54 protein-coding genes (2 of these 54 cut by a window edge) are annotated in these 57,671 nt (G+C 42.2%); 24 read left to right on the forward strand and 30 right to left on the reverse strand.

Features of this window, described 5'->3' with window-relative positions:
• Both ubiA and PASHI_RS16795 read right to left on the reverse strand, forming a co-directional pair.
• On the reverse strand, positions 1–515 hold the 5' portion of the coding sequence (gene ubiA, locus PASHI_RS16790) for a 4-hydroxybenzoate octaprenyltransferase (protein ID WP_062566428.1). 364 nt of this gene lie to the left of the window's left edge; 515 of the gene's 879 nt are visible here — the first part of the coding sequence; it begins with the start codon at positions 513–515; its stop codon lies off the left edge, out of view.
• Positions 512–1,057, reverse strand: a complete 546-nt coding sequence (locus PASHI_RS16795; protein ID WP_062566429.1) for a chorismate--pyruvate lyase family protein — start codon at positions 1,055–1,057, stop codon at positions 512–514. Before PASHI_RS16795 ends, ubiA begins: the two co-directional genes overlap by 4 nt.
• A gap of 201 nt (positions 1,058–1,258) precedes the next feature.
• Here PASHI_RS16795 and PASHI_RS16800 point away from each other — a divergent pair, with 201 nt between their 5' ends.
• A complete protein-coding gene (locus PASHI_RS16800; protein ID WP_371351978.1) occupies positions 1,259–1,627 on the forward strand; it encodes a flagellar basal body-associated protein FliL in 369 nt (122 codons plus the stop codon).
• Positions 1,628–1,668: 41 nt separating this feature from the next.
• Here PASHI_RS16800 and glpG read toward each other — a convergent pair whose 3' ends face one another.
• The 6 genes from glpG to PASHI_RS16830 form a co-directional block, all read right to left on the reverse strand.
• Positions 1,669–2,484 (reverse strand): rhomboid family intramembrane serine protease GlpG, encoded by an 816-nt coding sequence (gene glpG / locus PASHI_RS16805; RefSeq protein ID WP_062566430.1) that lies wholly within the window; start codon positions 2,482–2,484, stop codon positions 1,669–1,671.
• Positions 2,481–2,798, reverse strand: a complete 318-nt coding sequence (gene glpE / locus PASHI_RS16810) for a thiosulfate sulfurtransferase GlpE (RefSeq protein ID WP_062566431.1) — start codon at positions 2,796–2,798, stop codon at positions 2,481–2,483. The genes glpG and glpE overlap by 4 nt, the downstream gene beginning before the upstream one ends.
• Before the next feature lie 54 nt (positions 2,799–2,852).
• Positions 2,853–3,878: an L-threonine 3-dehydrogenase gene (tdh, locus tag PASHI_RS16815; protein ID WP_054551064.1), complete on the reverse strand. Its 1,026-nt coding sequence runs from the start codon at positions 3,876–3,878 to the stop codon at positions 2,853–2,855.
• Between the two features lie 55 nt (positions 3,879–3,933).
• Positions 3,934–5,130: a glycine C-acetyltransferase gene (locus PASHI_RS16820; RefSeq protein WP_054560964.1), complete on the reverse strand. Its 1,197-nt coding sequence runs from the start codon at positions 5,128–5,130 to the stop codon at positions 3,934–3,936.
• Between the two features lie 149 nt (positions 5,131–5,279).
• The gene (gene gmhB, locus PASHI_RS16825; RefSeq protein ID WP_062566432.1) at positions 5,280–5,831 is read right to left on the reverse strand and encodes a D-glycero-beta-D-manno-heptose 1,7-bisphosphate 7-phosphatase; all 552 of its coding nucleotides are present in this window, start codon (positions 5,829–5,831) and stop codon (positions 5,280–5,282) included.
• Complete coding sequence (locus PASHI_RS16830; RefSeq protein ID WP_062566433.1) at positions 5,831–6,889, reverse strand: glycosyltransferase family 9 protein; 1,059 nt, start codon at positions 6,887–6,889, stop codon at positions 5,831–5,833. Before PASHI_RS16830 ends, gmhB begins: the two co-directional genes overlap by 1 nt.
• Positions 6,890–7,013: 124 nt before the next feature.
• On the opposite strand from PASHI_RS16830, the gene PASHI_RS16835 reads away from it, so the two are divergent.
• The gene (locus tag PASHI_RS16835) at positions 7,014–7,733 is read left to right on the forward strand and encodes a 3-deoxy-D-manno-octulosonic acid kinase (RefSeq protein WP_062566434.1); all 720 of its coding nucleotides are present in this window, start codon (positions 7,014–7,016) and stop codon (positions 7,731–7,733) included.
• Here the strand turns inward: PASHI_RS16835 and PASHI_RS16840 are convergent, their stop codons facing one another.
• Together PASHI_RS16840 and PASHI_RS16845 are read right to left on the reverse strand one after the other, a co-directional pair.
• Positions 7,734–8,825, reverse strand: coding sequence for a glycosyltransferase (locus tag PASHI_RS16840; RefSeq protein ID WP_062566435.1), 1,092 nt, complete (start codon positions 8,823–8,825; stop codon positions 7,734–7,736).
• On the reverse strand, positions 8,822–9,835 hold the full coding sequence (locus tag PASHI_RS16845) for a glycosyltransferase family protein (RefSeq protein WP_244269410.1): 1,014 nt from the start codon (positions 9,833–9,835) through the stop codon (positions 8,822–8,824). The genes PASHI_RS16840 and PASHI_RS16845 overlap by 4 nt, the downstream gene beginning before the upstream one ends.
• A gap of 212 nt (positions 9,836–10,047) precedes the next feature.
• Between PASHI_RS16845 and PASHI_RS16850 the strand changes: the two genes are divergently transcribed.
• Complete coding sequence (locus PASHI_RS16850) at positions 10,048–11,622, forward strand: capsule assembly Wzi family protein (protein ID WP_062566437.1); 1,575 nt, start codon at positions 10,048–10,050, stop codon at positions 11,620–11,622.
• A 33-nt stretch (positions 11,623–11,655) separates the two neighbouring features.
• On the opposite strand, the gene hldE is transcribed toward PASHI_RS16850, so the two are convergent.
• The gene (gene hldE, locus PASHI_RS16855; RefSeq protein ID WP_062566438.1) at positions 11,656–13,095 is read right to left on the reverse strand and encodes a bifunctional D-glycero-beta-D-manno-heptose-7-phosphate kinase/D-glycero-beta-D-manno-heptose 1-phosphate adenylyltransferase HldE; all 1,440 of its coding nucleotides are present in this window, start codon (positions 13,093–13,095) and stop codon (positions 11,656–11,658) included.
• Entirely contained in the window at positions 13,095–13,685 is a 591-nt protein-coding gene (locus PASHI_RS16860) for a D-sedoheptulose-7-phosphate isomerase (protein ID WP_058585836.1), read from the reverse strand. The genes hldE and PASHI_RS16860 overlap by 1 nt, the downstream gene beginning before the upstream one ends.
• Positions 13,686–13,873: 188 nt before the next feature.
• Here PASHI_RS16860 and waaA point away from each other — a divergent pair, with 188 nt between their 5' ends.
• Both waaA and PASHI_RS16870 read left to right on the forward strand, forming a co-directional pair.
• Positions 13,874–15,133, forward strand: a complete 1,260-nt coding sequence (gene waaA, locus PASHI_RS16865) for a lipid IV(A) 3-deoxy-D-manno-octulosonic acid transferase (protein WP_062566439.1) — start codon at positions 13,874–13,876, stop codon at positions 15,131–15,133.
• Positions 15,134–15,183: 50 nt separating this feature from the next.
• Positions 15,184–15,726 (forward strand): DUF1415 domain-containing protein, encoded by a 543-nt coding sequence (locus PASHI_RS16870; protein WP_062566595.1) that lies wholly within the window; start codon positions 15,184–15,186, stop codon positions 15,724–15,726.
• Positions 15,727–15,801: 75 nt separating this feature from the next.
• Here PASHI_RS16870 and PASHI_RS16875 read toward each other — a convergent pair whose 3' ends face one another.
• The 4 genes from PASHI_RS16875 to purL all read right to left on the reverse strand — a co-directional run bounded on the left by PASHI_RS16875 (position 15,802) and on the right by purL (position 22,809).
• Positions 15,802–16,137 carry a YdbL family probable chaperone protein gene (locus PASHI_RS16875; protein WP_054551056.1) on the reverse strand — a complete coding sequence of 112 codons (336 nt, stop codon included), beginning with the start codon at positions 16,135–16,137 and terminating at the stop codon, positions 15,802–15,804.
• A gap of 9 nt (positions 16,138–16,146) precedes the next feature.
• Positions 16,147–16,329 (reverse strand): YnbE family lipoprotein, encoded by a 183-nt coding sequence (locus PASHI_RS16880; protein WP_054551055.1) that lies wholly within the window; start codon positions 16,327–16,329, stop codon positions 16,147–16,149.
• On the reverse strand, positions 16,322–18,790 hold the full coding sequence (locus PASHI_RS16885; RefSeq protein WP_062566440.1) for an intermembrane phospholipid transport protein YdbH family protein: 2,469 nt from the start codon (positions 18,788–18,790) through the stop codon (positions 16,322–16,324). Before PASHI_RS16885 ends, PASHI_RS16880 begins: the two co-directional genes overlap by 8 nt.
• Positions 18,791–18,924: 134 nt before the next feature.
• Entirely contained in the window at positions 18,925–22,809 is a 3,885-nt protein-coding gene (gene purL, locus PASHI_RS16890; RefSeq protein WP_062566441.1) for a phosphoribosylformylglycinamidine synthase, read from the reverse strand.
• A 311-nt stretch (positions 22,810–23,120) separates the two neighbouring features.
• Here purL and mltF point away from each other — a divergent pair, with 311 nt between their 5' ends.
• Together mltF and PASHI_RS22110 are read left to right on the forward strand one after the other, a co-directional pair.
• The gene (mltF, locus tag PASHI_RS16895) at positions 23,121–24,590 is read left to right on the forward strand and encodes a membrane-bound lytic murein transglycosylase MltF (RefSeq protein WP_062566442.1); all 1,470 of its coding nucleotides are present in this window, start codon (positions 23,121–23,123) and stop codon (positions 24,588–24,590) included.
• 94 nt (positions 24,591–24,684) lie between these two features.
• Positions 24,685–24,855 carry a hypothetical protein gene (locus PASHI_RS22110; protein ID WP_165385080.1) on the forward strand — a complete coding sequence of 57 codons (171 nt, stop codon included), beginning with the start codon at positions 24,685–24,687 and terminating at the stop codon, positions 24,853–24,855.
• On the opposite strand, the gene tadA is transcribed toward PASHI_RS22110, so the two are convergent.
• The gene (gene tadA, locus PASHI_RS16900) at positions 24,856–25,353 is read right to left on the reverse strand and encodes a tRNA adenosine(34) deaminase TadA (protein ID WP_054560975.1); all 498 of its coding nucleotides are present in this window, start codon (positions 25,351–25,353) and stop codon (positions 24,856–24,858) included.
• 180 nt (positions 25,354–25,533) lie between these two features.
• Here tadA and PASHI_RS16905 point away from each other — a divergent pair, with 180 nt between their 5' ends.
• Positions 25,534–26,838, forward strand: coding sequence for an inosine/guanosine kinase (locus PASHI_RS16905; RefSeq protein WP_054560976.1), 1,305 nt, complete (start codon positions 25,534–25,536; stop codon positions 26,836–26,838).
• Positions 26,839–26,844: 6 nt separating this feature from the next.
• On the opposite strand, the gene glsB is transcribed toward PASHI_RS16905, so the two are convergent.
• The 5 genes from glsB to ftsY form a co-directional block, all read right to left on the reverse strand.
• Positions 26,845–27,765: a glutaminase B gene (gene glsB, locus PASHI_RS16910; RefSeq protein WP_054560977.1), complete on the reverse strand. Its 921-nt coding sequence runs from the start codon at positions 27,763–27,765 to the stop codon at positions 26,845–26,847.
• Between the two features lie 81 nt (positions 27,766–27,846).
• Positions 27,847–28,710 (reverse strand): RNA polymerase sigma factor RpoH, encoded by an 864-nt coding sequence (gene rpoH, locus PASHI_RS16915; RefSeq protein ID WP_054551048.1) that lies wholly within the window; start codon positions 28,708–28,710, stop codon positions 27,847–27,849.
• A 225-nt stretch (positions 28,711–28,935) separates the two neighbouring features.
• Positions 28,936–29,922, reverse strand: a complete 987-nt coding sequence (ftsX, locus tag PASHI_RS16920) for a permease-like cell division protein FtsX (protein ID WP_054551047.1) — start codon at positions 29,920–29,922, stop codon at positions 28,936–28,938.
• Complete coding sequence (ftsE, locus tag PASHI_RS16925; RefSeq protein WP_054560978.1) at positions 29,919–30,596, reverse strand: cell division ATP-binding protein FtsE; 678 nt, start codon at positions 30,594–30,596, stop codon at positions 29,919–29,921. Before ftsE ends, ftsX begins: the two co-directional genes overlap by 4 nt.
• A 53-nt stretch (positions 30,597–30,649) precedes the next feature.
• Positions 30,650–32,746, reverse strand: a complete 2,097-nt coding sequence (gene ftsY, locus PASHI_RS16930; RefSeq protein ID WP_082710969.1) for a signal recognition particle-docking protein FtsY — start codon at positions 32,744–32,746, stop codon at positions 30,650–30,652.
• 209 nt (positions 32,747–32,955) lie between these two features.
• On the opposite strand from ftsY, the gene rsmD reads away from it, so the two are divergent.
• The 13 genes from rsmD to PASHI_RS16995 all read left to right on the forward strand — a co-directional run bounded on the left by rsmD (position 32,956) and on the right by PASHI_RS16995 (position 48,266).
• Entirely contained in the window at positions 32,956–33,573 is a 618-nt protein-coding gene (gene rsmD, locus PASHI_RS16935) for a 16S rRNA (guanine(966)-N(2))-methyltransferase RsmD (RefSeq protein WP_062566443.1), read from the forward strand.
• Positions 33,574–33,718: 145 nt separating this feature from the next.
• Positions 33,719–33,934 (forward strand): 30S ribosomal protein S21, encoded by a 216-nt coding sequence (rpsU, locus tag PASHI_RS16940; protein WP_002957797.1) that lies wholly within the window; start codon positions 33,719–33,721, stop codon positions 33,932–33,934.
• A 21-nt stretch (positions 33,935–33,955) separates the two neighbouring features.
• The gene (locus PASHI_RS16945) at positions 33,956–34,402 is read left to right on the forward strand and encodes a GatB/YqeY domain-containing protein (protein ID WP_054551044.1); all 447 of its coding nucleotides are present in this window, start codon (positions 33,956–33,958) and stop codon (positions 34,400–34,402) included.
• A gap of 136 nt (positions 34,403–34,538) precedes the next feature.
• A complete protein-coding gene (gene dnaG, locus PASHI_RS16950; RefSeq protein ID WP_062566444.1) occupies positions 34,539–36,290 on the forward strand; it encodes a DNA primase in 1,752 nt (583 codons plus the stop codon).
• Between the two features lie 123 nt (positions 36,291–36,413).
• Positions 36,414–38,273 carry an RNA polymerase sigma factor RpoD gene (gene rpoD, locus PASHI_RS16955; protein WP_062566445.1) on the forward strand — a complete coding sequence of 620 codons (1,860 nt, stop codon included), beginning with the start codon at positions 36,414–36,416 and terminating at the stop codon, positions 38,271–38,273.
• Between the two features lie 64 nt (positions 38,274–38,337).
• Positions 38,338–39,219: a 50S ribosomal protein L11 methyltransferase gene (prmA, locus tag PASHI_RS16960; protein WP_055020740.1), complete on the forward strand. Its 882-nt coding sequence runs from the start codon at positions 38,338–38,340 to the stop codon at positions 39,217–39,219.
• A 271-nt stretch (positions 39,220–39,490) separates the two neighbouring features.
• A complete protein-coding gene (gene dusB / locus PASHI_RS16965; protein WP_054560983.1) occupies positions 39,491–40,462 on the forward strand; it encodes a tRNA dihydrouridine synthase DusB in 972 nt (323 codons plus the stop codon).
• Positions 40,463–40,483: 21 nt separating this feature from the next.
• On the forward strand, positions 40,484–40,774 hold the full coding sequence (fis, locus tag PASHI_RS16970) for a DNA-binding transcriptional regulator Fis (RefSeq protein ID WP_002957804.1): 291 nt from the start codon (positions 40,484–40,486) through the stop codon (positions 40,772–40,774).
• Positions 40,775–41,004: 230 nt separating this feature from the next.
• On the forward strand, positions 41,005–42,591 hold the full coding sequence (gene purH, locus PASHI_RS16975; protein WP_054551039.1) for a bifunctional phosphoribosylaminoimidazolecarboxamide formyltransferase/IMP cyclohydrolase: 1,587 nt from the start codon (positions 41,005–41,007) through the stop codon (positions 42,589–42,591).
• A 102-nt stretch (positions 42,592–42,693) separates the two neighbouring features.
• Positions 42,694–43,515 (forward strand): class I SAM-dependent methyltransferase, encoded by an 822-nt coding sequence (locus PASHI_RS16980; RefSeq protein WP_058585847.1) that lies wholly within the window; start codon positions 42,694–42,696, stop codon positions 43,513–43,515.
• A gap of 15 nt (positions 43,516–43,530) precedes the next feature.
• A complete protein-coding gene (gene purD, locus PASHI_RS16985; protein ID WP_062566446.1) occupies positions 43,531–44,817 on the forward strand; it encodes a phosphoribosylamine--glycine ligase in 1,287 nt (428 codons plus the stop codon).
• Positions 44,818–44,911: 94 nt separating this feature from the next.
• Positions 44,912–47,410, forward strand: coding sequence for an EAL domain-containing protein (locus PASHI_RS16990; protein WP_062566447.1), 2,499 nt, complete (start codon positions 44,912–44,914; stop codon positions 47,408–47,410).
• Between the two features lie 46 nt (positions 47,411–47,456).
• Complete coding sequence (locus PASHI_RS16995; RefSeq protein ID WP_062566448.1) at positions 47,457–48,266, forward strand: DUF2797 domain-containing protein; 810 nt, start codon at positions 47,457–47,459, stop codon at positions 48,264–48,266.
• On the opposite strand, the gene PASHI_RS17000 is transcribed toward PASHI_RS16995, so the two are convergent.
• Positions 48,263–50,767 carry an EAL domain-containing protein gene (locus PASHI_RS17000; protein ID WP_062566449.1) on the reverse strand — a complete coding sequence of 835 codons (2,505 nt, stop codon included), beginning with the start codon at positions 50,765–50,767 and terminating at the stop codon, positions 48,263–48,265. The two genes, PASHI_RS16995 and PASHI_RS17000, sit on opposite strands and share 4 nt — an antisense overlap.
• A 78-nt stretch (positions 50,768–50,845) precedes the next feature.
• On the opposite strand from PASHI_RS17000, the gene PASHI_RS17005 reads away from it, so the two are divergent.
• Positions 50,846–51,139, forward strand: coding sequence for a hypothetical protein (locus tag PASHI_RS17005; protein WP_062566450.1), 294 nt, complete (start codon positions 50,846–50,848; stop codon positions 51,137–51,139).
• Here the strand turns inward: PASHI_RS17005 and PASHI_RS17010 are convergent.
• From PASHI_RS17010 to PASHI_RS17035, 6 genes are all read right to left on the reverse strand, one after another.
• Complete coding sequence (locus PASHI_RS17010) at positions 51,136–52,056, reverse strand: histone deacetylase family protein (protein ID WP_062566451.1); 921 nt, start codon at positions 52,054–52,056, stop codon at positions 51,136–51,138. The two genes, PASHI_RS17005 and PASHI_RS17010, sit on opposite strands and share 4 nt — an antisense overlap.
• A gap of 68 nt (positions 52,057–52,124) precedes the next feature.
• Complete coding sequence (locus PASHI_RS17015) at positions 52,125–53,672, reverse strand: serine hydrolase (protein WP_062566452.1); 1,548 nt, start codon at positions 53,670–53,672, stop codon at positions 52,125–52,127.
• On the reverse strand, positions 53,669–54,184 hold the full coding sequence (locus PASHI_RS17020; RefSeq protein ID WP_062566453.1) for a gamma-glutamylcyclotransferase family protein: 516 nt from the start codon (positions 54,182–54,184) through the stop codon (positions 53,669–53,671). The genes PASHI_RS17015 and PASHI_RS17020 overlap by 4 nt, the downstream gene beginning before the upstream one ends.
• A gap of 7 nt (positions 54,185–54,191) precedes the next feature.
• Positions 54,192–54,812: a LysE family translocator gene (locus tag PASHI_RS17025; RefSeq protein WP_054560994.1), complete on the reverse strand. Its 621-nt coding sequence runs from the start codon at positions 54,810–54,812 to the stop codon at positions 54,192–54,194.
• 6 nt (positions 54,813–54,818) lie between these two features.
• Positions 54,819–55,601, reverse strand: coding sequence for a hypothetical protein (locus PASHI_RS17030; protein ID WP_062566454.1), 783 nt, complete (start codon positions 55,599–55,601; stop codon positions 54,819–54,821).
• A gap of 3 nt (positions 55,602–55,604) precedes the next feature.
• A complete protein-coding gene (locus PASHI_RS17035; protein WP_055196731.1) occupies positions 55,605–56,075 on the reverse strand; it encodes a CreA family protein in 471 nt (156 codons plus the stop codon).
• Between the two features lie 103 nt (positions 56,076–56,178).
• Between PASHI_RS17035 and PASHI_RS17040 the strand changes: the two genes are divergently transcribed.
• Both PASHI_RS17040 and PASHI_RS17045 read left to right on the forward strand, forming a co-directional pair.
• Positions 56,179–56,667, forward strand: coding sequence for an outer membrane beta-barrel protein (locus PASHI_RS17040; protein ID WP_062566455.1), 489 nt, complete (start codon positions 56,179–56,181; stop codon positions 56,665–56,667).
• 109 nt (positions 56,668–56,776) lie between these two features.
• Entirely contained in the window at positions 56,777–57,106 is a 330-nt protein-coding gene (locus tag PASHI_RS17045) for a 5-carboxymethyl-2-hydroxymuconate Delta-isomerase (RefSeq protein ID WP_054560998.1), read from the forward strand.
• Here the strand turns inward: PASHI_RS17045 and PASHI_RS17050 are convergent, their stop codons facing one another.
• Positions 57,107–57,671: the end of a winged helix-turn-helix domain-containing protein gene (locus tag PASHI_RS17050; RefSeq protein WP_062566456.1), read on the reverse strand. The gene runs 1,565 nt beyond the window's last position; only the last 565 of its 2,130 coding nucleotides appear in the window; its start codon lies beyond the right edge, outside the window — the gene reads right to left on this strand; the stop codon is at positions 57,107–57,109.

Below are 57,671 nucleotides of genomic sequence, written 5' to 3' on the forward strand. Positions count from 1 at the left end.
AGCCATGCTTCTAATGGTACTGAGCCTATTGATGCCATATAGGCCATTGGAATAGCCCAACTGAATGCAGCACCAAGCACAACTTGCGGTAATTGCGTGTAGCGTTTCATAAAGGGATAACAGAAAGCCAGTGCTAAGGCACCAAACGACAGTAATATCGTTGACCACCCTAGTGTTAATACTAAACCAAAGGCCACCACAATAAGCAGTACAAATAAGCTCAGAGCTTCACCACTTGATACCAAACCTGCTGCCAGCGGTCGCTGGGCTGTGCGCTTAACAGAGCCATCTATTTTACGATCGGCAAAGTCATTAATTACACACCCAGCACTGCGCATCACAAAGACGCCCAAACTAAAAACCACAAAATTTAATAAGCTCGGTGTGCCAAGCTCAGCAAGCCACAGCGCCCAATAAGTTGGCCACAATAGTAACAAGGTGCCAATTGGCTTATCGGTACGCATTAACTGTTTATAGTAAGGTATATGTGCGACCTTAAGTGCAGCTAGCTTCATAGGTAAATATATGCTCCAGGTAAGAATACTTCAGCCACGAGAAAATGAGCATTAGATAAGCTAAAAACACTGCGTCTTCCCCACAATGGTTTTGAAGAGAAGCCAATTTCAGATGTTAAAGCTTGGATAGCGTGCTGCTGTGAAAACTCAGCAACTTCTATTTCTGTGCGCGATAAGCTTGGGTCTTGAAAAATAACGTCACCAAGCGGCCTTGTTCCCATACTTAGTAACTGCTGCTTTTTTAATGTATCATCTGCCGGCAACCAGCTTTGTGCATAAACCATTGGTTTACCATCGCATAGAAGTAACACTTCGCGGTTTAAAGCCTGACTTAGAGAGGTATTGAGTAACGCTTGTTGCTCGCAGGTTAGGTCAAAGGGTGCTTCGTTTAAAACTTCAACTGAAAAGGCCTGACAGTGACTTTTAAGCTTGGCTGTTAATGACCCAGCTTCAAGCAACCAACTTTGCTGTTGTTGCGTCAAATCTGGAAATGCTGAAGCAGGCTGCCAATTTGCAGCTAATGAAACTGGGAATGTGATCACAACGACTCATTATTTTTAAAAACCGTGCAAATGATATCACTGCTGCACGTTTCGAAAAAGTCATGATTTAATCTCAAGCAGGGTTAAAAAACGCAGAACAGCCTGTATCTTAAGTGAATTTGGGTATAGACTAAAAATCATTGAAAGGGTGGAATATTCTTAACTATGAAAAAATCATTGTTATCAATTTACTTGATAAGCATGCTACTTGTTACTGCAACAAGTTGGTCTGTACGCGCTGAATCAAATGTTGGCTACTTTGGTTTTGAGCCTGACATCATCACAAACTACATAGGTCAAGGTAATAAAAAGCTTGGCTATGTTCGTATAACGGTGGATCTCATGCTCAATGATCTATCTGATATCGCAATCGTAGAACATCACACTCCACTATTGCGTGATGCGATTGTTGAAATACTCTCAAAAGAGCCTGAAGAAAACATTAAATCGCTTACCGGTCGCGAAGAAATCAGAAAGCGCTGCACCGAAAAGCTAAAAGCACTACTAAAACAAGAAACAGGACAAGAAATTGTCCGAGAAGTGTTATTTACTAAGTATTTATATCATTAATTGTAAGATGGCGGCATTAGCCGCCATTTTTATTTACGCGATTATTTGCGTGAAAGCAGCTTGTCTGACACAGCATAAGCCATACCAGCCAATAACCCTGCTAAATGCGCCCAGTTCGCCATACTCACAGGCAACATATCTACAAAGCCCAAAATAAGCCAAACCAGCATAAAACCAACGATGCTATTACTTACTAGTGGCGGCTCTGTTGGCCTCATTACACTGTAAATCCAACAAAAACCCAGTAAGCCATACACAACGCCGCTTAAACCACCAAAGTTAGGCCCAACTACTAAAAACTGTGCCCAGTTACTAATGAATGCCGTCACTAAAAATAAACCCACTAAGGTTATTTTGCCACTGCGTTTTTCTATATCGTTACCCAGCGTCATCCACCAGATCAAATTAAAAATAAGATGAATAGCGCTAAAATGCACAATGGCAGGTGTAAACCAAGTTAGTGGCTGTGCAGGGTTGAACTGCAACATACTGTAAATAGTTTCAAAACCACCTAATAAGAAGGCAATAAATATAGCTATCGAGACTAAAGTAACTGTACGGTTTAGCCAGCTTAATGCCTTAAAGCGAGCTTTTAAATTAAGGGATTGCCCTTGATATGACAGAGGCGATTGTGTACTGCCTACCTGCCATGAAGCTTGTTGGTATTTTTCGTCATGAGGGTTAGCAGCAAACTCCTGCCAAAGAGGTTGAGCTTGATGAAAGTGCTCTGGAGCAACACAAATAATCACAGTTTGTCCATCTTGCGAGCGCAGCTCTCCATGTAAGCCCTTACTTTTTATGTAATCTATAAAGCCTTGTGCGGCGCGAGGATTATTTATGCTACCCAACTCAATCATCGTTCAATGTGCTCCGGAAGTTGTGTCTGCCAAGCTGTAAAGCCACCATCCATGCTGTATACGTCTTCAAACCCCTGCTCTACTAAATAGCTCGCAGCACCTTGAGAACTCACACCATGGTAGCAAACAATGATGATTGGCTGATCAAACTCTTTATGCATCATAAATTCGCTGATATTAGCATTTGATAAATGCTCAGCGCCTGGGATATGCCCAGTTTGAAATGAGTTAGGATCGCGAATATCAGCAATCACAACCTCTTCTTTATCTAACAGCGCAAACGTATCGCTCACTGAAATATGTTTATACGACATAGTACTCTCTAAACTAAAAAGGCGGCCAAAGCCGCCTTATCAAATTACTCGGTATTAATCCCAGTTGAGGATTACTTTACCTGATTGGCCTGAAATCATTGTATCAAAGCCTGCTTGGAAGTCATCCACGGAGAACTGGTGAGTGATAATTGGTTTCAGATCAAGACCTGACTGAATTAGACTCGCCATCTTGTACCAAGTTTCAAACATTTCACGGCCGTAAATACCTTTAATAATTAGACCTTTGAAAATAACCTGGTTCCAATCAACCGCCATATCTGAAGGTGGAATACCTAACATGGCAATTTTACCGCCGTGATTCATGTTGTTTAGCATGCTGTTAAATGCAACTGGCACACCTGACATTTCAAGACCAATATCAAAGCCTTCGGTCATGCCAAGCTCTTTCATTACATCTTCAAGCTTTTCAGTTGCTACGTTTACAGCACGAGTCGCGCCCATTTTACGTGCTAAATCTAAGCGGTATTCGTTTACATCGGTGATAACCACATGACGTGCACCAACATGTTTGGCAACAGCAGCAGCCATGATACCAATAGGACCAGCACCTGTGATTAATACGTCTTCACCTACTAAGTCAAACGACAACGCTGTGTGCACTGCATTACCGAATGGGTCAAAGATTGATGCTAGTTCATCAGGAATGTTATCTGGAATTTTAAATGCGTTGAAAGCTGGGATCACAAGGTATTCAGCAAATGCACCTTCGCGGTTTACACCAACACCAGTTGTATTACGGCATAAATGCACTCGACCAGCGCGACAGTTACGACAGTGACCACAGGTAATATGACCTTCGCCAGAAACACGGTCACCCACTTGGAAACCACGTACTTCCTGACCCATATCAACCACTTCACCTACATATTCATGACCAACAACCATTGGCGTAGGAATTGTATTTTGTGCCCACTCATCCCATTTATAAATATGGACATCTGTTCCACAAATTGCTGTTTTGCGGATTTTAATAAGCAGATCGTTATGGCCAACTTCAGGTTTTGGCGCATCAGTCATCCAGATCCCTGGTTCTGCTTTTAATTTAGATAATGCTTTCATGATTTACACTCAATTAAACAAAACCGAAGCAAAAGCTTCGGTTTAGGAAATAAAATTAGATAACACCCATTTCTTTACCAATACGGGTAAAGGCAGCAATAGCGGTATCTAATTGCTCTTTTGTATGCGCCGCAGAAATTTGCGTACGAATACGTGCTTGGCCTTTTGGTACTACAGGGAATGAGAAACCTGTTACGTAAATACCTTCAGCAAGTAATTTGTCAGCCATGGCTGAGGCAACTTTAGCATCGCCTAACATGACAGGGATAATAGCGTGGTCTTTACCTGCACAGGTAAATCCTGCTGCTTCCATTTGTTCACGGAAATACTTTGCGTTATCCCAAAGCTTAGCGCGTAATTCGCCGCCATTGCTTAGCATCTCAAGTACTTTAATTGATGCAGTAACAATTGATGGTGCAAGTGAGTTTGAGAAAAGGTATGGACGAGAGCGTTGGCGTAACCACTCAACAATTTCTTTTTTACCTGAAGTGTAACCACCTGATGCGCCACCAAGTGCTTTACCAAGGGTACCTGTGATGATATCAACACGGTCTAGTACACCGCAGTACTCTGGCGTACCTTTACCATTTTCACCAACAAAACCAACCGCGTGAGAGTCATCAACCATCACTAATGCATCATATTTATCAGCTAGGTCACAAACCGCTTCTAGATTACAAATTACGCCGTCCATTGAGAAAACACCGTCAGTGGCGATTAGCTTAGTTTTAGCACCCGCTTCATCAGCAGCAATAAGTTGTTTTTCAAGGTCGCTCATGTCGTTATTTGCATAGCGGAAACGCTTTGCTTTACAAAGACGCACACCGTCAATGATCGAAGCGTGGTTTAGCGCGTCAGAGATGATTGCATCATCTGGGCCTAAGATTGTTTCGAATAAACCTGCGTTGGCATCAAAACATGATGAGTAAAGAATAGTGTCTTCGGTTTCTAAGAACTCAGAGATCTTTTGCTCTAAAGTTTTATGAATATCTTGAGTACCACAAATAAAGCGTACAGACGCAACACCAAAACCATGATCGTCAAGGCCTTGTTGAGCTGCTTTAATTAACTCTGGGCTATTTGCTAAGCCAAGGTAGTTATTAGCACAAAAGTTAATGACCTTATCACCAGAGGCAACTTCAATTTGAGCCTGTTGCTGTGACGTGATAACACGCTCGCTTTTGTATAAGCCTTCAGCTTTCACTTCATCAATTTGCTGCTGCAACTGATTAAAAAACGCAGATGCTCTCATCTGTAATCTCCACATATTCTTGTATCTAACCAGAAATGATTAGCATGACATTAAATTTTGCGCCTATTGTAAAAGCTTAGACGAACAATTGCACTGTTTGCAGTTCGTCGCAGGCCTTAAGGCTTGCGAAATAAAACTGGTCTTACCTGCTAAGACTGTAAAATTAAAGCAGGTAACTCAGCTAAAGACTCACAGACTACATCGGCGTGTTGTTCAGTTGACTCGGCATAACTTTGCCCTGAACGAACTAAAACGCGGGTAGCGATATTGGCTCTCTCAGCGGCAATAAGGTCGCCAAGCTTATCACCAACCATAATACTTTGAGATGGATCGATTTGATGCTCATCAATGGCTTGTAAAAGCATACCTGGGGCAGGCTTGCGACAAATACACTCTTGCAAATAGGCAGGCTCAGCTTTGCTTGGATGATGCGGACAGAAATAGACATCAAGAATAGTAACGCCATGGCGTAAAAATTCGCCCTTCATCCACTCAGTGAGGTTATAAAAATCTTGCTCTGCATAATAACCCCGGCCAATACCTGACTGATTAGTTACTACCACAATTTGATAGCCCGCATCAGCGAAGGCTTTGCACGCCTCAAATACACCGGGTACAAATTCAAACTCTTCTGGTTTGTATACATAGCCATGATCAATATTGACCACACCATCACGGTCTAAAAATAAAACTTTGCTCATTACAATTGCTCTTTATCTACCACGTGGTCAAACATCGAAATCACCTTTTCAACACTGATTTGCGCCATTAAATCAGCCCCTTTAACGCGTGTTCCCCAAGGTAGCTCTTGCGCTGTTTTGCCTGTTTGCTCACGTAAATTTTGGTGATAAACCTCAACAACATAATCTTGATATAAATAAGGCCCTGTGCGTTTTGGGTTTGAGTGGGCATACAAACCAATAACAGGCGTTCCTACCGTTACAGCCATGTGTGCAGGCCCAGTATCAGGAGCTAGCACTAACGCCGCACGTTTCAAAGCACATAACAGTTCTTTTAGTTGGGTTTTCCCTACTAAGTTAAGCACAGGTGCCGAACTCTGCGCGATAATTTGCTCGGCAAGTTCAATTTCTAAAGGGGTTGGGCCACCAGTAATAACCACCGAAAAGCCTTGTTGATGAGCATGTTCAGCAAGTGCAGCATAACGCTCAGGTAACCAATTACGCTCTTTTTTACTTGCCGCAGGCGAGATAACAAAAATACGCCCGGCTAAACGTTCTTCACCTAATAGCGCATCGGCTGCTTGTTGGTGCTGTTCGGTAATTGGCATTTTCCATTGAGGTTTGTAATCAGGCGTCCCAATTGCTTGAGCAAAACCTTTAAAGCCCTCTAATACATGCGCCTCTGATTGCGGGGCAATACGCTTATTAATAAACAAGCTATGTAACTCTTTTGAGCGCGCCCAATCAAACCCCACTTTGACTTTTGCCGGAATACAACGGGCTGCTAGATTCGCTCTGAGTGCGACTTGCATATGTAATAGCACATCAAATTTACGCCCTTTGAACGTATCTTTTAGTTGCTGATAAGCCTGTTTGCCTTGTTTTTTATCGAATACAACAAACTCAACACCTGGTAAATCGGCCAGTAACATGGCCTCAACTTTACCAATCACCCAAGTAATTTTTGCCTTCGGATGTGCCTTTTGAATTGCTTGCACTGCTGATACGGCATGACATACATCACCAATAGCCGAAAGCCTTAAAATACAAATATCTGAATAGGAGGTTGATTGAGTCACGTGCGCCCTTAGCTACAGCAAATAATATGCGATCTTAAATTAACTTGATGCTAATGCAAGCACTTATGCGAAAAGCTAAAAATACGGTAAGATAGCGCTAATTTTATTTAATCTTGAAGTTGTTATGTTTGAAACTCAGCATCTGCAGAACACCACCCTTTTGTGTCACCCAGCTTATAAAGATGAGCTCACGCAACAGTGGTTCGATGCCAATTATTGGCAACAACAAGATAAAATCGTTGGAGCAAAAAAAGGTCGCGCAACAGCGTGGTTTTTTAAACATCAACAGCTTACAGGCGTTCTTCGCCACTATTGGCGTGGTGGTTTAATAGGTAAGTTGCTGAGCGATCAGTACTTATATTTTGGTTTAAAGCAAACTCGTGTCTATAAAGAGTTTACACTGATGATGCGCTTAATTGAGCTTGGCCTAAATGTGCCTACACCCATTGCAGCAAAAGTGACCACCCGTGGCTTAATCTATCGCGGCGATATCATTACCGAGGCAGTAACAGGCGCAAAAAGCGTGCTAGATATTTTAATCACGCGCCCACTTAGCCAGTCTGAGCTAAAAGCGATAGCAGTGACTCTCAGCGAGTTTCACAATCACGGCGTCTATCACGCAGATTTAAACATCAATAACATACTGTTCGATGACACAGGTAAGGTGTTTATCATCGACTTTGACCGCGGTGAAATCAAACAGCCACATGCTAGCTGGCAAACAGAAAACATCAAGCGCCTTGCCCGTTCGTTTGCAAAAGAGCAAGGCCGTAATGAAGTGATGCATTGGCAACAAAGTGATTGGCAGTCACTGGTGTGTGACTACCAAGCATTGCTGAACTAATTATCGATTTTGGGCCAATGCTAAATAGTTTTCTGCAACTTGTGTTGCTGATATTTTTGATAGTATTTCTGCATCAACAACCTCTGGCTTATCGTTTAACACAGACTCAATAGCTTGAGTTAAAGCCTCAGGGTTATTTGTAGGAACTAAATACTTGGCTAAACTACCCGTTAAGATTTCTTTTGGTCCATGAGTACAATCGGTGCTTACAACTGGCGTACCCAGTATGAGCGCCTCAATGAGAACAGTGGGTAATCCTTCATAATCTGAACTCAGTACCAAAGCATCAGCGCCTTTAATCCAAGCATATGGGTTTTGCTGAAAGCCTGGCAAAATAAGCCTATCTTCAATACCATGCTGGCGACCGAGTTTGGCAGCTTTATTAACTTTATTACATAATAAAACAAGCTTATGGGATGTATTTAAATTAGCAAATGCTGAAAATAAAACATCATGTCTTTTTTGTTTGGCTAAACGACCTACGTGAATAATATAGGGCTCACGTGGTAATCCTAACTCAGCTTCACTCGCTTTTTTGACTATGCTTTGAACATTAAACGGGTTAAAAATTGTTGTGATAGTGCGGGGAGCAATCAACTTTTGCTGCTTAATTTCACTTTCAATACCTTCAGAAACACAAATTAAGTTTTGTCCTGACAAGCGCTTTTTACTTTTCAGTAAATATTGATAAGCAAATGGTCCAAGTTTCTTTTGTCTATTTAACTCAGCCGTAATTGAGTTATGAATGACATAGAAAACATGTTTAACAGTACTGCAAATTAACAAATTATTACTGCGATCTAAATTTGATAAAACGAGATCAAATTCCCCGTTTTTAGATTGGTATTGTGCAAACCAATTTTCGATACGTTTTACGCTTTTTTTTAGTTGCCAGAACCTATCAACTTTTTTTGCTTTATGGTCAAACAAACATTCAACATTTAGTTGTGATGGTAAGGTATATTCAATCGAATTCGCTAAACTAAGAATGACAACTTCATGTTGTTGAGCCAAAAGCTCGCCAGCCAGCGTCAGCATGACTTTCTCAGCCCCACCGCCAACCAAAGAATCAATAACTATGGCAACCTTCATTTAGAAACCCCAAACAATAACTCAGACACGCCTTGCAGCATTTCTTTCTTGGCATTATGCGGTTTTATTTTCGCCAAAACGTTTTTAGTTGCTTGATAAGTTGTAGGTTCCAGTAATCGTTTAACAGCGTCACTTAAACTGTCTAACGTTGGGTCTGCGGCTAAAGTTAAGTTACTTTCAACACAGTTTTGCAAACGTTTCGGTTGGTCCTTGGAAATTGCTGCAGCAACAGTGGGGACTTTGAGTGAAATAGCTTGTAATAAACTGTCCCCTGCTGATAACACTGCAAATTTAGCATGTGCTAATACACCAACAAATTCACTTGCATGTAAACTTTTTAAAATGATCAGGGTATCATCTTTAGGTAGATCGTTTGGGTAGTTAGAACCAAAAACAACGATACCTTTCAAGCCTGTTTCAGCAGCTATTTTCTTCGCTGCTTGATAAAAAATATCAGCAAATAACTGGTTTTTTTCACCGTGCCCACCTGACCCAGCATTTACTAAAAAATAACCTTCATTCGTAAGATTTAACTGAGCTAACAATTGATACGTTTCGGTACTTGATGACTGAGAGAAGAAAGGACCCACATTTACCGGAGGTGACAAAGGGAAGAGCTTAAGCTTTAATCGCTCACTGAAGCTTATTTTTTCAATACAATAGTCAGGTTGTGCAACCCAATGTTTATCTATTAAATTTAAACGATTTAGCTTTAAGCCTTTCGCTCTTTTTTTATTATGCTGTGAAATAAACACCACTTTAGCCCCTGCACGCTTTGCTGTTTTCATTTGGGCTGCTCTACCTGCACAATCAAAAACAACCAAGTTAGGCTTAAATGTTTCAATTAACTGATTAACTTTACGCGTTTCTTTTGTCGCTGATTGCTCTATCAGTGTTGTATCAAATGGGCAATCAAGGGCGTAATTTGTATGTTTATTTAATAAAAAGTGGATGTCTAAACGATCGGGAAAACTCTCATCTAAATAATGAGCAAATGATAACGAACGCATGTATTCACCTATTCCTTCAGATGATGACACGGGGATAAATAAAAGGCGTTTTTTTTCCATTACACTTTAAATTATAAAATTTGCCAGATTATACATCAAATTGAGTTCCTTTTACGATACCTAGACGAATTGCTCGTTGTGAATTATTTACTGCAATCATCATGTAGGGTTGGTAGACTTCTAGTCCCAAAAAACAAACCGAGAATTAAGCATTGCCTAAAAAAACACTTTTATTACTCGCTCTTGCTAGCGCATTTAGTCTACCTCTAGCTGCTGAACCTTGGGTTAAACCAGACGACTATGGCTTACGAGCCGACATTCAATTATTAGCGGATACAGGAGTGATTAAAGCTCCTGTAACTACATACCCGCTAATGTGGAATAGCTTTATTGATGAATTAAATGACACCACACTAGAGCAATTACCTAGTTTTGTTCAAGATGCTTTACTTCGAGTACAACACAGATATAAAGCCGAAAATACCGAACAGCACAATTTCCATACTGAAGTTTTTCTATCAACAGATACATTACCAGCCACGAGTTTTGGCGCCACCAACACACAAAAATCAGAAGCGACCGTCGCTTATAGTTATTTAGGTGAAAGTTTAGCTGGTAAACTAGCAGTTAATTATCGTTCTGATGGTCGAAAATGCTATCTAGAGGGCATGGAACAATCAGACATAGCTGAAGATCATCAAGCGCTTACTGACTGTGATGATATTACTTTTGACCATAGTTACCTTGCCTATAAAATTGGCAATTGGGTCTTTCGTGCAGGTGCAGTTGAACAATTCTGGGGACCAGGTGTTGACAACAGTCTAATTCTCACAGCGAATAGTAAACCTTTACAAGCTTTCAGCATCAGTCGTGAAAAAGCCACCGCTTTTGAATCAGCTTGGTTGAGCTGGATTGGTCCTTGGAGCTTAACAACTCAAATGGCTAAGCTTGAATCAACCCGAGCAGTCCCTGATGCGCTACTTTGGAGTAGCCGAGTGAACTTTAGGCCAATTCAGCAACTTGAAGTTGCTCTAAGCTGGTCTGCACAATGGGGCGGGGATGGTGAACCCCAATCTATCTCAGAATTTTTTGATATGGTTTCAGGTAAAAGTACTTGTCCTGATGGTTCGCAAGACTGTACTGAAGCTGAAAAGTCAAAATTAGGCAACCAACTGGCAGGTATTGATTTACGCTGGTCAGATACTCTCTATTCATACCCGTACGCTATTTATGTAAGTACGATTGGCGAAGACGCTAGTAGCTACTTTAAACCCGCAGACAGAGCGTATTTAGCAGGTGTAGAAACAACAATTCCATTTGCAGAGCAAAATATCAAAGTAAACATTGAATACATTGATACTGTGGTTTCATGCTCTGGTGATGAATCTGTGCCTGGTGCTGAAATCTTCAATAACTGCTATTACGAGCATGGTAAATATAATTCTGGTTATCGCTACCAAGGAAGAACGATAGGCTCTACATTTGATAACGACACAGAATCCCTTGTACTCACAGTGCTTGGGCAGCATAGAAATGGCAACGATTGGCAGGTTAAACTGCGCCAAGTTGATTATAACAACGACAATGTAGATCTTTACCCTAGCAACCCAGATTTAGGGCATACAATCACTAAAAATGCCATTGATAGCACACAACTAGAACTGCGCTACAGAATGTTAGCATTACAAGGAAGAATCTCTTTCGGTGCTCTGGCTGCTAAGAATAAATCAATGGAGGAATCAGACACTGAAACCTCCGCATTTATGAAATATGAAATGAACTTTTAGAATCAAAAAAGCCAACACATGTTGGCTTTTTTATTAACTTTTGATTTTGCTAATTACGTTTGATGTTGAGCAACCATTAAGAAACTCAAGTACTTCGACTTTTCCGCCATGGCGTAACACATGCTCGGCACCGGCAATTTGGTCAACGGTGTAATCACCGCCTTTAACCAGTACATCAGGGCTAATTTGCTCAATAAGCTTAGCTGGCGTGTCATTTTCTTCAATGCTGCCAAATGGAATAACCCAATCAACTGACGCTAGCGCACTTAATACCATGGCACGTTCATCCAATGGATTAATCGGTCTTTCTGGGCCTTTTAAACGAGAGATTGATTCGTCATTATTTAAGCCAACAACCAGCCTGTCACCTCGTGCTTTTGCCTGTGCTAGGTAGCGCACATGGCCTGCGTGAAGGATGTCAAAACAACCATTAGTGAAAACTATTTTTTCACCATTTTGCTTAGCAAACTCAATGTGCTGAAGCACATCTTCAAAAGGCGTTTGGTAATGCTCGCCAGTTTGCTGTAAATATTGACCAAGCTTACGGCTCAACTCTTCTGGCGACACAGTTGCGGCACCCAGTTTACTCACCGCAATTCCGGCAGCAAGGTTGGCAATTTCGACCGCATCTTTTGCTGCCATTCCCGCACCAAGCATCACTGCAAGCGTCGCGATTACGGTATCGCCTGCGCCAGTAACATCGCTAACTTCAAGCTGCTGGGCTGCAAAATCATGTTTTTCTGCTTGGCTAATTAACGACATACCCTGCTCTGAGCGAGTTAACAACATAGCAGCGATGCCTGCTTCAGTGATTAGCTTACGTGCGCTGTCAGTCAAGTTTTGCTCAGAGTCCGTCAAACCACCAGCAAGCTTAAACTCGTTTAAGTTAGGGGTTATGTAATCAGCACCACGATATAAGCTTAAATCAGATGATTTAGGATCAATAAGTACCGTTTTACCCGCTTTCTTTGCAACCTGAATCATTTGTTGAATTAAGCTCAGAGAACCTTTGTTGTAGTCAGAAAACAACACAAAATCGTAGTCATCTAAAACCAGCTCTAAACGGTTTAATAACAATTGGCTGTGTTGCTCAGTAAAGCTCTCTTCAAGGTCTAATCGAACAACTTGCTGATGACGGCTGATTACTCGCATTTTAGAAATAGTCGGTAAATCGCAAACACTCACTAATTGAGAATCAATTTTCTCCGAACTTAAAATTGTTTCGAGGATTTGCCCACTTTCATCTTCACCAACTAAACCTAGTAGGCCCACTTTACCATCTAAACGGGCAATATTTTTTGCTACGTTTGCTGCACCACCAGCTTTGTCTTCAAATTTACTGACTTTAACAACAGGTACAGGGGCTTCAGGCGAAATACGCCCTGAATCGCCATGCCAATATCTATCTAGCATGACATCACCAACGACTAAAATACGAGCCTTTGAAAGGTTTTTTAGTAACGCTAAATCCATTACTTTTGCTCCGCTACAACCATATCGATGGCTTCGCATAGCCAATGTCCGATGAACATATGCGCCTCTTGGATACGCGCTGTTTCATCATTTTTAATGATAATAGGTAGCTTAGCGATATCTTTTACTTTACCGCCATCTCGGCCCGTTAATGCGACTGTAAAGGCGCCAATTTCATTTGCCGCTGCCAGTGCAAGATTGATGTTAGGGCTAGTGCCTGAGGTGGTTAAGCCAATCACCAAATCTTCAGGTTTACATAACGCCTGCACTTGGCGCTCAAATACAGTATCAAAATGATAGTCGTTACTGTGAGCGGTTAAAATTGAAGTATCTGTTGTCAATGCGATAGAAGCAAGTGGACCGCGTTCCAATTTGTAACGTACGACAAACTCAGCAGCTAAATGCTGTGCATCAGCCGCACTACCGCCATTACCAAACCAAATTACCTTACCACCAGCTTGTAAAGCGCTGTGACATACTTCAAGTAATTGCATCACTTCTGGGTGATATGTATCCATCGTTTCAAATAACATTTGATGGCGGTTCAAACTTTCTAAGTAGCTTGCTGCTACAGAATCTAATTCAGGCATGAATATCCCTCTTTGGAACAAACTTTGGCAGGAGTAATAATGTTATTATTCCACAGATTTATTTCTTTGTGTTCAGTTTATCGTACTTTTATGAATATCGACTGGATAATTACAGTTATATGTAGACTAACTATTGGCAACAGCTCGATTAGCGTTAAACTACCCTAAAACTCTATATATTAAAAATTATGGCGCGCATTTTATACTCTTTACTTTTATACCTACTAAGCCCACTGGTTGTTTTTTACCTGTATGTTTTACGTGGCAAAAAGAATAAGGGTTACCGTGAGCATTTTGCTGAGCGCTTTGGCTTTTCGAATTTATCGCACCACGATGTTGTTTTTCATTGTGCCTCTGTTGGTGAAGTGTTAGCGGCAACCCCGCTTATTAAGGCTGTTCAATCAGAAAATCCAGCGCTTACTATTTTAGTAACCTGTAATACCCCAACAGGTCGCGAGCAAGTAAAAAATAACTTTAAAGATGCGGTTAGCTGTAGTTATTTACCGATTGATTTTTTCTTCGCTACCAATCGATTTTTAAAACGAATCCAGCCAAAGGTACTGTGTATTTTAGAAACTGAGCTTTGGCCAAACCTGATGGCGCAAAGCAGCAACACCGGCACAAAAGTACTTGTTTTAAATGCCCGGCTTTCAGCTAAATCACAGCAAGGCTACCAAAAGGTAATGCCTTTAACTAAGGTGATCATGCAGTCTATTAGCGATCTTGCTAGTCATAATCAAAATGATGCCAAACGTTTTATTGAACTTGGTTTAAAACCTGAAAAGGCACGCGTATTTGGCTCAATTAAATTTGATATCACGCCTACAGAAGAGCAATTAAATAAAGTTGCAGCACTAAAAAAACAGTATAACAACGAGCGCTTTATCTGGGTTGCAGGCTCCACTCATCCTGTTGAACATGAGCTTATTTTAACTGCTCATGAGAAGCTATTAAAAGCGTTACCCCACGCACTTTTGATTATTGCTCCACGTCACCCAGAGCAATTTGATAAAGTCGCGGAGATATTAAAAAGCTCAAATTTGAGCTTTAGTCGTCGCAGTGAAGATAACTATAACAACCAACAAGTTGTGTTAGCTGACACGTTAGGTGAGTTACAATGCTTATATGGTGTGGCAAACATCAGCTATGTTGGCGGTAGTTTAATAGAGCGAGGCGGCCATAACCCGTTAGAGTCAGCAGCGTTTTCTGTTGGCGTATTAGCAGGCCCTCATACCTATAACTTCGACCATATTTATCCTGAACTGATTAGTGCTCAGGGAGCTAAAACCGTTACCGATGAAAATCACCTTGCTGACACACTTATCGCTTTGAGCACTGATGTACAAAAGACGATTAAGCTCGGTCAACAAGCTGCGAAATGCGTTGCTAACAATCAAGGCGCCATCAGTAAAACGGTTAATTTAATTGAGCATTACTTAGAAAAGTAAGATAGAAAAGTAAAATAGAATAGAGAAATAATGTGACTTCAAAGCAAGCGATGAATCGCCCAGAAATACAAATGCGCGAATGGGTATCAAGCGTAATCGTAAAATACAATTTCTGTCCATTTGCCCGTAAAGAAGTTGAAAGCAATTGCATTCATTATCAAATCAGCCAGTCTACTACTCTTGATGATGCAGTAATGGATATGCTTGAGCAATGTAGCGCATTAGACCAACAAGCAGAGCGCGAAACCACTTTGTTAATGTTTGAGCAAGGCTTTAAGGATTTTGAAGAGTTCTTAGATTTAGTCGATTTAGCCAATGCGCTTTTAGCTGCGCAAGGCTATGAAGGTAAGTATCAAATAGCCAACTTTCATCCTGACTATGTGTTTGCTGATAGCGATGACAGCGATGCTGCAAACTATACGAATCGTGCACCTTACCCAACACTGCATTTGATCCGTGAAGCCAGCATGAGCGAAGCGTTAGACAGCTACAATGAACCCGAATCTATCCCAGAGCACAACATTAAACTAGCAAGGCGCAAAGGCATCGACTTTTGGCAGCAGCTGCTGCAAAACTGCATCGATAAGCGCTAACACCTACCGGCGTTTAATAGATAAAAAGCCAGCAATGCTGGCTTTTTATTTTTTATAGCTATTAAATTTAGTGAGCTATTTTTTTACCCACTCACCGTTCACTTCAATGTAGTGACCCGGCTTAGTTTTTTCGATAGTTTTTGCCGCAGCAAGGGCTTCAACTTGCGCTAACGAAAGATTATTCTTTTTCGCAAGTTTTAAATATTGCTCTTTACGCTTTGCATTAATTTCATCAACGACCGCTTTTGCTTCGCTGTTATTAACCACTAAACCTAAATAGCCTGAGCTGTCTTCACCCACCAAACCTTGGCTCTTTGCATCATCAAGGCTGATAGCCCAAGCTGAGAAAGATAAACAAACAGCACTGATCAAGGTGATCACATTTAGTTTTTTAAGTTGTAATTTACGCATGTGTGCTCCTTAGAATAATTCGCTGTCATCACTGAATAAGGTATCAAGTTCTTTATCCACTTTTACGCGGATCTCATGGTCAACTTTTACATTTAAGTTGATTGTAATCGGCTCTTTTGCTGCCACCTCAACACGGTGAGTACAGGCACTCAGCATGCCTACTGCCGTCAGCATTACTAACCACTTAGCCATCATTGCTTCCTTTTTTTGCATACTCTTTCTCAACTTTTTGAGTAATTTCATCACTTAAACGCAGCGCTCTAAGTAAAGTAAATACATTCTCTTCATGGTTATAATTAAAGTTCACTGCTTGCTGCTGCGCTTCATTATAACCTTCTAAATTAACACCTAAATGTAACCAACCATCAGGTTTGAGGTTAACACTGCTGCGTAGTTTTTTAATATCTAAATTCTCGAGTAAACTCAGCGTTGTACTCAGCTCCTGTTGCTGCGCTTTTACAGCTTCAAAACCCGCATTATTAGTGATCAGTAATTTACCATCACCTTGATTAACTAGCTGCCCTTGCTTTACCTCTATGCCCTGTTTGCTTATAACAACAGGTAAGGTGCCCGCTAAGCGCCCGCTTAAACTAATTCCAGACTCGGCATCAAGGGTGACTAATTTGCTGGCATCAATATTTTCAAACTTAACGGTCGCGGTTTGGTTGTCACTCAGTGGGCAGTATTTATTCACCACAAATTTGCCGCCCATAACCTGACCGGTTAGATCAGCTGCGCAAGGCTGATTAGCCGTTACCTGCAACTGACCCTGCATATTTTTGACCACAGCACCTGCGCGCAGTTCATTGAGTGTAAATTTAGTCGCTGCAATATTAAGCTGCCCTGAATTAAACGTCCCATCTAAATCCACGGCAAAATCATTTGCTAGGTAGTCATTATAAAGCGCACTGAGTTTATTAATGTGAACACTACCTTCTGCTTGCTGAAGATTTACATCACCTTTAATAATCCCTGAAACCACCCCATCAGTGATGGTTGCAAGGGGCTCAAACTGAGCAATTATCGGATTAAGCTTGGCTATTGCCTGCTCAGGTATCACCAATTCAAATGGGTGCGCAACCTTAGACATATGATGGCTAACAAGCGCTTCAAAGCCATCTGCAAACACATGATGCGTTGCCTGCAGGGCGCGGCTTTGGAGGGCATTTGTAACGACAGACAACTTATTTAAGCTAAGCTCTGCTGTTGATAATTTAGCGACAGTGGTTTTGGCATCAATATCAGCAAATAATTCCCCCACACTGAGGTCTGTACTAAGGGTTAGCTCATTACTTATTTTTACTGCGCTAATATCATCATAATTTAATGATTTAACCTTGCTATTGGCTTTAACAACGAGGTGCTGCTGGGCATTATACTCAGCGTCAATCGCGCTGCTAAAATCAGCTAACTGTGCACCTGATATTAGCGCATTTTTAGCACTGATATTGGTATTCAGTTTAGCTGTAGGGCTAGTAAATAACTCATCGATATTTAGCTTTCCTTTAGCCCCAATACCCTCAACCAGAGCACCGTCAGCCTGAAAATCTAAAAATGCAGGGAGTGAATCAAGTGACAGTTGAAAATCAGCGCTAACGTCACTTTCATGCAAATGCGCATTTAGCTTAAGCTCATCAATATCTTTACTGTTAAAATCAATGCTAACTTGGCTATTAAGTGATGCGAGCGGATCCTGTAAAGAAAAGGTAGTATTACTGACTGTCACTTCACTTTGCCCTTTAGTTGCTAGCAGTTTTACGATTGGGACTGATAGCTGCTCGGCTTCTACACTAACTGGTTTGTCAATGTGTAACTGCCAAGTAAGCGGTAACTGCGCTTCAACAAATGATTGATGCTGTTGGTCTTTGATGATGCTTAAACATGCTTGGTTTGCGCTAAGTTGATTTTGTAACGCTGATAAATCCGCATATAAATGCTGTTGGTTTAATTGATACTTCGCACTCAGTTGCCCTTCGGTGGTAAAACCTAGGTCGCATTGCGCTAGAGCATGCTGATAACTTGCATTGACGGTGCTTTCAATTGCAACCGTAATACCATCAAACTTAACCTGCGATTGAGTGCCAAAATGGCTGCTTTGTGGCAATGTTATGAACCGCCTAGCTACTTGCTCATCAAGGGTGATGTTGGCTTTTATTTCATAATTAGATATTTCAACATCTGCATTAAGATCACGTGAAATCGTAAAATGGTTTAAGCGTTTTTCTTGTATTGCCAACCTAACAGGGCTATCGGTAAATGGTGAGACTACATCAAGCTGCTCAATGCTTATTAGCGGTCTTTGCTCTGGTAATACTAAAGCGAGCTTTTTAAATTCAGTCTGTGCTGATTCTGGTTGTTTTTTATTTGCAAGGTCGCTAACGATGAGATTAGCGCGAGAAACCCTAACCTGTTGCTTGTTAGCAAGGATACCAGCTAACTCTATTTGCTGCCCTTGATAAGTTAAGCATAATTTCTCGATATTTAAATCAAGCTGGCTGGTCAATGACCAATCAATGCAGTGAAGCTCAGCGCCATTTTTACTAAGCATAGGCGTTAAGTACCACGATGTCAGTGGTAGCCTGAACAGATACGCCAACAGCAGCATGCTTAGCACGATACCTAGCAACCCTACGCTTACCCGCTTAAAACTCAAAAAACTCTCCTTGCCTTTGAACTTACACTTACTAGCACCATTATAAACAAAAAGGCTGCACTTAATAGTGCAGCCTTTTTAGTTTAAACGGTTTGTATGAACCTAGCTTGTATAGCTAGGTATATAGCTAAGTTTTAGCCAACGTTTTTACGTGCGTTGCGGAACATACGCATCCATGGGCTATCTTCACGCCACTCATCTGGGTGCCATGAGTTAGCAACAGTACGGAATACACGCTCTGGGTGCGGCATCATAACCGTGGCACGACCATCAGTAGAGGTAATACCTGTGATACCTTCAGGCGAGCCGTTCGGGTTAGCTGGGTATTGCGTTGTTGGGTTACCGTAGTTATCAACAAACTTCACTGCCACAGTGCCTGACTCAAGCGCAGCTTTAACTGCATCGCTGTTAGCGAATTCAGCATGACCTTCACCATGAGAAACAGCGATAGGCATACGAGAACCAGCCATACCGTTAAAGAATACTGATGGGTTTTCTTGCACTTCTACAAGGCTAAAGCGAGCTTCAAAGCGCTCTGACTTGTTGGTTACAAAACGTGGCCAGTGCTCAGTGCCTGGGATCAATTCTTTCAATGTTGAAAGCATTTGACAGCCATTACACACACCTAGGCTGAATGTATCTTCGCGGTGGAAGAAGCTTTGGAACTGCTCACGCGCCATCTCATTAAATAAGATTGACTTAGCCCAGCCTTCACCTGCGCCTAATACGTCACCGTAAGAGAAACCACCACATGCCACTAAGCCTTTAAATTGCTCAAGTGTTAAACGACCTTCAAGGATGTCGCTCATGTGTACGTCAACCGCTGCAAAGCCAGCGCGGTTAAATGCCGCAGCCATTTCTAAATGAGAGTTAACACCTTGCTCACGTAGAATCGCCATTTTCGGCTTCGCACCAGTTGCAATGTAAGGCGCAGCAACGTCTTCGTTTAAGTCAAAGCTTAGTTTTACGTTTAGACCTGGGTCTTTTGCGTCAAACTTAGCGTCAAATTCTTGCTTAGCACACTCTGGGTTATCGCGACGTGCTTGCATTTGGTAAGTTGTTTCTGCCCAAATAGTGCGAAGCTCAGTACGCGTGTGGTTAAGTACCACATCATCACCACGAGTGAATACCACACGGTCATCAGCGTTTAATGCACCAATTTCATGGCTGATAGCTGCTAAGCCGTGATCAGCAAGAACGGCTTTCACTGCATCTAAATCAGCATTAGCCACTTGGATAACCGCACCTAGCTCTTCATTATAAAGTGCTTCGATGTCTGAACCTGTAAGGCCTGCAAGGTCAACAGTAACACCCGTGTGACCAGCAAATGCCATTTCCGCAACAGTTGTGAATAAACCACCGTCTGAACGGTCATGGTAGGCAAGTAACTTGTTATCAGCAACAAGCGCTTGCATTGCTTCATAGAAACCTTTTAATAACTCAGGGCTATCAACATCAGGTGTTACATCACCTAATTGCTTATAAACCTGTGCAAGGCTTGATGCACCCATACGGTTTTGACCCGCACCTAAATCAACTAATAATAGTGATGACTCACCTTTATCAGTGCGTAGCTGTGGCGTTACTGTTTTACGCACATCTTCAACACGACCAAAGGCAGTGATGATTAGTGATAATGGCGCAGTAACCGATTTTTGCTCACCGTTTTCATCCCATTGAGTTTTCATCGACATTGAGTCTTTACCCACAGGGATTGTTAAACCAAGTGCTGGACAAAGCTCTTCACCTACCGCTTTAACAGCTTCGTAAAGACCTGCATCTTCGCCAGGGTGACCAGCTGCGGCCATCCAGTTTGCAGATAGCTTGATATTTTCAAGGCCACCGATGTTAGCACACGCGATGTTCGTTAATGACTCAGCCACAGCTAAACGAGCAGAAGCTCCATAGTTTAACAGTGCAGCTGGTGTACGTTCACCTAGTGACATTGCTTCACCGTGGTAAGTATCAAACGCAGCGGCTGTTACCGCACAGTTTGCTACTGGCACCTGCCAAGGACCTACCATTTGGTCACGAGCAACTAAACCCGTTACCGTGCGGTCACCAATGGTGATTAAGAATGTTTTTTCAGCAATCGTTGGTAGGCGTAATAAACGTTGTGCAGCATCTGCAGCATCAATGTTTGCAACGTCTAATGGTTGTGATTGTGCTTTTTTAGACTCAACTTCGCGGTGCATTTTTGGTGCTTTACCAAGTAAAACATCAAGCGGTAGATCAACAGGGTTGTTACCAAAGTGGCTATCTTCAACCGTTAAGTGACGCTCTTCTGTTGCTTCACCAATAACAGCGTATTCTGCACGCTCACGTTTACAGATTGCTTCAAAGCGCGCGAAGTCTTCTGCTGCAACAGCTAATACGTAACGCTCTTGAGATTCGTTACACCAAATTTCGTGTGGTGCCATACCCGGCTCATCGTTTGGAATATCACGAAGTTGGAATTTACCACCACGACCACCGTCGTCTACAAGCTCAGGGAATGCGTTTGAAAGACCACCTGCACCCACATCGTGGATGAAAGCGATTGGGTTTGCATCACCTAACTGCCAACATTTGTCGATAACTTCCTGACAACGGCGTTCCATTTCTGGGTTTTCACGCTGAACAGATGCAAAGTCTAAGTCTTCGTTTGATTGACCTGATGTCATACTAGAGGCAGCACCACCACCAAGACCGATGTTCATTGCCGGACCACCTAGTGCAATTAGCTTAGCACCTACAGGGATTTCACCTTTTTGAACATGTTCAGAACGAATGTTACCTAAACCACCTGCAAGCATGATTGGCTTGTGGTAACCACGTACTTCTTCACCGTTATGGCTTGATACTTTCTCTTCGTATGTACGGAAGTAACCAAGTAAGTTAGGACGACCAAATTCGTTATTGAATGCCGCGCCACCTAATGGACCTTCAGTCATGATATCAAGTGCATTAACGATACGACCAGGCTTACCAAAGTCTGTTTCCCATGGCTGCTCGTAGCCAGGAATACGTAGGTTAGATACAGTGAAGCCAACTAAACCAGCTTTAGGTTTAGAGCCGCGGCCTGTTGCACCTTCATCACGAATTTCACCACCAGAACCTGTTGATGCACCTGAGAATGGCGCAATCGCTGTTGGGTGGTTGTGCGTTTCAACTTTCATCAAGATTTCGATGTTCTCTTGATGGTATGCGTACTCGCCTTCACTATTCGGGAAGAAACGACCCGCTACAGAACCCTTCATTACCGCAGCGTTATCTTTATATGCAGATAACACGTTTTCAGGGTTTTGCTCGTAAGTGTTTTTGATCATTTTGAACAATGATTTTGGCTGTTCGATGCCATCAATTGTCCAATCGGCGTTAAAGATTTTGTGACGACAATGCTCAGAGTTTGCTTGCGCGAACATGAATAATTCGATGTCGTTCGGGTTACGCCCTAACTTTTGGAAGTTTTCTACCAAGTAATCAATTTCGTCATCTGCAAGCGCAAAACCTTGCTCAACGTTTGCTTTAGCAAGCGCTTCACGGCCACCACCTAAAATGTCAACTGATGACATTGGACGCGGTTCATCATGACGGAATAATTTAGCTGCATCAGCCATATCCGCGTGCGTTGCTTCAGTCATACGGTCATGTAATAACGCTGCAACTTCAGCTGTTTGCTGAGCTGATAAATTACCTTCTACGTAGTATGCAATACCACGCTCAACACGGTGAACTTGGCTTAAGCCACAGTTATGTGCGATGTCAGTTGCTTTTGATGCCCAAGGCGAGATAGTACCTGGACGCGGCGTTACAAGAATTAACGTGCCAGCAGGGGTATGCTCGGCAATTGTTGGACCATAAGTAAGCAGTTTTTCCAGCTTGGTTTGCTCATCAGCTGAAAGCTCGGCTGTAAGATCAGCAAAATGCATGAACTCAGCATAAACGTCAGTGACTGGAAGTTGTGCCTGTTGGCAACGCGCTAAAATTTTCTGAACTCTAAAATCGGAAAGTGCTGGTGCACCACGAAGGATCAACATAGGTATTTTCATCCGGGGTTAGGGATTGAACGATATTTTAGGCGCATATTATAGTGCAAATAACGTCTAGATTTAACTCAAAATTACGCTTTTATTTAAATAATCTTCATAACCGCTTTTATGGTTGCAACAATTAACTATCTTAGTCGTCTTTATTTCTCTGCAGGTACTTGTTCTGTATGACTTATCTACCAGCTGCCTTGTTATAGTTATTAATTTTTAAATAGATAACTAAAACTATTCGCCAAGTGACGTGGCTTAGAAGTTTTGTTATAACACTAAGGTAATGGTTTAAGGGGCATTTATAATCTATGCAAAAGTTACTCGCTATTTTTAGTTTAGTGCTCATGTTATGTGCGTGTGATATGCAACAGCAACCGTCGCAACTTGCTCATATCAAGGCACAGAACAAAATTAGAGTAGGCACATTAGCTGGCGCGAGTAACTACTATCAGGCTCCACAAGGTGTGCAAGGCTTTGAATATGAGCTTGCCCAAGAGTTTGCTGACTATGTTGGTGTAGAGCTCGAGATGGTGCCTTTTTTTAATCTATCCGATATGTTTGCACGCTTAGAAAGTGGCGATTTAGATATTATAGCTTCAGGTCTTACCTATAATACGATTCGGGCAGAGCATTATCGATTTGGCCCAACCTATCGCACAATTAGCCAAAAATTAGTTTACAAACAAGGCCGTACTCGCCCTCGAGAGTTTGAGGATTTAACCGGTAATCTCACTGTTTTAGCCAAAAGCAGCCACTCGTTAGCACTACAACAATTAAAACAACTGCATCCTGAACTTAGCTGGAACGAAACAGAAGATATGGATGAAGAAGAGCTTCTGCAAGCAGTTATAGACGGTGAAATTGATTACACCCTAGCAGATTCACACACCTTATCGCTGTTTCGCCGCTATCACCCAAATTTGAGTATCGGCTTTTCGGTTACCCGTAACGACCCTATCGCTTGGTTACTAAGAAAAGATGGTGACGACTCTTTATATGCCTTGATGGTGCCATTTTTTGGCGACGTTAAGAAAAGCAACCAGCTTTATGTGTTAGAAGAAAAATACTTCGGCCATGTTCGTCAGTTTAACTATGTGAATACCCTTGCTTATATCGAAGCAATAAAAGACACCTTACCTAAATACCAACCTTGGTTTGAGCAATACGCAGGTAACATAGACTGGCGATTACTGGCAGCTTTGAGTTATCAAGAATCAATGTGGAACCCAAGGGCTAAGTCACCAACCGGTGTACGTGGCATAATGATGCTAACCCAAGCAACAGCAAAACAGGTCGGCGTAACAAATCGACTAGAGCCTGAGCAAAATATTAAAGGCGGTGCGCAGTATCTTGCCAAAGTGATTTCTTGGATCCCTGAACGCATTCCGCAGCCCGACAGAACCTGGTTTGCCTTAGCCTCTTACAATGTTGGCTGGGGACACGTCAACGACGCACGTATTATTACCGAGCAAGAAGGTGCAAGCCCCGATAAGTGGGCTGATGTTAAAAAGCGCTTACCGCTTTTAATTAAAAAGCGTTACTATCGAAAAACCAAATATGGTTATGCCCGTGGCGATGTTGCAGTAAAGTACGTTGATAATATCCGTCGCTATTACGACGCACTGGTTTGGCTTGATGAAAATGATGCGATTGCTAACCCAAGCGAAGAAGAACAAAGCACTGAAGAAGCTCAACCTGAAGCGCAAGCGAGCGAACCAAAGCCAAATGACAACACGCAACAAACCAACTCGGAGCAGCAAGAATTAGAAAACAACTAACTTCAAGCACCGAAATCTGTTTACTTGTCATCAAATGATCATTATCTTCCTGTAGAGATCAATATAATGCTTTACTCTCACTTAAGGAGCACTCATGTTAAAAAGAAGACGCACGACACATAAGTTCAAGCGTAATGTTATTTACTCAACGGCGACCCGCCGTCGTATCATGCTACGTAATACACACAAAAAAGTTATTTGGCGTCGCCGCTTATTTGCGATGCAGTTAATGGAAGCACAAGTTCCTGCAACGCCGGTTGTATAACTAGGCGTTGCGAGCAGCCTGCTTTGCCGCCTTTTTCTCTTCTCTACGACGCTTAAAAAACGCTGAAATTACCGCCCCACACTGCTCACTCATAACATCACCGGTTACTTCAACTTGATGATTAAGCCTAGGTTCTTGCAGCAGATTCATAATTGATCCTGCCGATCCCGTTTTGGCATCTTTAGCACCAAATACCAATCGCTTAATACGGCTATGTACCAACAGACCTGCGCACATAGAACAAGGTTCTAACGTAACATACAAGGTGCAATCGATTAATCGGTAGTTATTAAGTACTTTACCTGCTTCGCGGATTGCCATCATTTCAGCATGAGCGGATGGGTCGTTATCGATAATTGAGCGGTTATAACCATAGGAGATCAGTTGATTGTCTTTTACCAGCACAGCACCAACCGGAATTTCATTAATAGCAGCCGCTTCATTAGCGTAGTTTAATGCTTTTTCCATCCAATATTGGTCGCTAAATTGTTCGCTCATATATCACACAAATCTTGTAAAACTGTGAGTAATTATACCTAGTTAGTGAAAAATGTCGGCAATAAATACTGCTACACTTAAAAATTAACGCAAAATTTAGTGGCTTTTTCATGGCTCAATGGACCCATATTGCGCTATAATCTCGCGCTTTTTTTATTTAGCTTACAACACGGGTAGCAAATGAAATTTCCTGGACGCCGCAGGCATAAACATTATTTTCCGGTGGAAGCCAAAGATCCACTGACGAATCAACTTAACTCAACCGACCGACTACAACGTAGTTATATTACGGGTATCGACCAAATTGTGGTAGATATTGAAGCGAAAGTTGATCAAGCTTTCCTAGATGAATTTCAATTGCGCCGTGGCATGTCGCAAGTGATCGATAACGATATTACCAACGCGCTATACGACAGACTAAAACTCGACAATATGATCGATTATGAGTTTGCCGGTGGTACGGTAGGTAACACCATGCACAACTACTCTACCCTAGCTGACGACCGATCAGTACTGTTAGGGGTAATGAGTGAAAATATCAAAATCGGCAGCTATGCATACCGTTTTTTATGTAACACCTCTAGCCGCGTTGACCTTGACTACCTTCAGCCTGTAGATGGCCCTATTGGTCGTTGTTTTACCTTAATTGACGAGACCGGTGAGCGTACCTTCGCAATCAGCGCGGGGCTTATGAATCACCTGCGCCCTGAATCAATCGATCAGGCACTTATTGAGAATTCATCAGCACTGGTGATCAGCGCATACCTAATGCGTACTCAAGGTGATGAAACCATGACAGAAGCGACCATGCAGGCAGTGAAATATGCCAATGATGCAGGTGTCCCTGTGGTTTTAACCCTTGGCACTAAGTTTCTAATTGAACAAGACCCTGCTTGGTGGGCTGACTTTGTAAAAGAGCATGTTGATATTCTTGCTATGAACGAAGAGGAAGGTCTTGCGATTACTGGCTTTGAAGATCCGCTTCTGGCAGCCGACAAAGCGCTAGATTGGACTGATTTAGTTATTTGCACGGCTGGCGAAAAAGGCTTGTTTATGGCCGGTTACGTAGACGACTCATTCAAGCGTGAAACAGAATACCCGTTATTACCAGGCGCGATTGCTGACTTTAACCGTTATGAATTTTCGCGCGCAATGCGTAAAGACGACTGCCAAAACCCAATTCGTGCTTACAGCCACACAGCACCGTTTATGGGCGGCCCAGATAGTATTAAAAATACCAATGGCGCAGGCGATTGTGCTCTGGCCGCGGTACTACATGACTTATCAGCAAACGTTTACCACAAACTTAATGTGGCAAACTCAGCGAAGCATCAGCAGCCTGCTATGACCTACTCATCGCTTGCACAAATTAGTAAATACGCTAACCGTGCAAGTTATGAAGTACTTGTTCAGCACTCGCCACGTTTATCTCGTGGCTTACCTGAACGTGAAGATTGTTTAGAGCAAGTTTACTGGGATCAGTAAGCGCGACTAAAAAATCGAAATATCCAGTTTCTGGGATAAACGCTCAAGAGCCGCTATCCCAGCTACTGAGTTACCATACGAGTTAAGTCTTGGCGCCCACACAGCCACAGTAAATTGATTTGGTAATACAGCTAAAATAGTACCCGACACCCCAGACTTACCCGGCATACCAACACGGTAGCCAAAATCCCCAGCAGCATCGTATAAACCACTGGTAAACAGTAACGAGTTTAACTGCTTATTTTGCCTTGCACTGAGTACTTCTTGGCCATTGGCATCTTTACCTTGGTTTGCTAAGTAATTGTAAGCTTTTGCTAATTCTACGCAGTTTAACTCTATGGCACAGAAGTTAAAGTAAGCCCATAACACATCATCAACTTCATTATTAAAGTTGCCGAATGACTTCATTAGATGCCCCATCGCGGCGTTGCGATGACGAAACTCATATTCAGAATTTGCCACTTTCTTATCAATAACAACCTGAGCATTTCCTGATAACTGACGAAATGACTCAAGCATAGAGTGCATTGGCGCAGATAAACGGCTATATAACGCGTCACAGGTGACAATCGCGCCGGCATTAATAAATGGGTTGCGTGGTATGCCCTGTTCAAACTCAAGCTGTGTAAGTGAGTTAAAAGCGGTGCCTGAAGGCTCTTTACCGACTCGTTGCCACAGCTCATCACCATAACGCTGAAGTGCTAAAGTTAAGGTCATTACTTTCGAAACAGATTGAATTGTAAAACGCGCACTACAATCACCCGCGCAATAGGTTTGCCCATCTACTGTATGAATAGCAATGGCAAACTGGTTTGGCTCAACCTCTGCAAGCGCAGGAATATAATCAGCAACCTTACCTTGGCTCAGTAATGGTTGAACTTCTTTTGTGATTTCATCTAATACATGTTGATAATCAATCTGTGACATACCGCGTCCTTTTAAAACAAAAAGCCCCGCATTTGCGAGGCTTTGTAGTCTACTAAAGATGGTTTGCTATAGCGATTGCTATTAGCTCATCGCTGATTGCAGTTTTTTCATCGCTGTTTTTTCTAGCTGACGAACACGCTCTGCTGAAACGTTATATTTCTCAGCAAGCTCTTGTAATGTTGCTTTATCGTCAGCTAACCAACGTGCACTTACGATGTCTTGAGAACGTTCATCAAGGGTTTTTAAGGCGCTGAATAAACGTGCATGAGACTGTTCTTGCCATTGCTGCTCTTCGATATCATCAGCAAGGTCAGCACTGCCATCTGTTAAATACTGTACTGGCGAGTATGTGCTTGTCGGTGCGTCGTCATTGTCGTCGCCCGTTAAGTCAAAGCCCATATCTTGGCCACTCATACGTGATTCCATCTCACGTACTTCTTTTTCACTTACACCTAGCTCATTAGCAACTGTGCTAACCTCAGCTTGGTTAAACCAACCTAAACGTTTTTTGTTTTTACGCAGGTTGAAGAATAATTTACGTTGCGCTTTTGTAGTTGCAACTTTCACGATACGCCAGTTTTTCAGTACGTATTCATGAATTTCAGCTTTGATCCAGTGTACTGCGAATGAAACTAAGCGAACACCTACACTTGGGTCGAAACGTTTTACCGCTTTCATCAGACCGATGTTACCTTCCTGAATTAAATCAGCTTGCGGTAAGCCATAACCTGAATAGCTTTTCGCAATATGAGCAACAAAGCGTAGATGCGACATAATGAGTTGCTTCGCAGCTTCAAGATCACCTTCTTCCTGAAGACGTGTCGCCAACTGCTTTTCTTTCTCTGCATCAAGCATAGGAATAGTGCTAACCGCTTGAAGGTAGCCGTCCATACTTGCGCTCTGTTGACCTGCAGTAAGTGCCATTGCGTATAAATCTTTACTCATTTTTCACCTCAGTGATAAACATTTGAAACCATCTTAGCACTCTTTAAGCGAGAGTGCTAACTTCAATTAAAAACTTTTTTAAAGTTCAAATCAAGTGGTTTTTGCATCTATTTTTAGTCTACGCTAACACGCTGAATAAGCGATGAATTCTAGCTTGGAGTGATATTTTGATAAATTAACAGCGACTACTATTTATCGCTAAAAGAGCAGTGTAACAATGAATTGTTACACTTTATCGGGTTCAATTTCTTTTATGTAGCGGTTAACTGATAAGTATGAACCAACAAATCCTAAGCCTGTTGCAAGAGCGACTAAAATGCCAAACTCTGTGAGTGTTAAACCAATCAAGTCAAAGCTGGTTTCATAAACACCCGCAACATCACTTACAGCAGCACCAAGCCACCACATCATTAACGCAACACAAATAAAAGAGAACAAACCGCCAATAATACCGTACCAAATCCCTGTCCATAAAAATGGCGCATGAATAAAGGTGTTTGTCGCCCCAACTAACTTCATAACTTGAATTTCGTCTTTCTTATCCATGATTGATAAGCGGATAGTATTACCAATGATCAGGGTGACGGAGGTTAATAATAGTAGAGCAATGGTGATCACGCTTTCTTTTAATAAACTTAAAAGTGCATTTAATCGCTCAAGCCAAGCAATATCGAGTTTACCAAAATCAACTTCTCTTTCGCCTTCAAGTTTTTGCAGTAATTGTTTTGCCGTATTTGGCTGACGGTATCGTGCTGTCGGCGTAACAATAACAACATCAGGTAACGGGTTCGCATCTAAATATTCAAGTGCTTGCCCAAATCCTGATACTTGTTTAAATTCAGTGAGGGCATCGCCTTTTGATATAAACTCCACTTTATCTACTTCAGGGTAGAGTGCTAAACGCTTAACCAAGGTTTGCGTTTGCTGTTCGCTCATAGTTTCTTTTACGAACAACGAGATCTCTGCGGCATCTTCAAAGCCACTGCTCACTTGCGAGACATTTTTAACCACTAAATAAAGCGTCGCTGGCAGTGTTAAGCTTAATCCCAATACCGCAATGGTCATCAATGAGGCTAAAGGCGTTCGCCACATTTCACCGAGGCTGTGCACACCTTGGCGAATAAGATTAATAAAGAAGAAATAAGGCGCTGCTAAAAATGACTTCTTCTGACGTTCGTTTTGGCTGTTGCGGCTTTTAAACAATAAACTCATAGTGCCCCCTCAGCTAACGGATCGTCAATCATACGGCCATCTTTCAGTGTTAGGCTGCGATAACGCATACGCGCAATTAAACCAATATCATGGGTTGCAATCAGCACGGTTGTACCATGATTATTAAAGTCTTCGAATAAACGTAAAATGTCCATCGAAAGTTCAGGGTCTAAGTTACCAGTTGGCTCATCGGCTAATAGGATTGGCGGTGAATTGACAATAGCGCGAGCAATACCTACACGCTGCTGCTCACCACCTGATAAGGTTGCTGGATTACACTTAGCTTTATCAAGTAACCCTACTTTATCAAGCGCACCGTGAACACGTTTAGCTATTTGCTTATGGTGCGTACCTTCAATGATTAAAGGTAAGGCAACATTATCAAACACTGAGTAACGTTCTAGTAAGCGGTGATTCTGAAAGATGATACCAATATCGCGGCGCACATAAGGGATCTGGCGTGATTTAACAGCATTTAAATCAACACCATTAATAAGCACCTGCCCGGCTGATGGACGCTCCATCAAGCTGATAAGCTTCAATAGTGTACTTTTACCTGCCCCACTGTGCCCGGTTAAAAAGGCCAGTTCGCCAGGCTTAATATGAAAGCTGACTTTTTCAAGGGCACGATGGCCACCTGGATATGTTTTACTGACTTGCTGAAAATTTATCATTTTAGTTATCAATCATCTTGCAGCGAAAAAGGGAGCAAGCTCCCTTTAGTTAATTATGCGTCATCCTCGTCTTGGCTAAATAGTGCATCAATAAAGTCACTACTATTAAAGGTACGTAAATCATCAATACCTTCACCAACACCAATGTAACGAATTGGGATATTAAATTTATCTGCAACGGCGAAAATCACACCACCTTTGGCGGTACCATCTAGTTTAGATAAAGTAATGCCCGTTAAACCAACACACTCATTAAATAATTTAACTTGGCTAATTGCGTTTTGACCTGTACCTGCATCAATAGTTAGCATAACTTCATGTGGCGCATCTGGGTCAATTTTCTTCATTACACGGGCAATTTTTTCAAGCTCTTGCATTAGGTTATCTTTATTTTGCAAGCGACCTGCTGTATCGGCGATTAACACATCAACATTACGAGCCTTTGCAGCCTGAAATGCATCAAATACCACTGACGCACTGTCTGCACCTGTATGCTGAGCAATCACTGGGATGCTATTACGCTCACCCCATACTTGTAACTGCTCAACCGCTGCAGCGCGGAACGTATCACCCGCAGCAAGCATTACTGACTTACCTTCGTTTTGGAACTGCTTAGCTAATTTACCAATCGTGGTGGTTTTACCTACACCATTTACACCCACCATTAAGATAACAAATGGCTTTTTATCACCACTTACAACCAGCGGCTGCTCGGCGGTTTTAAGCATACTAGCCATTTCTTGCTTCATTAACTCATATAAAGCATCACCATCTTTTAATTGCTTACGATCAGCGGCATCGGTTAGGTTATCAATCAACTTCATTGTTGTATCAACACCTAAATCGGCTGTTAGTAATTGTGTTTCTAGTTCTTCAAATAACTCATCGTCAATTTTCTTACCACTAAAAATAGACGCAAAGCCTGAACCAATATTAACGCGAGTTTTTAATAGACCTTTTTTAAGGCGTGCGAAGAAACCTTCTTTCTTTGGTTTTTCAGCAGCGGCTTGAGCAGCTTTCTCTTGCTCTACACGCTCAGCTTCTGCTTGTTCTTCAGCAATGCGTTCTTGCTCTAAACGCTCCGCTTCTGCCTTTTCTGCAGCAATGCGTTCTTGCTCTAAGCGAGCTGCTTCCGCCTTTTCTGCAGCAATGCGTTCTTGCTCTAAACGATCCGCCTCTGCCTTCTCTGCAGCAATACGTTCTTGCTCTAGACGATCCGCTTCTGCTTTTTCTGCAGCAATGCGTTCTTGTTCTAAACGTTCCGATTCTGCCTTTTCTGCAGCAATGCGTTCTTGCTCTAAACGATCCGCCTCTGCCTTCTCTGCAGCAATACGTTCTTGCTCTAGACGATCCGCTTCTGCTTTTTCTGCAGCAATGCGTTCTTGTTCTAAACGATCCGCCTCTGCCTTTTCTGCAGCAATGCGTTCTTGCTCTAGACGTTCAGCCTCTGCTTGTTCAGCAGCGATACGTTCTTGCTCCAAGCGAGCAGCTTCTGCCTTCTCTGCAGCAATGCGTTCTTGTTCTAAACGCTCCGCTTCTGCCTTTTCTGCCGCAATACGTTCTTGCTCTAGACGTTCTGCCTCGGCCTTCTGCGCAGCAACTTGCTCGGCTTCACGCTGCGCCTGTTCTGCTGCAGCACGCTCTTGCTCTAATTTCATTGCTGCTTCTTGCTCAGCAAGACGAGCTTGTTGTTCTTGACGTTGTTGTTCTGCCGCTTGCTGCTCTTGAGCTAAACGTTCAGCTTCTGCTTGTTCTGCCGCAATGCGTTCTTGCTCTAAACGCTCAGCTTCTGCTTTTTCTGCCGCAATGCGTTCTTGCTCTAGACGCTCCGCCTCTGCCTTTTCTGCAGCGATACGCTCTTGCTCTAGACGCTCAGCCTCTGCGTTTTCTGCCGCAATGCGCTCTTGCTCTAAACGCTCCGCTTCTGTTTTTTCAGCAGCGATACGCTCTTGCTCTAGACGCTCAGCCTCTGCGTTTTCTGCCGCAATGCGCTCTTGCTCTAAACGCTCCGCTTCTGCTTTTTCGGCTTCAATTCGCTGTTGTTCTTCTATTTGCTTCTGGTTATCAGCCTCTTTTGCTGCTTGCTCTGCTTGTTGCTTATCTGATTTGCCAAAACCAAACCAAGACAGGAATTTACTTTTTTTTGCCATACTTGCTAATAACCACTTATAAAAATCTGATAAACTTACATGAATAATAGTTTGGTGACAGTTCAGCTTTTAAGCCAAACATAAACAGGTACCATCTATCGCTAAGGTCGCAATACTATCACTTTTAGCGCAGTAGAAAAATGACGCGCTAGCTATTGCATACAATATTATCTGAGCTAGTGGTCAGTTACCAATGATTAGTGAGTTAAATGAGAAAAAAATCAACAGCTAACCGCCAAGCTAAAGCAGCGAACAATAAATCAGCAAATGGTTTTATTCGTATTATAAGTGGGCAATTTCGCGGTAGAAAATTACCCGTAAAAGATGTGCAAGGCTTGCGCCCAACCACAGACCGAATAAAAGAAACTGTATTTAACTGGCTAATGCAAGATACCCGAGGCGCAGCGGTACTCGATTGCTTTGCCGGTTCCGGCGGTTTAGGTTTTGAGGCGTTATCGCGCTTTGCTGATCATGCTGTGTTTTTCGAACTAGATAAAGGCGCCGCTAGCCAACTAAAAGAAAACATTAGCACCCTTAAATTGGATAATGCAGCCGTAAAACAAGGCAATAGCCTTTCATTATTAGAACAAAACACGCAAAACGAGCAATTTGATCTAATTTTTGTTGACCCACCATTTCGACAAAACTTAGCTGAAAAAAGTTGTTTTTTACTCGAAAAAAATAACTGGCTATCTGCTCAAGCACTTATATATGTTGAGGTCGAAAGCGAACTAAGCGACCTAGATACTCCAGATAACTGGATGCTTTTAAAAGAAAAAGCTGCCGGACAAGTGATTTGTCGGCTATATCAACGCGAGACAAATTAACTCTGTTTTGCAAACCTAGTTTCTGTTAATATTATTCTTTACATGTGGTGTTGCTTCGGATTACAATACCGCACCATTTTTGAACCACTTGGTCGTTATTCGATCAACTTGAGCAACGCTCATTATTTAGGTAGGTGAATTTTTAATGCCAGTAATTAAAGTAAGAGAGAACGAACCGTTTGACGTAGCACTTCGTCGCTTCAAGCGTTCATGTGAAAAAGCAGGTATCCTTTCAGAAGTTCGTCGTCGCGAGCACTATGAAAAACCAACAGCTGAGCGTAAGCGTAAAAAAGCTGCTGCAGTAAAGCGTCACATGAAGAAGCTTTCTCGCGATAACGCACGTCGCGTTAAATTATACTAATCAGTATTTGGTCTTGTATAAATGAGCCTTTTATTAACGCTAAAAGATGCGCAAAAAGATGCGATGAAGGCAAAAGACAAAGAACGTCTTAAACCTATCCGCATGGTACTTGCTGCAATCAAGCAACGTGAAATTGACGAGCAAATTACGCTTGACGACGACGGTATTACCGCTGTTTTAGTAAAGCTTGTTAAGCAACGTCGCGATTCTTACACCCAGTACATTGATGCGGGTCGTGAAGATTTAGCTGAAATTGAAGCCAGTGAGATTAAAGCACTTGAAGAATTCTTACCTCAACAATTGAGTGAAGAAGAAATCATTGCTCTTATTGACTCGGCTATAGCTGATACAAACGCAGCGGGTATGCAAGACATGGGTAAGGTAATGGGAGTTATCAAAAGCAAAGCTGAAGGTCGTGCCGATTTAGGTAAGATTTCTGGCTTAATCAAGCAACGATTAACTGCCTAACCCCCACATACAGATGTATGATTCAAGCAAACCGAGCCTAGTGCTCGGTTTCTTGCTTTTAGTCTTTCATAAACACAGTAATTGTGTTCAAATCTTATTTTACAACGCATAGATAGCGCAGGAAAATACAACAGCTATGGCCGGAAAGATCCCTCGACAGTTTATTGATGATTTACTTGCTCGCACAGATATTGTTGAGTTAATTGATTCGAGAGTTGGCCTTAAAAAAGCAGGTAAAGACTACCAAGCCTGTTGCCCATTCCATAACGAAAAATCACCTTCATTTACCGTTTCTCAAGATAAACAGTTTTACCACTGCTTTGGTTGTGGTGCCAATGGCAATGCAATTTCGTTTGTCATGGAATACGACAAATTAGAGTTCGTTGACGCCATTGAAGAATTAGCGAGTATGCTCAATTTAGACGTACCTCGCGAACAAGGCACAAGTTCAGGCCCACAACGCACCGCAGAACAAAAGCGCTCCGATTACGATTTAATGTTACATGCTGCTCGCTTTTATCAGCATCAGTTAAAGCATCATGCCAACTCAAAAACGGTTATCGACTATATCAAGGGCCGTGGTTTAAGTGGTGAAACAGCGAAAAAGTTCATGATTGGTTATGCGCCAAGTGAATGGGAAGCGCTATGCCAGCAACTTGGCCGCAACAAAGAACAAAAAGAGCAGCTTGTAGAACTAAAACTAGCCTCTGAAAAGTCGCCTGGTCGCCAATTTGACTTCTTCCGTGATCGACTCATGTTCCCTATTCGCGATAAACGCGGTCGGGTGATTGCCTTTGGTGGCCGTGTTATGCAAGCGGATCAAGGTCCTAAATACCTTAACTCACCAGAAACCCGTATTTTCCATAAAGGCTTTGAGCTATATGGTTTATACGAAGCCAAGCAAGCACATAAAAAACTTGAACATATTTTAATTGTTGAAGGTTATATGGATGTTGTTGCTTTAGCTGAGCAAGGCATCGAATATGCCGTTGCCGCCCTTGGCACAGCAACGACCGCAGAACATATGCACACTTTATTTAGAACCACAGATAAAGTGATTTGCTGCTACGACGGTGACCGTGCTGGCCGCGATGCTGCTTGGCGTGCACTAGAAAATGCACTGCCTTATCTTGGTGATGGTAAGTCGTTAAAGTTTGTGTTTTTACCAGATGGTGAAGACCCTGATTCACTGGTACAACAAGAAGGTAAAGACGCTTTCGAAGCAAGGTTAAGCGAAGCGGATGATTTTACTAAGGTGCTGTTTAATAAACTCAGCCAAGAGATAGACCTTACTCAAGACGCAGGTAAAGCAAAGCTCCTTAGTGATGCCCTGCCACTAATTGAAAAAATCCCTAGTGATTTTTACCAAGAAAATATTTTGGAACATCTTGGCCGCTTAATTGGTCGAACAAGAGAGCAATTAAATAATCGCGTTAAGTCGCCAAAGCAACAGCATGCGATTGAGCGTAAATTTAAAATAACGCCGATGCGCCAAGCGATTGGTATTTTATTACAACACCCAAATTTGGCGACCAGCATTGCTTATATGCCAGAGTTAGCTGAGATGAAAATAGCCGGTATTGAGCTATTTTTACGCATTCAGCACTTAGCACTAGAACGTGAAGGTATCACGACGGCACAAATTTTAGAGTCATTTAGGGATGGCGCTGAATATGACGCGCTAGTGAAACTAGCAACTTGGCAGCACCAAATAAATGACGATCGTTTAGAGACGGTTTTTAAAAATACTTTTAAATTTATTGAAGACCAGTGTTTAAATTATCGACTAGAGACCCTATTAATAAAAGACAAGACCCAAGGCTTAAGCAGCGAAGAAAGGCTAGAATGCCACTTACTGACGCAAGCGTTAAAAGGCAGCAACAGCTAGTCAGAATTGAATAATGCTGTTATACTGTGCTATTCACTGCGTCTAGTTAGTTTTCGTGTCGCTTAATTAGTAAGCGAGCTGGCGCCTGTTGTATCAACTTTCAGAGTGGAAGAATAAATCTCTATGGATCCAACTCCTCAGTCACAATTAAAGCTTCTGATTCAAAAAGGTAAAGAGCAAGGTTATTTAACTTTTGCAGAAGTTAATGATCACCTTCCACAAGACATTATCGACTCAGATCAGGTAGAAGATATCATTAGCATGATTAATGATATGGGTATCAAGGTAAGCGAAAACGCACCTGATGCCGATGAATTAATGATGCAAGAAACAACGACAGACGAAGACGCAGCAGAAGCCGCGGCAGCTGCACTTGCGACTGTAGAAAAAGAGATCGGTCGAACAACTGACCCTGTACGTATGTATATGCGTGAAATGGGTACTGTTGAACTTCTTACGCGTGAAGGCGAAATCGTAATCGCTAAGCGTATTGAGGAAGGTATTAACCAAGTACAGATTTCAGTTGCTGAATACCCTGAAGCAATTACTTATCTACTAGAGCAATGGGACAAATTCGAAGCTGAAGAAATGCGCTTAAGCGATATTATCTCTGGCTTCTTTGATCCTAATAATGAAGACGAATCACAAATTTCTGCAACACACATCGGTTCTGAGTTAAACGAAGAGCAACTCGACGAAGAAGACGACGAAGACGATGATGACGAAGATAGTGATGATGATAGCGATGATGATAGCGATGGCGACACAGGTCCAGATCCTGAAGAAGCCCGTATTCACTTCGAAAACTTACGTGAGCTTTATAACAAAGCACGCGAAACGTTCGAAGAAAAAGGTCGCTCACACCCTGATTCACTTGAAGCTATTGCAGAAATCGGCGAACTATTTAAAACATTTAAATTAGTGCCAAAACAGTTTGACCGCATGGTTAACAACATGCGTGAAATGATGGACCGCGTTCGTGTACAAGAACGTATCATCATGAAGCAAGCTGTACAAATTGCTAAGTTACCGAAAAAGAACTTCATCAAGCACTTTGCAAATAACGAAACAGACACAAGCTGGATTGACCTTGAGATTGCTGCAAACGAGAAATACTCAGTAGCACTTGAATCAGTTAAACCAGAAATAATTCGTTGCATCAGCAAACTAAGTGCAATTGAAGAAAGCACAGGTCTTAGCATCGAACGAATTAAAGATATCAACCGTCGTATGAGTATTGGTGAAGCGAAAGCCCGCCGTGCGAAGAAAGAAATGGTTGAAGCGAACTTACGTCTTGTAATTTCAATTGCGAAAAAGTACACCAACCGTGGTTTACAGTTCTTAGACCTTATCCAAGAAGGTAATATTGGTCTAATGAAAGCGGTTGATAAGTTCGAATACCGCCGTGGTTATAAGTTCTCAACTTATGCAACATGGTGGATCCGTCAAGCAATCACACGTTCGATTGCTGACCAAGCACGTACCATCCGTATTCCTGTGCACATGATTGAGACGATCAACAAATTAAACCGTATCTCTCGTCAAATGCTACAAGAGATGGGTCGTGAGCCGAGCCCAGAAGAATTAGCTGAGCGTATGTTAATGCCTGAAGACAAGATCCGTAAGGTACTTAAAATCGCTAAAGAGCCAATTTCAATGGAAACACCAATCGGTGATGATGAAGATTCGCACTTAGGTGACTTCATTGAAGATACCACTATCGACTCACCTATTGATTCTGCAACCATGGAATCACTACGTGGCGCAACAAACGATGTACTAGCGGGCTTAACAGCACGTGAAGCTAAAGTACTACGTATGCGTTTCGGTATCGACATGAACACTGACCATACATTAGAAGAAGTAGGTAAACAATTTGACGTAACACGTGAGCGTATTCGTCAAATCGAAGCGAAAGCGTTACGTAAATTACGTCACCCTTCTCGCTCTGACTTACTAAAAAGCTTCTTAGATGCTAAGTAATTTAGTATCGCGTTATTAACTAAAAGGCCGCTGTTGCGGCCTTTTTTCTATTCGAGAGATATTCATGGCTTGGATCCAAATTCGCATCAACGCAAATGCAGACAACGCAGAATTAATCAGCGACTTACTCATGGACACTGGCAGTGCGTCAGTCACCTATGTTGATGCCAAAGATACCCCTATTTATGAGCCAAAACTTGGTACTGTGCAGTTATGGGCTGATACCACTGTGATTGGCCTGTATGACGCTAACCATGATATGGACAGCGTAGTAGCAACATTAAATGCTGAAGCAACACTCGCCGATAAGCTCGTTTATAAAATTGAACAGCTTGAAGATAAAGATTGGGAGCGTGAGTGGATGGATAACTTCCACCCTATTCAATTCGGTGAGCGCTTATGGATCTGCCCAAGCTGGCGCGATATTCCAGATCCTGATGCGGTTAATGTATTGCTCGACCCTGGCCTTGCTTTTGGTACAGGCACCCATGCAACGACTGCGCTTTGTTTAAAATGGCTAGAAAGCCAAGATTTAACAGGTAAAACCGTGGTCGACTTTGGTTGTGGCTCAGGTATTTTAGGAATTGCGGCGATCAAACTCGGCGCTGAACGTATGATCGGTATCGATATAGATCCTCAAGCCCTTGAAGCAAGCCGCGATAATGCAAAACGTAATGGCGTTGCAGATAAACTTGAAGTGTATTTACCTGAAGATCAGCCAGAATTTACAGCCGATATTGTGGTTGCAAACATCTTAGCTCAACCACTTCGCGAACTACATGAAGTGATTTTAGGTCTTTTAAAACCGAATGGTAAAATTGCTATGTCAGGTATTTTAGAAGAACAAGCTCAGTCTGTAGCCGATGTTTACGCCCCGTTTTTAGCACTTGATGACGTGGCTGTTGAGGGTGAATGGACCCGAGTCAGCGGCATCAAGAAAGCCTAAATAGCACTAGAGTATTTACTCAAACATAATAGGTAAAGCCAGTATTTAACAGGCTTTACCTTATTTTTACAGTTAGTAGTTTCTCACTTTTTTGTGAGTAAAAAATTTTTCTGTTCAAATATCAAACAAATCAACCTACCCGTCAAACTGTTATCAAAAGTCAATACGAAAAGGGCAAAAAAAAGTCACTTTTGTTCAATTTATAGCCTTTGATTTTTGTAAAAAAAGCCGTAAACTTAGCGCCCCTTGAAAAGAGGCCAATTGAATAACAGTGCGTATCGGTTCATACCAACTTGAGAACAATGTAATTGTCGCGCCAATGGCAGGCATTACAGACAGACCATTTAGACAACTTTGCCGTCGCTTAGGTGCGGGCCTTGCTGTTTCTGAAATGCTCTCGTCAAACCCGAAAGTATGGAAAACTGAAAAATCGATGAACCGTATGGATCACAGCGGTGAGTCGGGAATTCGTTCGGTGCAAATCGCCGGAGCCGATCCTGAGCTTATGGCACAGGCAGCACAATTCAATGTCAGCAATGGTGCACAGATCATAGATATCAATATGGGGTGCCCAGCTAAAAAAGTGAATAAGAAACTCGCAGGCTCTGCCTTATTACAGTTTCCTGAATTAGTACAAGAGATACTCGATGCCGTTGTTAATGCTGTCGATGTCCCTGTCACTTTAAAAATCCGTACCGGATGGGATCAGGATAACCGTAATGGTGTCGAGATTGCGAGAATAGCTGAACGTTATGGCATTGCCTCACTGGCAGTACACGGGCGAACGCGCGCATGTATGTATAAAGGTGAAGCAGAGTACGCCACAATTAGGGATATTAAACGTTCAGTGTCTATCCCTGTCGTTGCCAATGGTGATATTACTTCACCAGAAAAAGCAAAGCAGGTTTTGGATTATACGGGTGCAGATGCCATTATGATTGGTCGAGCCGCCCAAGGTCGCCCTTGGATTTTTAGGGAGATAGACCACTATTTGCGAACTGGAGAACATTTGCCAGCACCTGAAATTTCAGAAGTGCGCAGCATTTTGATGGAGCATTTAGACAATCTTCATCAGTTTTACGGGGAGCCAATGGGAGCGCGTATCGCTCGAAAGCATGTATCTTGGTATTTGCAAACCCATGACAGTGACGGTCAGTTTAGGCGAGTATTTAATGCGTTAGATAACCCACAGGCACAAGTCGACGCATTAGAAGAATACTTTAAAACACTAGCAGCTAACTAAGAAAGAAAGAGACATATAACGATGTTCGAACAAAACGTGACTTCTCCATTTATCACAAACCCTCATGTACAGTCACACGAGAAACCACAGCCGTTGCGTGATGCAGTGAAAAAAGCTGTTCATCACTACTTAAAGCAACTTAATGGTCAAGACGTACAAGACGTATACGACCTTGTTCTTTCTGAGCTAGAAGCACCATTACTTGAAGAAGTAATGACGTACACGCGTGGTAACCAAACTCGTGCTGCAATCTTACTAGGTATCAACCGTGGTACTTTACGTAAGAAACTTAAAAAGTACGGCATGAACTAATACCCGTTATATTGAATCCGTAATCAGTTTAACGAGCCATCGTTATAATTGCTTACAGCTTCATAGTAACTGGTAATAAGTTATTTGAAAAAAGCACCTTAGGGTGCTTTTTTTATAGCTGTTAAAAACTATGCAAAATCCTCACGCTTTAAACGTCGTTTTTTAAAGCAGATTCAGTTAAAATACCGCCTTTCTAAGCTAGCTCAAACATTGAGGTAATCAAAACTACAATGGATACACATCGTCCAATTCGTCGCGCACTATTAAGTGTGTCAGATAAAACCGGTATCGTTGAATTTGCTCGCGCTCTTGAAGCACAAGGCGTGGATATTTTATCAACTGGCGGTACTTGCAAATTACTTGCTGATAACGGCATCAAAGTCACTGAAGTATCTGACCATACTGGTCACCCTGAGATCATGGATGGTCGCGTAAAAACACTTCATCCAAAAATTCACGGCGGCATCTTAGCGCGTCGCGGTCAAGATGAAGACGTAATGAGCGAGAACAACATCTCTGCTATCGATATCGTTGTAGTTAACTTATACCCCTTCGCAAACACTGTTGCGAAAGAAGACTGCAGCCTAGAAGATGCGATTGAAAACATCGATATCGGTGGTCCAACTATGGTTCGCGCTGCGGCGAAAAACCATAAAGACGTAACTATCGTAGTTAATGCAAAAGATTACGACCGTGTGATCAGCGAAATGCAAAGCAACAACGGTTCAACAACTTATAAAACACGTTTTGATCTAGCTATTGCTGCTTACGAGCACACAGCTCAGTACGATGGCATGATTGCAAACTACTTCGGCAAAATGGTTCCTGACTACACAGAGGAAGCTGCTGAAGAGACTAAATTCCCACGTACTATCAACATGCAGTTCACTAAAAAGCAAGATATGCGCTACGGTGAGAACTCACACCAAGACGCTGCTTTTTATGTTGAAAACGACCTAACTGAAGCATCTGTTGCGACTGCAGTTCAACTGCAAGGTAAAGCACTTTCTTACAACAACATTGCTGACACTGACGCAGCATTAGAGTGTGTAAAAGAATTCGACGTACCAGCGTGTGTTATCGTAAAACATGCGAACCCTTGTGGTGTGTCAATTGGTGACAACATTCTTGAAGCCTATGATCGCGCATTCAAAACTGACCCTACATCAGCATTTGGTGGCATCATCGCATTCAACAAAGAGCTTGATGCAGACACAGCTGAAGCAATTGTTGCTCGTCAATTCGTTGAAGTTATCATTGCACCTAAAGTATCTGAAGCCGCTGCACAAATCGTATCTGCTAAGCAAAATGTTCGTTTATTAGAATGTGGTGAATGGACGGGTAATGCAACAGGTCACGACATCAAGCGTGTTAATGGCGGTATTCTAGTTCAAGACCGCGACCTAGGCATGGTAACGCAAGGCGACCTTAAGGTTGTATCTAAGCGTCAACCAACTGAGCAAGAATTAAAAGATTTATTATTCTGCTGGAAAGTAGCTAAATTCGTTAAGTCTAACGCAATTGTTTATGCACGTGACGGTATGACAATTGGTGTAGGTGCAGGTCAAATGAGCCGCGTTTACTCAGCGAAAATTGCTGGTATCAAAGCTGCTGACGAAAACCTTGAAGTAAAAGGTTCAGTTATGGCATCGGATGCATTCTTCCCATTCCGTGACGGTATTGATGCAGCAGCAGAGGCTGGCATCACAGCAGTTATTCAACCAGGTGGTTCAATGCGCGATGAAGAAGTTATCGCTGCAGCTGACGAAGCTGGTATGGCAATGGTATTTACAGGTATGCGCCATTTCCGCCACTAATCACATAAAGGGTTAAGCACATAGCTTAACCCTTTTTGTTTGCCACAAATTCACGTATTCTGATTAATAATAATAATTACCCATATAATGAAGGAACAGATGATGAAATTTGCCGTAAAATCGTTACTCGTTGCCAGCCTTGCACTGACATCAGCACAGGCTTTAAGCCATTCTCATGAATCAGCGCTTACACAAGCTGTGCAATCAAGCGAACGTGATGCTAAAAATAGCGCACGTGATAAATATCGCCATCCAGTTGAGACACTTGAGTTCTTTGGCTTTAAGCCAAACATGACAGTTGTTGAAATTGCACCGGGCGGTGGCTGGTATAGCGAAATTCTTGCGCCAGCTGTAAAAGGCCATGGTGTTTACTACGCGGCACATTTCCCTGCTGATTCTGAGGTGGGTTATTACCAACGTTCATTAGCTGGTTTTAAGAAAAAGATGAGCGATGACGCACGCTTCAGTGAAGTTAAACTAACTGAATTTGCGCCAGTAACACATCTTGATATTGCACCAGCGGGTAGCGCAGATCTTGTCTTAACATTTAGAAATGTACACAACTGGTACATGGGTAAAGATAAAGAAGGCGCGTTAAGTGCGTTTAAAGCATTTTATAAAGCACTTAAACCAGGCGGCACTTTAGGTGTGGTTGAACACCGCCTACCTGAAGCGCGCAGCGATGAAGATCAGAAATCATCAGGTTATATGAAGCAAAGCTATGTAATTGAAATTGCAAAGCAAGCTGGCTTTGAACTAGTGGCAAGCAGTGACATTAATGCAAACCCTCTTGATACAGCGGATCACCCTAAAGGGGTGTGGACACTACCACCGCGTTTAGCACTTGACGAAAAAGATGCTGCTAAATATAAAGCGATTGGTGAAAGTGATCGTATGACGCTGAAGTTTAAAAAACCGCTATAAATAGGATTATACGCCATGAATGTACTTGTCATCGGCAGTGGCGGCCGCGAACACGCTCTTGCGTTTAAGGCTGCACAAAATACTAAAGTAAACACCGTTTTCGTTGCTCCAGGTAACGCAGGTACTGCACTAGAGCCAAAACTTGAAAACGTTGCTATCAACGTTGAAGACCTGGCAGGTTTAGTTACTTTTGCTAAAGAAAACAACGTTGAGTTAACTATTGTTGGTCCAGAAGTACCGCTTGTTTTAGGTGTCGTTGATACTTTCCGTGAAAACGGTCTAGCTATCTTTGGCCCAACAGCAGGTGCTGCACAGCTAGAAGGCTCTAAGTCATTCACTAAAGACTTCTTAGCACGTCACGACATTCCAACAGCTGATTACCAAACGTTTGAACAAATCGACCCTGCACTTGCTTACCTAAAAGAAAAAGGTGCGCCAATTGTTGTTAAAGCTGATGGCTTAGCAGCTGGTAAAGGCGTTATCGTTGCGATGACAGAGCTTGAAGCTGAAGAAGCTATCCGCGATATGCTTGCAGGCAACAGCTTCGGTGAAGCGGGTAGCCGTGTAGTTATCGAAGAGTTCTTAGAAGGCGAAGAAGCCTCTTTCATCGTGATGGTTGATGGCAAAAACGTACTGCCATTCGCAACTAGCCAAGACCACAAACGCGCTTACAACGGTGACCAAGGTCCAAACACTGGTGGCATGGGTGCATACTCACCGGCTCCAGTGGTGACTGATGAAATTCACCAACGTATTATGAACGAAGTGATCAACCCAACGGTTGAAGGTATGGCAAAAGAAGGCCACCCTTACACAGGTTTCTTATACGCAGGTTTAATGATCACCGCTGATGGTACGCCAAAAGTAATCGAATACAACTGTCGTTTTGGCGACCCTGAAACACAACCTATGATGCTTCGTCTTAAGTCTGACCTTGTTGAACTTATCGAAGCGGCTAACCGTGAAGAACTAGATAAAACAGCAATCGAGTTCGACCCACGTGCAGCAGTCGGTGTTGTATTAGCAGCTAAAGGCTACCCAGATAGCTACCCGAAAGGTGATGCAATCAGCGGCTTGCAAGTTACTTACCCTGAAGGTGAGAAAGTATTCCACGCAGGGACTAAGCAAGATGGCGAAAACGTTGTAACTGCTGGCGGTCGTGTACTTTGTGCTACGGCACTTGGCAACACAGTAACCGAAGCGCAACAACGTGCTTATAAACTAGTTGATGAAATCAGCTGGGAAGGCATGGAATATCGTACTGATATCGCTTACCGTGCTATTGCTCGCGAACAGAATTAAGGTCAAACCAGTCTAATTCTGAAAAAAGCGCAGTTTATCTGCGCTTTTTTAATGCTACACTGTTAAGAACATTTACCTAGATAAAGAACTAATTTTGAATAATAAAGCACTGAAATATAACTTTGTTTCATTTCTTATTCTGACAATTTTGTTTTTTATCATTGCTACCCTAGCTGCACATTTAGCCAGCCCTACCCGCTACACTATAGATAAAACAGCCCCCATCTACAGTAATACAGCTTATCGAATAGATAGTAGTAAAGCGCTGACTCTCGAGCAGTTTTTAGCTGAACCAGACAAACTTAAACAGCGCCCTTTTAAAGATGTTGAGTGGGATTTAGCGGCGCAAGATTATTGGTTAAAGCTTGATTTAGAAAACCGTCAAGCAAAGCCTGTGGAGCTGGCGATTCACTTTGATAACCCTATGGTTGATTATCTTAGCGTTTATCATGTTGATGATAAGGGGCAGCTTATAGATACAACCGAGCTGGGTGATAAAGTATCTGGTCTTAGTTTGTTTCAGTACAGTACACCGCATAGCATGCTTACAATGCAGGGCTATGAGCAAACATCCCTCATTATAAAAATAGATACGGTGGGTATTAGCAAAACACCTATTAATATTTATGGTGAAAAAGAGTTTCAAGATCTACTACGTTCGCAATCAGGAATTTGGGGGATCTTCATTGGTGTGCTGATCATGGCTGCCCTGTATAACTTGGTATTATTTTTAGGGATCCGTGACCGCGTCTACCTTATTTATATAGGCTACATCATCTCAGCACTGTTACTTATGGGCTCAGTGCTCGGCTTTGGTTTTTACTTATGGCCGTTATCGTGGCAAATCTTTTTTAATGAGCAAGTGGTGTTCAGTAACTACGCGATTGCATTTTTCACCGTGGCGTTTTGCACTATGTTCTTACGCTACCATAAAGACAATTGCCGCTTATACAAGCTCAGTATCAGCTTTTTAGCCCTGCTGTTTAGCCTCAGTCTTATCAGCTTTTTTATGCTGGAATACCATTCTTCAAAAATCTTTTTTGCCATCATGGTGCCGTTATACATTCTATGTATTTGCATGATTTACAAAAAGTTGGTGAGCGGTTTTCGGTGGGCAAAATTTTATGTCATGTCGTGGGTGCCACTGATTGTAGGCGCTGCCATTCAGCCTTTAGAACTAACGGGCTTTATTCCTTATAGCTTTGCAGTTAGGCACATATTTTTAGTCGCTATTCTCTGTGAGATTGTGCTCATGGCAATGGCGTTGGCAGATCGCGTTCGTTATCAACGTGAAAAAGCGCTGTATCATGCAACCCATACCCAACAAACTGAGCTACTCAACCAAGCAATGCTCAAACAAGCCTATATGGCGATTACCTCGGAGCATAGACTCGCTAACCTTTGCTTAGTGAAAATCGAGCAATTTAATGCCCTAATGAGCATTCTAAAGCCAAGCCAAAGCAGCCAAATAATTATCACTGTGGCTCAATCTTTAGAGCATCAAATTAATAAGAATAGGCAATTTATTAATTTAGAGTCAGCGCTAGATAACAGTCCAAAAGTGGCTGACTTAGGCAATGGTGTACTGGCTTTTATTTCTACCAAAATTCAATCACAAGCAGAGCTTCACCAAGAGCTTAGCAACTTATGCAAACAGCTGCCTAAGCAATATAAAGTGGCAGGCTTAGACCTGCAGCTTTACTACCGCTATAGCATTACTGAGCCAGTGAGTGATGATGGCTTTGATATTTGGCTACAACGTGGCTACTTAGGGTTGTCACAAAAGCAGCAAAACATCGACTTTAACACACCGCATATCGATATGGATGTCAGCCTTGCCGCTGAGTTACAACAAGCAATGCGAAGCAATACCTTAGCCATTTACTTACAGCCCATTATTAATTTACGCAATGGTGCTATCTGTGGCGCAGAGGCATTGTTACGCTGGCCTACAGCGGGTAAATACCTGGACATTGAGCAACTCATTTTATTGGCTGAACGTACTGGTTTAATTAACGAGTTGAGCTTATGGGTGATTGATCAGGCTTGCCTAGCTGCTGCCCAGCTTAATCGACAAGGCTATCGCGAGCATACCATTAGCGTTAATTTAAGTGCCAAGAATCTAGCTATCCCTAAGCTTGTCGAAAAAGTCGAAAACACCATTTTAAAGCATGGCATTACTGCGGATCAGTTAAAGTTTGAATTGACTGAATTTGCGCTTATCAAAAACCATGATGAAATGGTCAGCTTTATCAGCGAACTTAATAAACTCGGTAGCAAGGTGGTACTCGATGATTTTGGTACCGGTTACTCATCGTTAAACTACTTAGTAAATTATTCATTTAGCACGATTAAAGTCGATAAGAGCTTTATTCTTGATTTAGTGAATAACACCACCAACCAGGTAGTGGTAAAAACGGCTATTGATATGGCTCATAACCTTGATATGAATATCACTATCGAAGGCATTGAAGACCAAGAAACAGAAAAAATGCTGATCAAGATGGGCGCAGATCAAGGGCAAGGCTATTATTACAGCAAAGCGGTACCGATTAATGAGTATCTAAGCTTTATTGCCTCACAATTTAAATAGGCCGTGTTACACTGCCCTTTTTAACATCTTTAGGGGCCATGTAAAGATGCAAGGTACGATCAGAAAATTAAAGTCGACACTGACCTCTCCTGTCGAATATCAATTACCTATCGGTGATGAGCTAGTTTCATTAAATGACTATATTGGTAAGCCGCTCACACTGACTTTTACCGGCAATATTTTTTGCTGTAACTGTGGTAAGAAAACCAAGAAAAGCTACTCTCAAGGCCACTGTTTTGTTTGTATGCGCAAACTGGCTAGCTGTGACATGTGTATCATGAAACCTGAAACGTGCCACTTTGATAAGGGCACCTGTCGTGAGCCACAGTGGGGTGAAGAAAACTGCATGATCCCGCATTACGTGTATTTAGCCAACACTTCAGGCCTAAAAGTAGGTATTACCCGCCATACTCAAATTCCTACACGCTGGATTGACCAAGGTGCGACGCAAGCTTTACCTATCTTTAAAGTACAAACCCGTCTTCAATCGGGTTTAGTTGAGGTTGCCTTAGCCGAGTTTATTGCTGATAAAACCAATTGGCGAAACATGCTAAAAGGTCAATCTGAAGCAATTGATTTAAAAGCTGCTGCTGCAGAGTTGATCCCACAAATTGATGCTAAGTTAAGTGAACTTGCAGAGCTATTTGGCGCAACAGCCATTGAAAAGCTCGATGAAGATGTAGTTGAGCTAGACTACCCAGTAAGTGAATACCCAAGCAAAATCAGCTCTTTCAATTTTGATAAAGCACCAGAAGTATCAGGTATTTTAAAAGGCATTAAAGGCCAGTACTTAATTTTTGATACTGGCGTCATTAATATTCGTAAGTTCACTTCTTACGAAATTAGCTTAGGTTAAGCACTTTTTTCGCTATTGAGATAAAAATCATACCATTGCTGCTTCGCTATTGGGCGGCAAAAGTAATAGCCTTGAATGGTATCGCAGTTAAGTGAACGTAAGTAATTTAACTGCTCTACCTTCTCTACCCCTTCTGCGACAACATGAATACTCAAGCTTTTCGCAAGGCTAATAATCGCCGTAACAATTTCACTATTTCCGTATTCATCTGGCACTTTTGCGATAAAGCTGGCATCTATTTTTAACGTATCAATTGGCAGTTTAGTTAAGTAACTTAAAGCCGAATAGCCCGTGCCAAAGTCATCTAACGTAATATGCACACCTAGCTTTTTAAGCGCGAGTAACTCTTGTTTAGCTTCACTAAAGTGGCTGATAAAACAGCTTTCAGTAAGCTCTACTTCAAGCTTGTATGGGTCTACATCGTAACGCTCAAGTAAGCGTTCAACATTCGATGCTAATTGTCCCTGACGTAAGTGATTAGCCGAAATATTAATTGCCAAGCGCCCTGCTTCAATGCCTTGTTGCTGCCATTTTTCTAACTCTATACAAGCCTGCTCGATAACCCATAAATCAAGTTTCACAATTAGGCCAAGTTCTTCAGCAAGAGGGATAAACTTAGCAGGTGAAATCACTCCAAGGTTTGGCTCATGCCAACGTAAGAGAGCCTCTACCCCTAAAATTTTGCCTGAATTTAACTCCTGCTTAGGTTGGAAATAAAGCTCAAACTCATCGCTTTCTATGGCGTTTTGTAATCGGCTCATCATTGCCAATCGCTCTAAAGAGCGTGCATTCATCGCAGGTTTGAATAATTGAAATGAATTACGTCCCACTTCTTTAGCACGGTACATAGCAATATCTGCATGCTTAAGCAGTGTAGCGCTATCTACGCCATCATCAGGGTAAACCGCAGCGCCAATAGAAGCTGTAATTGCAACCACATGCTCGTTAATAGCAAGCGGCATACTCACCTGCTGCAAGACTTGTTCGGCAAAGTTGAGCAGTGTTTCAACCCGATTTACTTCGCATAGCAGAACAAACTCATCGCCACCTAAGCGCGCAAGAGTATCCCCTTCAGGAAGAATTGATAAAATACGCTCTGCTACTTGCTGCAATAAGTTATCACCAGCGTCATGCCCTAAGCTATCGTTAACCTCTTTAAAGCGGTCTAAGTCGATAAACATCACTGCTAATAGATCATGGTTTCGTTTGGCAGAACTCAGCGCAATAGAGAGTCTGTCATGAAATAAGCGCCGATTAGGCAGGCCTGTTAGCTCATCGTAATAGGCGAGCTGGGCAATTTTTTCTTCTGCACGTTTACGCTCTGTAATGTCGCTAAAAATTGCCGCATAAAGCACTTCATCAAAGTTAGGGTCTTTAATCTGGATAATGGTGAGCCACTCTACAAACTCTTCACCATCTTTTTTGCAATTGCAGATCTCCCCTTGCCAGACCCCTTCGTATTCAATGGCATGCCACATTTTTTGATAAAACGAACGGCTGTGTTTTGTCGAGCTTAAAATATTGGGACGCTTACCAATTACTTCATGCTCAGCAAAGCCGGTCAGTTTAGTAAAAGCAGGGTTAACTTGAATAATCGTGCCGTCTTTACGGGTTAACATAATGCCATCGAGTGAGGCATCAATAATTTTATTTGCTAAAAACAAGTTACGTTGTGATTTTTGCAAGGCAATATCACGCTGCTCTATGGCTCGTTCAAGCTCGCAGCAATAAGCTGACTCAATCTCTGTGATCAAATCAGCAAAAGATATAACCCCGCAAATTTCATCATCTCTGACCACTAAATGACGCACATTACGCTCTGTCATAGTGCGATACGCATCAAATAAACTGCTTTCACAATCAATTTCAATTAACGGGTAGCTAGCATATTGCCAACAAGGATTTAGCCACTCGGTTTGAATGATCAGCTCAACAATATCACGCTGAGTAATAATACCGTGCAGTTCAAGCTCTCGGTTATAAACCAGTACACTATCAAGGCGGCCTGCGCGCATCAGTTGCACAACCTCTTCTATCGGGGTTTGCGCATCAACTATCTCTAGGTCAGTGCGATACTGCTCATGAATAGGCCGAAATTGTAAGTAGTGGTCCAAACCTTGGTTATGCACAATATCAGATAAGTTCAACATACCCGCAGGCTGATTTTCGCTATCCATTACCAATAAATGACGAATGCCATGCTGTTGAAAACGCAGGGTTGCATCACTGACTGAGCATTGATTTGGCACTGTAATAACAGGCGCCGACATGACCTCGTGAATGGCAAGGTTCTTATAGAGCGGGCTGCTGATGTCAATTTTCAAACAATCAGCTTCCGTCCAAATACCAACAACAGACTGCTCATGCTTAATAAAAATAGCCGTCACATTGTGAACATGCATCAACCTCACCGCATCGACCAAAGGCGTATGCGCAGGACACGATACCAACTTTTGCGAAAAGACATCACTCACCTTTTGATGTCGTCTTGGTTGATTCATAAGTCGACTTTCCTAGTTCTTACATGAATTGGCAATTATAATCATTTCAACCTATGCAACTTTGACACAGGACAATAAATGCACTCATCATTTCCTAAGATTATTTTTTCAGACCATGAATTAGCATTAGTTGAAGACGAAGCCGATATAGAAAGCTTTTTATATGGCTTAAGTGAAGAGCAGCAACAAGAAGCGATGCTACTTTTGGCAACAGGGCACTATGTCAACTTGCAGGGAGAAAGCGTGAAAGCATTAACTGATTTAGAGCTTGCTAATAGAGTGACTGAGCACCTAGCACAAGAGGGAGTATGCTGTTTAAGTAAGGTTACTCGGCTTACACCAACGCAAGCCTTTGCGATGCTGGCAGATTAAGGCGCATCCACCAGCGCTTTAATGTGCGCAACGGCACTACGGCCAAGGGCTGATAAAGCATAACCCCCTTCAAGATAAGAGATAATCCCTTTGCAATCTTGCTGCTGACAAAATTCAGCTAATTGTGTGGTTAGCCATGCGTAATCGTCTTCAACAAACTTCAGGCTTGCCATGTCATCTTCAAGATGAGCATCAAAACCTGCACTAATAAACAACAGTTCAGGTTTAAATTCATTGAGTTTTGGTAGCCACTGCTCAAGGTAAACTGCTTTTAAGTCATTACCATCACTGGCAATTGGCAGCGGTGAGTTAACTAAAGTCGCGTTATTTTCAACGGCGGTATTTGGGTAAAAAGGGTGTTGAAACAAAGAGCAAAACAACACATTGTCATCATCTAAAAAGATATCTTGCGTGCCATTACCGTGGTGTACATCAAAGTCCAAAATAGCGATACGTTTAACACCTTTGCTTTGCGCGTATTTCACGGCAATGGCTAGGTTATTAAAAACGCAAAACCCTGCAGAGGTGCTACGGTTTGCATGATGCCCTGGTGGTCTAACCGAGCAAAATGCAGCATCCAGTTTATCAGCAAGAATTTCATCAACGGCGAGTAATCCAGCACCAACGGCTCGTTCAATTGCTTTCATTGAATCTGGGCACAACCAAGTGTCGCCGTCTAATTCAGCAAGCCCTTCATCGGGAATTGTTTGCTCTACATGGCTTACCAAAGGTTCATCATGAGCAAGTAAAAAGTCGTCGCGGCTGGCTTTAGGAGCTTGTAAGTGAGTAATTGCTATATCAACACCACTTGCTAGCAAGCGGTCGGTGATCACATCTAAACGCGCGGGGCATTCGGGGTGATCCTCAATCATTTTATGTTTACGACAAAATGGATGTGAGATAACTGCCGTTCTCATAATACGCTCCTTGAATTATTTTCCCCCAGTATAACAAAGCCACCTAACGGTGGCTTTGCGACTTTGGTTTACTTTTTAGCGCGTAAATCTAAATTCCTAAAGTCAAAACTAAAGTCTGTCACCGCCATTGAGACAGCGCGCATTTTTGCACTACTCACTCGGTTATCTGGGCTCATTTGAAACTCAATGTAAGCATCTGCTTCGAGTAACTTTTCATCCCACTTCACAATAAACGTATTGCCCGTGTAATGCTCAAGCTGACCTTTCAAACGCTTTGTATGAGTAAAATCAATACGTAGCTGACCATTTAACTCCTCGATTACCACATCACCATACCAGTTATCGTGCAGAGTGCCTGTGTAGTTGATGTTTGGTAGTTTCGCTTGATAATCAGCAGGTGTTTCTGGTTTTGCGTTTGCGTAAGCTTCTTTTTTACCTTCAAAGTGCTTTTTAGCAAGATCTTCAACCCAGTCTTTATCTTCAAGATCTAATGCATCTTCTAATACTTCATAGGTCACTGCAGAGAGCGCACTAAACGCTTGCTGGTTACTCAGAATAACAATACCGAGGTTTTTCTCTGGTAATAATGTCACTTGAGACACCATACCTAAAATACCACCACCATGGCCTAGCTTTTTAATGCCGTGGAAATCTTCAATGCTCCAGCCTAAACCATAACCTCTAAATTGTTGGTGGTAAGCTTCATAAGCACTTTTTGATGCCATTGACGTAATGTGCGGGTGCCACATTTGTTGCTGTTGCTTTTCAGTGAATAACTGCTGGCCATTTGGCATTTTGCCATGTGCAAGCTGCGTGCGTAGCCATTGGCTCATATCGCTTACGCTTGATGCAATCGCACCAGCGCCACGGAAATCTTCAAGGTAGTTCACAAAAAATGGGTGTAGTTGGCCATCCATTGGAATATGACCCGTCGCCCAGTTTTTATTGCTACTAGGAATACGTGAAAAACCTGCGCGTGAGTTTTTCATATCAAGTGGCTGAAGAATATTTTTCTCGATGTAATCATTCCAGCTCATGCCAGATACACGGGCTACCACTTCACCTGCAGTCACAAACATTAAGTTGTTATAGGCATATTTACTACGAAAGCTACTCGCTGGTTTTAAGTATTTTAGCCCTGCGATAATTTCATCAATCGATTTGTCAGTATCTGGCCAAATCATTAAATCGCCTTGCCCTAAACCCAAACCGCTACGGTGGCTTAATAAATCGCGAATGGTCATTTCACGTGTTACGTAAGGGTCATACAGACGAAACTCAGGAAGATGATCAATTACTTTGTCATCCCAGCTAAGCTTACCTTCATCAATTAATTTAGCTAACGCTGCTGCGGTAAATGCTTTGGTGTTTGACGCGATACCGAATAAGGTGTCTTTATTTACTTTTTTACCGGTATCAAGGTGAGATACACCAAAACCTTTTGCTAACACGACCTGATCATTTTCAACAATCGCTACAGCCATACCCGGTACGTCAAAACGTGCCATTGACGTTTCGATTACTTTTTCAATTTTTTTAGTATCAATATCGGCATAACTGTAAAACGAACAGCTCGATAACAGCGCCGCTGCAACGGCTAATTTACGAAATATCATAATATCCCTAGGTGATTTTTATTGTTGTGAATAGCGAACTCTTTCGCTGCCCGAGTTTTATCTGGATCATCGCAACTTGGTCTTGCGAGTATTGCTTCACTGTAATGATTTGGTACACCTGCTTCAAGCGCTCCGCGATGAACATGCTGAAGATACCAGTCGAATGGCAGTAAAGACTCATCTAAGGTGTTAGCGATATAACAATGGGCAGCAAGTTGCTCGCCATCTAGTAGTTCAACGGTGATATCTACACAGTCATAACGCGGCCCTTCGATATCATCAAGAATCGACTTTTCAGCTTCGTTTAACTGATACACAACACCATATACCAAGGCATCTGCCTGATCTGTTTTGCGCACGCTACACTTTGCAGAGCCGTCGGTACTTACCATATCAAACGTCAGTTCATAGCCTTTTAAAATAGCTGTGCCTACCCGCTTTGCTTCAGGTAACCTTGCCAGCAATCTGCTCGATGACATATTTGAACCAAATGAAAAGTTATATAGCGCCATACTTACCTCACACAACAACGCGAATAGCTAAGGCAATTAAGATCACGCCAATGCCTCTATCAAACCAGTATCCGCTTTTTAAGAAAAATGCTCGCACTGATGCTTTTGATAACACCAATGATAAAAATGAAAACCATAGCCAAGTCGCCATTGCCATATACACGCCATAACCAGCCTGCACTACAACAGGTGTTTCAGGGCTTATTACAAGAGTAAACAACGACATAAAAAACAGTGTTGCTTTGGGATTAAGGGCATTGGTAAAAAAACCGCGTCGAAATGCTTTATACACAGATTCAGGCTCAGCAGGGGCAAGGGTTTGCTGTTTACTATCGCTAGGTTTTGCGCTTCGTAAAGCTTGCACACCCAAGTATGCCAAATAAGCCCCTGCAAGGTATTTTAAAGCCATAAATAAGCTAGGTGACTGGGATAAAATTAATGCCACACCTAATACACAATAAGCAATATGCAGCAAAATAGCCGCACCAACCCCAGCACTGGTCCAAAGCGCATTTTTACGACCTTGTTGAATACTTTGCTTGAGTACAATTGCAAAGTCAGGACCTGGGCTTGCTACCGCAAAAAAGTGAGCTATGGCTATCAATAAAAACTCATCTAAATACTGCACTCAATATTACCCTACTGCTTGTTCATCTAATGCTAATAACAACGGATTTGCACTGTCACTCACCAATGCTTTAATTTGCTTTTGCGCTTTTTTATATTGGCTGCGTAAATGGGGTTTTAAAAACTTCTTCGACTGATTGTCCCCTTTAAAATGCGTAACCAGCGCATGCATAAATAGCGTTTGTGGCTCAGTCAGCGCTGCTTGGCGATTGGCATAAGGGTTATAACCGCAGCCGCAGCCACCTTTAAATTGATACACCGTATTACTCATCATCACCCCAAAGCCTAAATAGCATGCCAACGCATCGCTTGCTTGCGGTAAGTACTCTTTACCGCCAGGAGGTAAGACACCCACATGGTGAATCAAAATGGTCGCTAAGGTACCAGCAAAACTTGCCACTAAATCTTGCGGTTGATTGATTTGGTTCGGGTTAAAGGAGATATTCACCGGATGATTTGCCGGCAAAATTAAGCTCGCCTCGCTACCGCGTAAATTGTCTTGAAATTCAAAATGCGGAAACACCTGCGGTGTAAGCCCAGATGGCGCAACTAAGTTAATTGGCCACGCCTGCATCCCCGCATAATCAACAACTCGGCTAAATACCTTTTCAGCCATTTCATTGACGCTCGACACCCTATCCGGAAAGAACTGCCCGTTAGGTAAAATGATTTGTGTGTGTTTTAAAAAATATTCACTATCAAAGTGTTCAACAGCCCATAAAAAGGTATCGATTAACCACTGCTGCTCTTGCTCATCAACAAGTGGGGCTGACTTAAATAACGCTAACATAAATTACTCTTGTGATTGTGCCCATTGCCATGCATCCGTATTGTAAAGAGGCACAGTTGATAAAGCATGATGATGGCTACCGCTCGACTCTTTCGTTGAATAAGACAAATATAAAAGTGTGCGTGTTGGCGCATCATAAATACGACGTACTTTTAACGATTTAAACAAAATACTTTTCGATGATTTAAATACCACTTCGCCCGATTTACTGCGATCAATTTGTTGTAATTGGTCAGCGGTAATGGGGCCTGTTTGACGACAGGCAATAGACATATCGGATGGATCAGCAAAATCAAGGTTCGCTTCAATATGGCTAATGTGACAAGTAACACCGCTTATAAGCGGGTCTTGTTGTGATACCACTTTAATATCTTTGGTCGTAAATAACCCCAAACTCACCGAAGCAGCATCATCCGAGCAACCGCTCAACAAAATCAGTGGCGCAGTAAGTGCAGCTAATTTTAGTAACTTCATCCTAGTGTTCCTTATTAAAAAGCGATAGTTGTCCGTTTACAACGATTTGCTTGCTATGTTTCAATACTATCTCAAAATATCTTCAACAACGAGCACCTAAACAATGAAAAAATCGCTTGGTTTACTGTGTTTAATGTTCTTAAGTAGTACAGCTCACGCTGACTACTCTATTAGCGCTGGTTTCGGCAAAAACTTTACTAACTCGGTGCAAACCGAAGAAAACCTTAAAATTGAGCTTGAGGATGACAGCCATTTTACTGTCAGCCTAGATAGAACCATTGATAATGCTCGCTATGGGTTCTTTTATTCAGCAACCGAGCTTGATATGAAAGACCAAACCAACAAGCAAGTCGAGATGCAATACCTGCTATTTCAAAGTGCCGTAGAAGTGCCATTAGCTGACCGTATAGTTGGTTTTGTTGGTGCCCAAATTGGCGCAAACCACGTCAACACTGACTTTGCCGACTCTGATACATATTTTACCTCTGGCCTTTATGCTGGCGCAGATTATTTATTTACTGAACAAGCACGGGTTTATGTTGAAACTCGCTGGCTGGCAACTATTGTAAATAATGCAAGTAACGTATCGTGAACATTGCCAACATCAGAAGACGACCAATGTCTATGGCACTTTGATGGTGATGTGTTAAACCAATTTCAGACAAACATCGGTTTTAGTTACCGCTTTTAAGGAAGACCCCATGCCGCACATTGTTATAGAACACTCAGAAGACTTGCCAATTCTGCCACAAGTGTTAGTTGAAAAAGTTCACCAAGCCGTTTTTGACTCAGGCTTATTTGAGCTTTCGACCATAAAGACTCGTGCAATTGCTTATCAGCATTACGAATTAGGTGAAGGCAAAGATGGCTTTATTCACATCGGCGCATCAATCATGGCAGGCAGAACCATAGAGCAAAAGCAAATGCTCAGTGAGCAATTATTAAGTTGCTTAAGAACATACTGCCGCCGCTCGTATAGCTTAAGCGTTAATATTTACGATATGGATGCTGATATTTACCGTAAGTGTTAATTACTTTGGCAAATAGGCTGCCGGTAAGCGCTTGATTTCTATCTCAGGCGATAAGTACGCAGTGTAAACTAGCCAACGCTCATTGGGTATGTAGGTCAAACCCGATGAGCGACTATAAGCTCGCTCCGGTAAGGCAATTAAATCATGATGCTGCTTACTTGCTAAGTCATAGTAGCTAATACGGTAATCACCTAAGCGTTCTTTATAATAATAAATACGCCCCTCATGATACGCGTTCTTTGCCACCAGCAACCATGCATAACTGCGCGCCAACTTAACATCGTTCACCAGCATTTCTTCAACACCCGTATCATGATGTTTTATCCAAATAGCATGGCGCGAGTTGGTAAATAAAATATCGCCTGATTGTGTTTCAACGCCATACTGCGCAGGCACTTCAACAGCTTTACCTAGGCTTTTACCTGTTAAGTCATAACGATATAAGTAGTCACCATCAGAAACTAAAATATGCTGGCTATCAGCGCTAAACTTGGGTTTAATTGCATGACTAAATGGCAGTTTGATTTGCTGACTTTGCTCTACTTTGAAATCATAAATATATAAG

The organism is Pseudoalteromonas shioyasakiensis (assembly GCF_001550135.1).
In the GTDB taxonomy this organism is placed as follows: domain Bacteria; phylum Pseudomonadota; class Gammaproteobacteria; order Enterobacterales; family Alteromonadaceae; genus Pseudoalteromonas; species Pseudoalteromonas shioyasakiensis.

Coding starts and splice junctions, on each gene's coding strand:
- PASHI_RS16800 (WP_371351978.1), top strand. CDS start 1,259: ATGCTACTTGTTACTGCAACAAGTTGGTCTGTACGCGCTGAATCAAAT.
- glpG (WP_062566430.1), bottom strand. CDS start 2,484: ATGATTGAGTTGGGTAGCATAAATAATCCTCGCGCCGCACAAGGCTTT.
- glpE (WP_062566431.1), bottom strand. CDS start 2,798: ATGTCGTATAAACATATTTCAGTGAGCGATACGTTTGCGCTGTTAGAT.
- tdh (WP_054551064.1), bottom strand. CDS start 3,878: ATGAAAGCATTATCTAAATTAAAAGCAGAACCAGGGATCTGGATGACT.
- PASHI_RS16820 (WP_054560964.1), bottom strand. CDS start 5,130: ATGAGAGCATCTGCGTTTTTTAATCAGTTGCAGCAGCAAATTGATGAA.
- gmhB (WP_062566432.1), bottom strand. CDS start 5,831: ATGAGCAAAGTTTTATTTTTAGACCGTGATGGTGTGGTCAATATTGAT.
- PASHI_RS16835 (WP_062566434.1), top strand. CDS start 7,014: ATGTTTGAAACTCAGCATCTGCAGAACACCACCCTTTTGTGTCACCCA.
- PASHI_RS16840 (WP_062566435.1), bottom strand. CDS start 8,825: ATGAAGGTTGCCATAGTTATTGATTCTTTGGTTGGCGGTGGGGCTGAG.
- PASHI_RS16845 (WP_244269410.1), bottom strand. CDS start 9,835: ATGCGTTCGTTATCATTTGCTCATTATTTAGATGAGAGTTTTCCCGAT.
- hldE (WP_062566438.1), bottom strand. CDS start 13,095: ATGGATTTAGCGTTACTAAAAAACCTTTCAAAGGCTCGTATTTTAGTC.
- PASHI_RS16860 (WP_058585836.1), bottom strand. CDS start 13,685: ATGCCTGAATTAGATTCTGTAGCAGCAAGCTACTTAGAAAGTTTGAAC.
- waaA (WP_062566439.1), top strand. CDS start 13,874: ATGGCGCGCATTTTATACTCTTTACTTTTATACCTACTAAGCCCACTG.
- PASHI_RS16870 (WP_062566595.1), top strand. CDS start 15,184: ATGAATCGCCCAGAAATACAAATGCGCGAATGGGTATCAAGCGTAATC.
- PASHI_RS16875 (WP_054551056.1), bottom strand. CDS start 16,137: ATGCGTAAATTACAACTTAAAAAACTAAATGTGATCACCTTGATCAGT.
- PASHI_RS16880 (WP_054551055.1), bottom strand. CDS start 16,329: ATGGCTAAGTGGTTAGTAATGCTGACGGCAGTAGGCATGCTGAGTGCC.
- purL (WP_062566441.1), bottom strand. CDS start 22,809: ATGTTGATCCTTCGTGGTGCACCAGCACTTTCCGATTTTAGAGTTCAG.
- mltF (WP_062566442.1), top strand. CDS start 23,121: ATGCAAAAGTTACTCGCTATTTTTAGTTTAGTGCTCATGTTATGTGCG.
- PASHI_RS22110 (WP_165385080.1), top strand. CDS start 24,685: ATGTTAAAAAGAAGACGCACGACACATAAGTTCAAGCGTAATGTTATT.
- tadA (WP_054560975.1), bottom strand. CDS start 25,353: ATGAGCGAACAATTTAGCGACCAATATTGGATGGAAAAAGCATTAAAC.
- PASHI_RS16905 (WP_054560976.1), top strand. CDS start 25,534: ATGAAATTTCCTGGACGCCGCAGGCATAAACATTATTTTCCGGTGGAA.
- glsB (WP_054560977.1), bottom strand. CDS start 27,765: ATGTCACAGATTGATTATCAACATGTATTAGATGAAATCACAAAAGAA.
- rpoH (WP_054551048.1), bottom strand. CDS start 28,710: ATGAGTAAAGATTTATACGCAATGGCACTTACTGCAGGTCAACAGAGC.
- ftsX (WP_054551047.1), bottom strand. CDS start 29,922: ATGAGTTTATTGTTTAAAAGCCGCAACAGCCAAAACGAACGTCAGAAG.
- ftsE (WP_054560978.1), bottom strand. CDS start 30,596: ATGATAAATTTTCAGCAAGTCAGTAAAACATATCCAGGTGGCCATCGT.
- ftsY (WP_082710969.1), bottom strand. CDS start 32,746: ATGGCAAAAAAAAGTAAATTCCTGTCTTGGTTTGGTTTTGGCAAATCA.
- rsmD (WP_062566443.1), top strand. CDS start 32,956: ATGAGAAAAAAATCAACAGCTAACCGCCAAGCTAAAGCAGCGAACAAT.
- rpsU (WP_002957797.1), top strand. CDS start 33,719: ATGCCAGTAATTAAAGTAAGAGAGAACGAACCGTTTGACGTAGCACTT.
- PASHI_RS16945 (WP_054551044.1), top strand. CDS start 33,956: ATGAGCCTTTTATTAACGCTAAAAGATGCGCAAAAAGATGCGATGAAG.
- dnaG (WP_062566444.1), top strand. CDS start 34,539: ATGGCCGGAAAGATCCCTCGACAGTTTATTGATGATTTACTTGCTCGC.
- rpoD (WP_062566445.1), top strand. CDS start 36,414: ATGGATCCAACTCCTCAGTCACAATTAAAGCTTCTGATTCAAAAAGGT.
- prmA (WP_055020740.1), top strand. CDS start 38,338: ATGGCTTGGATCCAAATTCGCATCAACGCAAATGCAGACAACGCAGAA.
- fis (WP_002957804.1), top strand. CDS start 40,484: ATGTTCGAACAAAACGTGACTTCTCCATTTATCACAAACCCTCATGTA.
- purH (WP_054551039.1), top strand. CDS start 41,005: ATGGATACACATCGTCCAATTCGTCGCGCACTATTAAGTGTGTCAGAT.
- PASHI_RS16980 (WP_058585847.1), top strand. CDS start 42,694: ATGAAATTTGCCGTAAAATCGTTACTCGTTGCCAGCCTTGCACTGACA.
- purD (WP_062566446.1), top strand. CDS start 43,531: ATGAATGTACTTGTCATCGGCAGTGGCGGCCGCGAACACGCTCTTGCG.
- PASHI_RS16995 (WP_062566448.1), top strand. CDS start 47,457: ATGCAAGGTACGATCAGAAAATTAAAGTCGACACTGACCTCTCCTGTC.
- PASHI_RS17000 (WP_062566449.1), bottom strand. CDS start 50,767: ATGAATCAACCAAGACGACATCAAAAGGTGAGTGATGTCTTTTCGCAA.
- PASHI_RS17005 (WP_062566450.1), top strand. CDS start 50,846: ATGCACTCATCATTTCCTAAGATTATTTTTTCAGACCATGAATTAGCA.
- PASHI_RS17010 (WP_062566451.1), bottom strand. CDS start 52,056: ATGAGAACGGCAGTTATCTCACATCCATTTTGTCGTAAACATAAAATG.
- PASHI_RS17015 (WP_062566452.1), bottom strand. CDS start 53,672: ATGATATTTCGTAAATTAGCCGTTGCAGCGGCGCTGTTATCGAGCTGT.
- PASHI_RS17020 (WP_062566453.1), bottom strand. CDS start 54,184: ATGGCGCTATATAACTTTTCATTTGGTTCAAATATGTCATCGAGCAGA.
- PASHI_RS17030 (WP_062566454.1), bottom strand. CDS start 55,601: ATGTTAGCGTTATTTAAGTCAGCCCCACTTGTTGATGAGCAAGAGCAG.
- PASHI_RS17035 (WP_055196731.1), bottom strand. CDS start 56,075: ATGAAGTTACTAAAATTAGCTGCACTTACTGCGCCACTGATTTTGTTG.
- PASHI_RS17040 (WP_062566455.1), top strand. CDS start 56,179: ATGAAAAAATCGCTTGGTTTACTGTGTTTAATGTTCTTAAGTAGTACA.
- PASHI_RS17045 (WP_054560998.1), top strand. CDS start 56,777: ATGCCGCACATTGTTATAGAACACTCAGAAGACTTGCCAATTCTGCCA.